Here is a 56864-nt window from a genome sequence, read left to right as displayed (position 1 = left end):
CGGCGAACTCGGAAGCCTCGATGTGCTGATCTCCGGTGCGGCCGGAAATTTCCCCGCCGCAACGGAATCCATGTCGGCGCGGGCGTTCGCGGCCGTGGTGGACATCGATCTGAAGGGCACCTTCAACGTGCTACGGGCGGGCCGCGAGCACCTACGCACGCCAGGGGCGTCGGTCATCAATATCTCCGCGCCCCAGGCCACCATCCCGATGAACATGCAGGCCCACGCGTGTGCGGCCAAGGCGGGCGTGGACATGCTCACCCGGGTCGCGGCGCTGGAATGGGCGCACGCCGGGATCCGGGTCAATGCCGTGGTGCCCGGCCCGATCGAGGACACCGAGGGGATGTCGCGGCTGGCGCCGACCCCGGAGATGGCCGAGCTGGTCGTGAAGTCCGTGCCGATGGGGCGCTACGGCACCGCCCAGGAGATCGCGGACTGCTGCCTGTGGCTGGCGTCGCCGCAGGCGTCGTACGTGAACGGCGCGATCATTCCCGTCGACGGCGGTTGGTCGCTCGGCGGTGCCTCCGAGGTCTTCACCGCCATGCGAAACCTATTGGCGGGCTGAATGTCTCAGTGCTTTTGGAAGAGCCTCAGTGCCCGCCCGAAGCGATCTTCTTGGGATCGATGAACGACTGCAACGGCGACAGGTGCGTATAGGTGTCGAGCAGCGCCCGCCCCAACGCCGCATGCGCCTCGACGATCGGATTCGTGGCCCCGTAATTGTCGGCATCCGGCGCCTGATCGGTGAAGAACGAATACACCACCATCGGCCCGCCATCGGCGTCGAACATGATCCCCGTATCGTGCCGCTTGTCCTCCGAGGCCCCGTGCTTGGTGGCGAACCGGGCCCGCTCCTCCGACGACATGTTCCGCCGCACCCCGTCCGTATACCCCACCGCCGACCAGGTCATGATCCGCAGCACATCCTGCGTCGACTGCTTCGACAACAGCGTCCCCGAAGCCAGCCGATACAACAGCTCATTGTTCTCCCGGGCCGTCGTGTACCCCAGATAGAACCGGCTGTCCCCCGCGATCGGCACCACCCGGGTCTCCTTGAACCCCAACCGATCCAACGTCTCGTTGATCTGATCCCCCGACACGAACCGCGACATCAACCGCACGGCGGTATTGTCCGACACCTGCAACATGGTGGTCAGCAGGTTGGCGACGGTGAGCTGATCCCCGAACGCCCCCTGATTCAAATAGATCCCGCTACCCTCGGCCACCATCTCCGCATCGAGCGTCGTGGTATCCGACAGCCTGATGCGTCCGGCGTCCACCTCACTCATCACCGCCGTCATCACCGCCAGCTTCTGCACGCTGGCCCCCTCGATAACGAAATCCGCGTCTTCCTCCACCACCGTCTCCGGCGTCCCCGACCCCAAATCCCTGACCAGGCAATGCCACCGCCCACCCGCGAGCTTCGTCACCGCCCGGTACTGCGCGTCGAACGCGGGCCCCACCACAGGCACCCCGGCCCGCGCCTCCGTCGCCCGCACCATTCCCCCGACCGCAATGGCACTGGCCCCCAATAGCATCCGCCTACTGAATCCACGCACCGCCGAAACCTAGCCGCGCCGATCACATTTCAGCAACCACATCCCGGATAATCCCAGCTCTAGCGGGTGGACTGTGGTTGCGGAATCCGCCAGGCCGCGGCCAGCCGAGACGGCTGAAGCTGGGTTCCACCCCCGAAGAACTCACAGAACTTCATGATCAACGGATCCCACCCGACCGAATCGATATGCGCCGTCCCCGGCACAATCAACCCCTCCTCGGCATGGGCCCGCACCACCCGCACGGTGTGCGCGGTAATCCGCCCGTCCTCATCGAACGGCCGCGACGACACCACCTCGCACTCGAGCTGAATCGGACACTCAGCGATCCGCGGCGCCCCAACGATTTCCGCCGCGTCCGGTGTCAACCCCGCAGCCCCGAACTTGTCCGGCTCATACCGATACCCCTTCTCCACCTTATGTGGCGTCATCTCCGGCGACCCACTCAACAACGCCAGCCGATCCACCGCCGACACCATCTCCGCCGAAGGCAGATTGAGCACACATTCCCTCTCCCGCAACATGTTCTGCGTCGTTTGCGAAGCGGTACTCATCCCGAGCATCCCTCGATCGCCCAACCACCAAGCCGACGACATAGGCGCGATATTCGCCGTTCCATCCTCATTCCGAGTGCTGATCAACACCACCGGCGTCCCGAAATACAAAACCTTCAAATTGATCACTCGATGCATGCCCCCACCCTCCCGCCCCCGGCACCCCGATACTGGCAGGAATCGGACACGGCGATCACGGGACGGGCCTATTCCTATGCAACCCGAGGTGGAATGACAGATTTCCGCCGAATTCCTTGTCGCAGTGTAGGAATAGGCCCATTCGTGATTACCGAGGGCTTAGTGGGCGGGCGCCAGTACCGGGCTGTTGTGGTAGGCGGCGATCAGCCACCGGCCGGCGTGCTTCTCGAAGACCCAGGTCGCGTTCACCTTTCGCTCGTCGGCGGGGACTTCGGTCTCGCCGGCGAACAGGATGGCGGATTCGCTGATGACGATCGCGGCATCCTCGCCGAGGAAGCGGATGCTGAGCTGCTTGTTGTAGGTCGAGCTGCCCGCGAGCGGTCCCGCGAAGGCCAGTGCCATGTTCTGGCGGATCGCCTCACGGCTGTCGCGGAGCGAGCCCGGCAGGATGGCGGTGGCGTCCGCGGTGTAGTCGGCGACCATGGCGTCGGCGTCGCCCGCCTCCCACGCCTTGTAGGAATCCGCCAGCACGGCCTGGATTGCGGCCTCGTCCGCGGCACGATTGTTCGACATCGGAGTCTCCCTTGTGGATCGGCTCGCCGGGAGTGTCCCGGCGATCTCGGGGATACATACCGGCGGCGGCATCCGAACTCATCGCGCCCGCTGGAAAAAAGATCTTGGGGCTAAGCGTCGAGACGGGCCGCCAAGCCGAAAGCCGCGAAAATCTCGGGATCCTGGAACACCGAATTCCGGCTGATGCCTTCGGCGGTGACCGTGAAGATCTGGAGCGTATGCAGTTCGTAGCGGCCGTCGACGCGCCGGTAGGCGGCGAATCCGGGTTGGCCGCCGTTGGCGGCGACCGGCTCGAGCCGCCAGTCCTTCCCGGCAGCCTCGAAGACCCATTCCATGAACAGGCCGTAATTGCCGCGGCCGGAGAACCAGTTGAGCATGGGCGGCATCTCCATGATGACGTCCTCGGTAAGCAGCGCCTTGAGGCCCTCGATGTCGGCATTCGTGAACGCCTTCATGTAGCGCTCGATCCAGGCGCGCTGCTCGGCCGTGGACGGCTCACTGACCTGTTCCAGCCCAATCTCTTTCAGGCGGGTACGCGCCCGCTGCAGGGAGCTGTTCACCGAAACGACGGTGGTGCCGAGGATTTCCGCCGACTCGGCCGCCGAGAAGCCGAGCACCTCACGCAGGATCAGCGCGCCGCGCTGCCGCGCCGACAGGTGCTGCAGGGCAGACGCGAATGCCAAGCGCAGGCTGCTGTGATCGATCACGGTCCCGGCCGGATCACCGGCGCCCAGCAACGAATCCGGCAACGGTTGCAGCCAGGCCGCGTGCTCGCCCTGTACGAGCGGCCCCAGCGGTTCCGCTGCGGCCACCAGTCCCGACGGCAGCGGCCGGCCACCACGAGTCTGCAACGCGGTCAGACAGGCGTTGGTCGCAATCCGGTAGAGCCAGGTGCGCACCGAGCTGCGCGTATCGTCGTACTGCTCCCGCGCCCGCCAAGCCCTCAAATACGTGTCCTGAACCAGATCCTCAGCGTCATGCGCCGACCCCAGCATCCGATAGCAATACGCCAACAGCTCCGCCCGAAACGGTTCGATCCGACGATCGAACCCCGCGTCGCTCGACACTTCCCTCGTCATCACGCCTCATCTCCACCGTCGCCGCAAGCACCATACCGGCGACCGCGATGATCCGCGTGAACAAGAAACCGGTGCGAACCGGGAGGGTTCGCACCGGTTTTCGTTGTGGCGGAACTTACTTCAGCTTGTCGCTGCCCAGGCCCAGGACGCGGCGGGCGACGATGAGCTGCTGGATCTGCTGGGTGCCTTCGAAGATGTCGAGGATCTTCGAGTCGCGGCCCCACTTTTCCAGGAGGGTGCGCTGGGAGTAACCCGTGGCGCCGGCGAGTTCGACGGCCTTCAGGGTGACGTCCGTGCCCATGCGGCCGGCCTTGGCCTTGGACATGGAGGCCTCGAGGGAGTTGGGCTTCTTGTTGTCGGCCATCCAGGCGGCGCGCAGCGAGAGCAGGTACGCGGCTTCCCAATCCGCTTCCAGGCGGAGGAATTCCGCTGCGGCGGCGTGCTGGTTGTTGGCGGGCTTGTCGTAGGAGATCTCGATGCCGGCGTCGGTGAGGACGGTGCGGAGTTCTTCCAGGGCGGCGCGGCCTACGCCGACTGCCATGCCGGCGACCAGCGGGCGGGTGTTGTCGAACGTCTGCATGACGCCGCCGAAACCCTTCTCCACGTTGACTTCCGGGGAGCCGAGGATGTTGTCCTTGGGGATGCGGCAGTCTTCGAAGCGGATTTCCGCGGTGTCGGAGGCCTTGATGCCGAGCTTGTGCTCGAGGCGGGACACGGTCAGGCCCTTGGCATCCCGGGGGACGACGAAGGACTTGATGGCGGCGCGGCCGGCGGAGCGGTCCACCGACGCCCACACCACGATGTGGGTGGCGCGCGAGCCCGCGGTCACGAAGATCTTGGTGCCGTTGAGGACCCACTCGTCACCGTCGAGGGTGGCGGTGGCGGTGACCGCGGCCGAGTCGGAGCCGAAGGACGGCTCGGTGATGGCCATGGCGGCCCACACCTTGCCGAAGCGCTTGAGCTGCTCGTCGGTGGCGACCGCGGCGATGGCGGCGTTGCCGAGGCCCTGGTAGGGGATCGACAGCATCAGGCCGACGTCGCCCCAGGAGGTCTCGAGCGCGTTCATCAGCGCGGACATGTTGCCGCCGTTGGTGTTACCCAGCAGCTCGGTGGCGTGCTTGTCCTCGTCACCGGTGCGGCCGCCGGTGGCGCCGGAGATCTGCTCGGTGCCGGAGTCGGACAGGCCCTCGACCATGGCGGCCATGGTGTCCAGCTCAACCGGGTACTCGTGCTCGGCGAGGTCGTACTTGCGGGACGCGGGGCGGAAGATCTCCTGCGCGACCTGGTGCGCCTGGTTGGCACTGGCCCGCAGCTTCTTGGGGAGTTCGAGATTGATCATTGGATGTCTCCGTTGGGAAGTCGGGGCTTAGATGAGGACGATGCCTTCGGCGACGCCGACGCCGCGCAGATCGCGGTACCAGCGCTCGACCGGGTGCTCCTTGGTGAAGCCGTGTCCGCCCAGCAGCTGCACGCCGTCCAGGCCGATCTGCATCCCCTTGTCGGTGGCCAGCTTCTTGGCCAGCGCGGCCTCGCGGGCGAAGGACAGCCCCTGCTCCGCGCGTGACGCACCCCGCAGAGTCACGAGACGAAGACCATCCAGCTCGATCGCCATGTTCGCGACCATGAACGCGACCGCCTGGCGGTGGGCGATCGGCTCACCGAACGCCTCGCGCTCCTTCACATACGGAATCACGTAGTCCAGCACGGCCTGACCGGTACCGATGGCCAGCGAGGCCCAGCCCAGACGGGCCAGACGCACCGCGTCGGCGTACTCCTCGGCACGCACGGCGCCCTCGGAGTCACCCAGCAGCGCGGTGGTCGGCACCGCGACATTGTTCAGCAACAGGCGACCCAGGCCCGCGGCCCGCATACCCATGCTCGGATCCGCCTCGACCACAACACCTTCGGTGTTGGACTCGACGATGAAGAAGGTCGGGCGGCCATCCAGCTCGGCGGCCACGATGAACAGCTCGGCGTCACCGGCGGCCGGCACCAGGGTCTTCACGCCGTTGAGGCGGAAACCGCTGGGCGAGCGAGTCGCCTTGGTCTTCAACGCGAACGGATCGAACAGCGCCTGCGGCTCGGAGATGACGACCGACGCCTGCGGCACGTTCTCACCGGCGAACGCGCCGAGGTAGGTCTTCTGCTGCGCGTCGGTACCCCACTGCGACAGCGCGACCGCGACACCGCTGGGCGCGAGCAGCGGCAGCGCCAGACCCATGTCGCCCTGCGCCAGCGCCTCGGCCACAAGGGAATTGGTGACCGCGCCACGCTCGGAGGCAGCGCCCTCGAACTCCTCGGGCACGTTGATCAGGGTGATGCCCAGCTCGGAGGCGCGCTCGAGCAGATCACGCGGGGCCTTCGCGGCATTGTCGGCGTCGTAGGCGGCCGGGCGCAGGATCTCGGCCGCGAACTCGCGCACCGTCTCGACGATCATCTGCTGCTCGTCGGTCGGGGTGAGGTCGAAGTAGTCCTTCTTACGAGACTCGTTGGCGGGCAGCCGCTTCGGCGCGCCACCTCCGGCGACCTTCTCGAACGCGCGGGTAGCGGCGCCGAGCGTGCGGAAACCGGTCTTGGTGCCCTCGTAGGTGAGGCGCTCGATCGGCTTGCGCAGCTTGTACTTCTCGGCGAGTTCGGACCCCGTGATGGTCGTCATGACCCGCATCGCCGCGCCCATCCAGTCGCGTTTGACCGGGTTCAGGCCAACGGCGGAGGTATCCCGCTTCGTTGCGGTGTCTCGAGTGCTCATAATCACCAGTTTTCTATCGAGGAGGTGGGTGATCCTGCCCAGCAATCTTACTCCTGAGTAAGACTATCTTACTTCAGAGTAAGAAGTGGCGTCCAGGATTGTCGAATCGGCAGGTCAGCGCGGTGGTTCGAACTTACCGATCGGTACCGCCCGGATCTAGTGAAACAAACTTGCTTCAGACGGTGGCGAGCTGGGCTAGGGTGTCGGCGCATAACTCGCTCCTGATGGAGGTTCTACATATGAAGATCGCGCTCGGAACCGCGGGCCTGATTGCCGCAGGTCTCTTCCTCGCCGCCCCCGCCGGCGCCGAACCCGTCCAACTGCAGCCGGTCGACCTCGGCATCACCGGCTCCGGCATCGGCACCGGCTCGGGTGCCGGCGGCTGTGTCAGCGGCGTCGGCGGCGAGGTCAGCTTCGGCTCGGTCGGCGTGGGCTCGGCCGCACCCGGTGGCCCGTTCCTCGACCTCGGCTCGGTCTGCGTCCCGCTCGGCTGAGTGACGGCATTGCGCCGCTGACCTAGCGGCGCGCCCGGTCGCGGGACCGCAGCCCGCGCCGGGTATCGACGGAGAACCGGTGGCACGGCCGCAGCGTGGATGCGATCATGCGGGTGATGGGACAGCGGCCGGTCGACGCCTCGAATGGCGAGATCTACTGGGTAGCGGGATTTTTCGCGGCCGTGATGACCGCTCTCTCCGGCCGCTACGGCTACCACCGCGACGAACTCTATTTCCTGGCCGCGGGACGGCGAATGGATTGGGGATATCCCGATCAGCCACCGCTGGTGCCGCTGCTGGCCCGCGCGATGTCGGCCATCGATTCGAATTCCGTGATGCTGCTGCGAGTTCCGGCGACTCTAGCGTCGACCATTGTAGTGATCTGTGCGGGACTGGCCGCGCGAGAACTCGGCGGCGGACGGGTCGCGCGCGTGATCGCCGCTGCGGCGACGGCCTCGGCGGCTGTGGTGATCGGGGCCGGTCACACCCTCAGCACAGCGGGTATCGACCTCGCGGTGTGGTCGGTGCTGATGCTGCTCGTCCTGCGTTTACTGCGAAGGGATTTCGATCCGCGCCTCTGGCTCGCAATCGGTGTGGTGGCCGGGATTGGTGTCCAGAACAAGGCGCTGATCGTGCTTCCCCTAGCGGTGCTGGCGTTCTCGCTACTGGCTTCCGGACCGCGAGAGGTATTCGCCACCAGGTACTTTCCGATCGCCCTCGGCATCGCGGCGGTGATCAGCGCGCCCTACGTAATCTGGCAAGCCCGCAACGGCTGGCCCCAATGGGCGCTGAGCCGGGCCATCGCCGGCGGCTCGTCGGGCAGTTCGAACTCCCGAATCGAGTTCGTAGTCCTGCAATTCGGCCTGATCGGAGTGCTACTCGTCCCGCTCTGGGCCTACGGCCTGTGGCGGCTCTGGCGCTCCCGCTACCGAGCCTTCGCGATCACCTACGCCGCGCTCTTCCTCGCCTACCTGATCATGACCGGCAAGGCCTACTACCTCGGCGAGATGTACCCGCTACTGCTCGCCGCCGGTGCCGTCGGCGCGGAATCCTGGTTGACGAGCCGGATACGCCGCGTCGCACTGGTTTTCGCCATCGCATCGAGCGCGGTGTTCTCGGCTGTGGTCTTCCTGCCCACCCTCCCGATGTCGACCCTCCGCGACCCGTCCCCGATCCTCGCCGTCAACAAGGAATCCGGAGAGACGGTCGGCTGGCCTCAATTCGTCGCCCAGATCGCCGACGCCCGTGCCCATTCCGCTCCCGACGCCGACATCCTCACCGGCAACTACGGCGAGGCCGGAGCCATCGAACACTTCGGCCACGGCCTGCCGACCCCGCACAGCGTCCACAACGCCTACTGGTGGTGGGGCCCACCCGCCGACGCCAACCCGGTGATCATCGTCGGCATCCGGGCCGACACCGTCTCCCGCTTCTGCCTCGACCCAGAACCCCTGGGCCGCATAGACAACGGCCTCGCCATCCACAACAACGAGCAAGGGCGCGCGATCATCCTCTGCCGCACGCCCCGTCACCCCTGGTCCGAGATGTGGCCCGCCATGCGGAAACTCGGCTGAGGCTCAAACAACTCGGCTCAGGCTCAGGCCTGCAACGCCGCCAGCACCTGGTCCTGGAGATGCCCATTGGTCGCCACCGCGCTGCCGCCGTGCGGGCCGGGCCGGCCGTCGAGGGCGGTGAAGGTGCCGCCCGCCTCGCGGATGAGGATGTCGAGGGCGGCCATGTCCCACAGGGACAGTTCGGGTTCGGTGCAGATGTCGACCGCGCCCTCAGCCAGCAGCGCGTAGCCGAAGAAGTCGCCGTAGCCGCGCACCCGCCAGACCTCGTCGGTCAACGCGATGAGCTTGGCCCGGCGGCCGATGGCACGCCAGCCGGAGAGGCTGGAGATGGCGAGGCTGGAGGCGCCCAGTTCGGCGACGGCCGAGACCGAGATGGCCTTGGCCTCACCCCGTTCGAAGCTGCTCCACGCGCCCGATCCGGCGGCGGCCCACCAGCGGCGGGACAGGGCGGGTGCGCTCACCACGCCCACGACCGGGACGCCGTCCTCGAGCAGGGAGATGAGCGAGGCCCAGACCGGGACGCCGCGCACGAAGTTCTTGGTGCCGTCGATGGGGTCGATGACCCACTGGCGGCCGGTGAATTCGGCGTCGCCGCCGAACTCCTCGCCGAGCACCAGATCGCCGGGCCGCTCGGCGCCGAGAATCTCGCGCACCTTGCGTTCGACAGCCAGGTCGGCGTCGGAGACGGGCGTCAGGTCCGGCTTGGAATCGATCTTGAGGTCGAGCGCACCGAACCGCTCACGAGTAATGGCGTCGGCCGCGTCGGCCAGCTGCAGCGCGAGTTCCAGGTCAGCGGAGTATCGGGTCACGAACCAGCAGGTTAGTCCAGTCCAGTTAACGGTGGGTGTCCTCAGTCGCCAACTTCGAGTGGCACACCGGTGAGGGGATTCGTCCGGATTCGCCGCACCGGTGTGCCACTCGACGAATCAGGCGGGGACGGCCTCGGTGCGAGCGGCGGTGAGCGCGGTTGCCCACCAGTCGAGTTCGTCGAGGAGGCGGGTGGCGGCGGCCTCGAACTCGGCCGGGTCGATGAGGTTGCCGGACTGGTCGAACAGCAGGAAGTAGCGGGGGAAGGACACGTATTCCCTGACCGTGTGGGCGTTCAGCTCGTTGAAGACCGACCGCAGGCCCTCGATGGCGAGCAGGCCGCCGGACTTGCCGCTGTAGCCGACGAAACCGACGGTCTTGCGATTCCACTGGGTGAAGTGCCAGTCGATGACCGTCTTCAGCGACGACGGGAAGCTGCGGTTGATATCGGGCGTCACGACGATGAACGCGTCGGCCGCCGTGAGCCGCCGGGCCAGTTCCTCGCCATTGCCGGGGCGCACCGGGTTCGGTTCCATGAGCGGTGACACCGCGGGCAGGGCATGCGGGAGGTCGTAGTCGGCCAGGTCGACGAGATCGATCTCGAACCTGCCGTGCCGCCGCGCCTGCTCGACGATCCAGTTCGCCACCACCGGTCCGAAACGTCCCTCCCGGACGCTGCCGATGATCACCGCGAGCCGCAGGGGAGTGCTGGTCATTGGGGTCTCCTTCGAGAATCGCTGCGACCGGTCGGTCGCTCGAGATCAACTCTGCGATCCCGCGAAAGTCCTAGGGAGACCACGCTGAGGGTAGTAGTGAGAGGGACACCCTACGGAGCGCCCGCGTTGCTAGCGTCGAGTTCGTGAGTGAGAACGAGCTGGGACTGTTCCTGCGCCTGCGCCGCGAGTCGGTCACACCCGCCGAGGTGGGATTGCCGACCGGGCCGCGCCGCCGCACCCCCGGCCTGCGCCGCTCCGAATTGGCCATGCTCGCAGGGGTTTCCGTCGAATACCTGACCCGGCTCGAACAGGGCCGCGACCGGCATCCGTCCGCGCCGGTGCTCATCGCGCTGGCCGACGCCCTGCTGCTGACCCCCGCGCAGCGCGTGCACCTGCTCAATTTCGCCAAGGCGAGCGATCCGAACTTCAACTGCCGCGGCGGTTCCGGACCCAACCGCCGCGTCCGCCCGGCCGTGCGCGCCATGCTGGACCAGCTCGAACCCGCGCCCGCCGCGCTCATGAACCGGCTCACCGAAATCCTGGCCGTGACCGACGGCTACCGCTCCCTCTTCGGACCGATCGGCATGCTCGACAACGGCCTCCCCGGCAACTACGCCCGCTATGTCCTCTCCGACCCTCGTGCCCGCGAGGTCTACCCTGACTGGGAACACAAGGCCGACAAGGTCGTCGCCACCCTCAAACAGGGCCCCGGCCGCGCCGACCCCCACGTCAACGCCCTCCTCGACGAACTCGCCGCCACCATCGGCCCCGAATTCACCAACCGCGTCGAATCCATCCCCGGCCTCCCCGACACCAATGGCGTCGGCCGCCTGACCCACCCCGAGGCGGGCCCGCTACGCCTGGCCTACGAAACCCTGCACCTGTCCGCCGACGACGACCAATGCCTCATCGTCTACCTCCCCGCCGACGAGGCCACCGCCACCGCCCTGGACCGCCTGGTCGGCCGCCGCCCGGGCGGCCTGCGTGCCGTCGCGAGCTGAACGGTGAGCGTGGCTCGGCCGCCGAAGTTTCGGCTCGGTGACGCGGGACGGTAGATTTGAACCTTGTGCATCCTGACGTCTCTGCTGACCTTGCCGAACTCGACACCACTCTGAAGACCATCGAGTCGGTGCTCGATATCGACGAGCTGGCTCGCCGCATCGACGAGCTGGAACAGCAGGCCGCCGACCCGGAGCTGTGGAACAACCAGGAGCACGCCCAGAGCGTGACCAGCGAGTTGTCGCACGCCCAGGCCGAATTGCGGCGGGTCAAGGACCTCCGCCAGCGGCTCGAGGATCTGCCGGTGCTCTACGAGCTGGCCGAGGCCGAGGAGGGCGCCGACCAGGCCGCCGCTCTCGCCGACGCCGACGCCGAGCGCGCCAGCCTGCACGCCGATGTCGAGGCCATGGAGGTCCGCACGCTGCTGTCGGGCGAGTACGACAAGCGTGAGGCGCTGGTCAATATCCGCTCCGGCGCGGGTGGCGTGGACGCCGCGGACTGGGCGCAGATGCTGATGCGGATGTATGTGCGCTGGGCCGAGAGCCACAAGTACCCGGTCGAAATCTACGACACCTCCTACGCGGAGGAGGCGGGCATCAAGTCCGCGACCTTCACCGTGAAGGTGCCCTACGCCTACGGCACGCTGTCGGTCGAAATGGGTACGCACCGACTGGTCCGTATCAGCCCGTTCGACAACCAGGGCCGCCGCCAGACCTCATTCGCCGAGGTCGAGGTGCTGCCCGTGGTCGAGACCACCGACCACATCGAGATTCCGGACGGCGAGGTCCGCGTCGACGTGTACCGCTCGTCGGGTCCCGGCGGCCAGTCGGTCAACACCACCGACTCCGCGGTCCGTCTGACCCACATTCCGACCGGTATCGTCGTCACCTGCCAGAACGAGAAATCGCAGCTGCAGAACAAGATTTCGGCCATGCGCGTGCTGCAGGCCAAGCTGCTGGAACGCAAGCGACAGGAAGAGCGCGCCCAGATGGACGCGCTCAAGACCAACGAGGGCGCGTCCTGGGGCAACCAGATGCGCTCCTACGTCCTGCACCCGTACCAGATGGTCAAGGATCTGCGCACCGGTTACGAGGTCAACAACCCCTCCGCCGTCCTCGACGGTGATATCGACGCGTTCATCGAATCCGGGATCCGCTGGCGCATGCGGGAGCAGACCACCCAGGGGTAAGCATGCATTCGATTCTCGCCGCGGGCACCGGAGCCGATTTCGGGAACTGGCTACGATCCAGCGGTCTCGAGATCGTGCTGCTGGTCGTCGGGGCAATGCTGATCAGCCGCGGCGCCACTTTCGTGCGCGACCGCATCACCCGCAAGATCGACTCCGGCTTCCGCAGCAGCGATTCGCTGGTCCGATCCGAGGCCGCCAAGCACCGACATGCGTTGGCGCAGGTCATAACCTGGGTCGTACTGTCGATCGTCTACTTCCTGGTCTCGCTGGAAGTGTTGCGGCGCTTGGGTTTCGAGCTGGGCGGTCTGGTGGCTCCGGCCGCAGTGCTCGGTGCCGCACTGGGTTTCGGCGCACAGCGCATCGTGCAGGATCTGCTCGCGGGATTCTTCCTGATTACCGAAAGACAGTACGGCTTCGGCGATGTCGTGCGCATCGCAGTGACTGGAAACTCCACCGAGGCCGAGGGTACGGTCGAGGACGTCACGTTGCGCATCACGACTCTGCGTAGCGCCGACGGTGAAGTGATAATCGTCCCGAACGGTCAGATCGTGAAAGTGACCAATCTGTCGAAGGATTGGGCGCGTGCCGCAATCGACGTGCCCGTTCCCGCCACCGCCGACATCAACAAGGTCAATGAGATCCTGCACGACGTGGGCGCCAAGGCCTTCGCCGATCGCAAGCTGAAGGCCCTGCTCCTGGACGAGCCCAGCGTGATGGGTGTCGAAGATCTCACCGTCAACCAGATGAACATCAAGATGGTGGCAAGGACGCTGCCGGGCAAACAGTTCGAAGTCGGGCGAGAGCTGCGCGTGCGGGTGGCCGCGGCGCTCCGCCGGGAGGGTCTCAGTGACGGAGCTAGTTAAGAGAGCACGTAGGTCCACAGCGTTGAGAACACGTAAGTCCACGGCGATCCTGATGGCCGTGTGGGTGGGAACGTTCGTCCTGTACATCTTCGTCAAGCCCGCAGAACACGAGCCCAGGACCAGCCCTCCGATCGTGAACACCATGCTCAGCAACTATCTGCCAAACACTTCCGAGCACCCGCAGCGGTGAGGTGACCTCCGCGCGGTGTAGTCAGCCCCGGCCGCGCCCTGGCTACACTGGCTCCCCGTGATAACCCTGCGCAACGTCACCAAGTCGTATCAGACCTCGACGCGGCCGGCGCTGGACAATGTCTCCGTCGATATCGGAAAAGGCGAGTTCGTCTTCGTTATCGGGCCCTCGGGCTCCGGAAAGTCCACGTTCATGTCGCTGCTGCTCAAGGATGAGAAGCCGACCACCGGTGAGGTGTGGGTCGCCGACTTCCGGGTCGACAAGCTGCCCGGGCGCAAGGTTCCACATCTGCGTCAGCGCATCGGCTGTGTCTTCCAGGACTTCCGGCTGCTGCAGCAGAAGACCGTCGAGCAGAACGTCGCGTTCGCGCTCGAAGTGATCGGCAAATCCCGAGCATTCATCAATCGCTCGGTACCGGAGGCGCTCGACATGGTCGGGCTCGCGGGCAAGGCCGACCGGCTGCCCGGCGAACTCTCCGGCGGTGAACAGCAGCGGGTGGCGCTCGCACGCGCCTTCGTGAACCGGCCGCTGGTACTGCTGGCCGACGAACCGACCGGCAACCTCGACCCGGAGACAAGTGCGGACATCATGACTCTGCTCGAACGCATCAACCGCACCGGAACCACGGTGGTCATGGCCACCCACGACAACACCATCGTCGACGCCATGCGCCGACGCGTGGTCGAACTCGATCGTGGGCGCATCGTGCGCGACGACGAGATGGGCGTCTACGGGGTGGGTCGGTAATGCGCGCGGGATTCCTATTCAGCGAGGTCTTCACCGGCCTCCGACGCAATGTCACCATGACCATCGCCATGATCCTGACCACCGCGGTGTCGCTGACCATGCTCGGCGGCGGTCTGCTGGCGGTGCGGATGGCGGACAAGATCCAGGACTACTACGTCCAGCGCGTCGAGATCCGGCTGTACCTGGACGATCAGGTCTCCAAGACCGATCCGGACTGCACCGGGCAGGTCTGCGCCGGGCTCATGAGCGATCTGAAGAAGCACTCGGATGTGAAGAGTGTGCAGTTCGTCAACAGCGCGGACGCGGTGAAGGAGGTCAGGGACACCACCTTCAAGGATCAGCCCGGGCTCGCCGACGAGGTGAGCAAGGACGGGCTGCCCGCCTCGTTCCGGGTGAAGCTCGACGATGTCACCGAATACCGGTCCATCTACGACGATTTCGCCAAGCGGCCCGGCGTCATGACGGTGCTCAATGACATGGACATCGTGGACCGGCTGGTCAGCTTCTTCGTCGGATTGCGCAATGCGGCATTCGGTTTGGCGGCTCTGCAGGCGCTGGCGGCACTGCTGTTGATCGCGAACATGGTTCAGGTGGCGGCATTGGCGCGCAAGACCGAGGTCGGCATCATGCGACTGGTCGGCGCGACCCGCTGGTACACCCAGCTGCCCTTCCTGCTGGAAGCGGTGCTGGCCGCTTTGGTGGGATCGGTACTGGCCGTAGGCGGTTTGTTCATCGCGCAACCGCTGGTCATCAACCGCGCCCTGGGCTCGCTCTTCAATGACCAGGTGCTGCCGCGCATCACGGGCGACGACATCGCCGCCGTTGCGATGATCGTCACACCGATCGGTATCGGATTCGCCGCACTGACGGCGTATGCCGCTTTGCGGTATTACGTCCGCGAGTGACACCTCGCTCCGTTGTCTTTGTGGGGCGCCTGCATTCATGCAGGCGCCCCACAGAATCTCCCCACTCGTACGTGGTGCGAAGTTTGGCGGGTTGGCGCCAACGGGGTTCAGGGTGTCGGGTGGTGTCCGTAGGATTGCCGTCGTGAGCGCGCCGGAGGTCGAGACCACAATTGTCGGGAACCTGGATGATGCCGGAAATGACCCGGCGCACCAGGTTTTGCGAAAGACCTTCGGGTACGACAGTTTTCGCGGGCCGCAGCGGGAGATCGTCGATCAGGTGATCTCCGGCGGCGACGCGCTGGTGCTGATGCCCACCGGTGGCGGCAAGTCGCTGTGTTATCAGATTCCGGCGCTGGTGCGGCCGGGTGTGGGTGTGGTGATCTCGCCGCTCATCGCCTTGATGCAGGACCAGGTCGATGCGCTCAACGCGGTCGGTGTGCGCGCCGGATTCCTGAACTCGACCCAGTTCCCGGACGAACGGCGCACGGTCGAGGCGCAATTCGTGGCGGGCGAGCTGGATGTGCTCTACCTCGCGCCGGAGCGCTTGCGGCTCGAGTCGACCGCGCAGCTGCTGGATCGGGGCAAGATCTCGGTCTTCGCCATCGACGAGGCGCACTGTGTGTCGCAGTGGGGCCACGACTTCCGGCCCGACTACCTGGGCCTGTCGATGGTGCACGAGCGCTGGCCGGACGTGCCGCGCATCGCGCTGACCGCGACGGCGACCGAGGCGACCCGCAAGGAGATCGCCGAGCGGCTGGATCTCACCCGCGCCAAGCACTTCGTCGCCAGCTTCGACCGGCCCAATATCCAGTACCGGATCGAGGCCAAGAATCGTCCGGAGCATCAGCTGCTCTCGTTCATCCAGAACGAGCACGCCGGTGACGCGGGCATCGTGTACTGCCTGTCGCGCAACTCGGTCGAGAAGACCGCCGCGTTCCTGACCGCCAATGGCGTGGAGGCCGTGCCGTACCACGCGGGCCTGGACAACCGGACCCGCGCGACGAATCAGGCGCGGTTCCTGCGTGAGGACGGCCTGGTCGTGGTCGCCACCATCGCCTTCGGCATGGGCATCGACAAACCGGACGTGCGCTTCGTCGCGCACCTGGACCTGCCCAAATCCGTGGAGGGCTACTACCAGGAGACCGGCCGCGCCGGTCGTGACGGCCAGCCCTCCACCGCGTGGATGGTCTACGGCCTCAGTGACGTTGTGCAGCAACGCAAGATGATCGATTCCTCCGACGGCGACGCCATGCACCGCCGTCAGCTGCAACTGCACCTGGACGCCATGCTCGCGCTCTGCGAGACCGTCCAGTGCCGCCGCGTCCAGCTGCTCGCCTACTTCGGCCAGCAGGGCGAGCGCTGTGGCAACTGCGACACCTGCCTCAACGCCCCCGAGGCGTGGGACGGCACCGTCCCCGCCCAGAAGGTGCTCTCCACGATCCTGCGCTTGAAACGCGAACGCGGCCAGAGCTTCGGCGCCGGCCACATTGTCGACATCCTCATCGGCAAGCGCAACCCCAAGGTCGAACAGCACGCCCACCACGAACTCAAGGTCTTCGGCATCGGCACCGAACTCCGCGATATCGAATGGCGCGGCGTGATCCGCCAGCTCCTCGCCCAGGGCCTGCTCGCGGTCCACGGCGACTATGGCGTCCTGACCCTGACCGAGGCCAGCAACCAGGTCCTCTTCGAGAAGCGCGAAGTCATGCTCCGCCGCGAGCCCGAACGAGCCAAGGCCGCCCGAACCCCCAAGCCCGCCAAGGCCTCCCGCCTCGCCGCCGCCGACCTCAGCAAATCCGACACCGACCTCTTCGAAAAGCTCCGAGCCTGGCGCGGAGCCACCGCCAAGGAACAGGGCGTCCCCGCCTACGTCGTCTTCCACGACGCCACGTTGCGCGAAATCGCCACCCGCAAACCGGCAACGCTGGCCGACCTGGCGGGTATCTCCGGCATCGGCGAAAACAAGCGCGCCAAATACGGCGAGGGCGTCCTCGAAGTCGTTGCGGCCGAAGGCGGTTCCCCGACCCCCGCAATCTCGAACTCCACCGCGGCTGCGGCCCGCCCCACCTCCACGACCAACTCCAGGTTCACGAGTACCGACGCCGCTCCCGCCGCCCGCGCGTCGCGAACCCCGCCAACCTCCACCCCGCCGCCGTCCAATTTCGCTGCGGCCGAAGATATCCCGTGGCCGGACGAGGTGCCGCCTGATTTCGACGACCTCCCGCCCGACTATGCGTGAGCCCCAGTCCGCCGTGGATGCCGGCGATATCACCTTCGATGCCCTATTTCATCGCACCCCGGTGCAGTGGGGCATGCGTGGTGATCCACATCTCTGGGACGCGTTGCGCGAGCGGTTCCGCGGACAGCCGGTACCGCGCGAATTCTGGGACCTGCGCAAGGCCGTCGAGGCGGGCATGGCGGAGATCCTCGGCGTCGATCTCGGCACGGTACGAAGCTGGGAAGCCGATCACATCCGGGTGCCGCGATTCGAAGTGGGTTCCGGCATGTCAGACGGAACCGTATCGCTGCGCTGGTGGCGGGATACCGGCATTCCGCTGCTCATAGACCGTGCGGGCGCCGTACAGACCGGCGAGCTGATCCCCCGCCCGCCGGACTTCGATTACCTCCCGCCCGACTACCGGTAGGCCCGTGGCAGCCATATGAGCATCGATATGCAGAAGGTGGCCGCGGAGATTCGGGCGCGGTTGGGTGAGGCCGGGTTTTCGGCCGAGGGTGCGGCGAATCGGTCGGTGCTGGCGCTGGCCGAGGAGGCCGGGGAGTTCGTCGGCGCCTATCGGCGGTGGTCCGGGCAGGCGCGGCGGACAGGGGCTGGCGCGATCCAGTAGCCGAGTGATCGTGCGGGCGCGGTGACCTCGCGCACGGCCCTCAACAGCGGATTTGGTTGCTGGGCGGCGGCAGGATAAGCTTTCGGAGCTGCCGCGGTCGAAGATCGCAGCAAGCGCCCTGGTCCCGTCGTCTAGCGGCCTAGGACGCCGCCCTCTCAAGGCGGTAGCGCGGGTTCAAATCCCGTCGGGACTACTGTGAAAGGCCCTTCAGTGAAAACTGAAGGGCCTTTTCGCTTTTCGGCACTATCCGCCGGCCGGGGGATCATCCTGCGCGCGGAAAATCATTGGCGCGCATCGGGATGCGCTGGCTACCGTTGATCTCGGCCGTAACCAAGGGGCGCACCGGAATCTCCGGACCGCGTACCCCGCGTCGGGTGCGGCACTTAACTGGTGACGCAGCTACCCGCTGCCGAGGTTCGACTCCTTGACGTGATGCGCCCTGTCCGGTCGTGGGCGGTATCGCGGCTCTGCGAGCTCTCCGTCCGGCGTCGTTTCGACGGCAATGGTCGGGGGAGGCTCCCGCCGCGTGCCGTGGCCGGGCAGGGCGTATCCGGTCGCGCCAAAAAACACAGTGGGGGAAGGAGATTGGAATGTTCAACACGAAGACCTACACGACTGTCATGGACTGGCAGCGCACCCTGCTGTTCCGCGACGGTGTCCTGGCCGAGGTGCTCGAGCCGGGCCGTCACCGCTACGACGACGAGCGCTGCACGCTGGTCACCGTCGACATGCGCCCGCGCGTGCTGCAGGTCGGCGGCCAGGAACTGCTGACCAGCGACGGCCTGTCGCTGCGCGTGAGCTTCGCCGCCGATTGGGTCGTCACCGATCCGGTCGCGTTCACCACCGGTGCGCAGTACGCCGAGACCGTCCTCTACGGCGCGGTCCAGGAGGTCGCCCGCGATCTGGTGGCCGCGCACACCCTCGACGAGCTGATCGCCGACCGCGGTCTGCTCGGCACCGGCAAGCAGGCGGTCGCCGCGCAGGTCGAACACCTCGGCATCCGCGTCGACACCGTGCGCGCCAAGGACCTCATGCTCCCGGGCGAACTCCGCCGGGCCGCCTTGGAGACGGTCCTGGCCCGCGAGCGCGGCCGCGCCGAGCTCGAGCGGGCCCGCGCCGAGGCCGCCGCCCTGCGCTCGCTGGCCAACACCGCCAAGCTGCTGACCGACAACCCGGCCCTGCTGCGCCTGCGCACCCTGCAGGTCGCCGCGACCCCGGGCACCAAGGTCGTGCTCGATGCCACACAGTCGCGTGATGTCGGCGAGTAGCCCCGCGGAACGCCCCGGAATAAATGATTGGCCGGGGCAATTACAGTTGACCGTTATGAAGGAGAAGGGCCGCAAGGTCATCGCCAGCAACAAGAAGGCACGGCACAACTACTCCATCCTGGAGACGTTCGAAGCCGGGGTCGCGCTGGTCGGTACCGAGGTGAAGAGCCTGCGTGAGGGCAAGGCGTCGCTGGTCGACGCCTACGCCTCCATCGACGACGGCGAGGTGTGGCTGCGTGGCCTGCACGTCCCGGAGTACGGGCACGGCACCTGGACCAACCACGCGCCGCGCCGCACCCGCAAGTTGCTGCTGCATCGCCGCGAGATCGACAAGCTGCTGGGCAAGACCAAGGAGTCGAGCCTGACGCTGGTCCCGCTGTCGATGTACTTCTCCGACGGCAAGGTCAAGGTCGAGCTGGCCCTCGCCAAGGGCAAGCAGGACTACGACAAGCGCCAGGACCTGGCCCGGCGCGACGCCGAACGCGAGGTCACCCGCGAGCTCGGCCGCCGCATCAAGGGGATGCGCGGCTGAGCCTGCGGACCCCCGCGCTGACGGCGCGTTAATGGAATGAACCATGGTTTGTTCGGTGTTAGGATAGGTAGCCCGGTGAGAGCCGGGAAGTTCATCTGGATTCAGTGAACACAGACGGGGCTGAACGGTTTCGACTGCGTACGTTGATTCAGGGGAAGCGTGTCGGTGCAGGCAGGAGACCACCGTATAAGCGTCGCTGTAACCCTATAAGCGCCGATTCTCATCAGCGCGACTACGCTCTCGCTGCCTAAGCAACGAAGCGTGTCTGTCAGTCCGGGTTCGCCCTCGACCCGGTCCCTGGCATCAGCTAGAGGGCTCTACCGTCCGACGCGGTCGCGGCGTCGGACGGGACATCCAACAGCGACTGGGATCGTCATCTCGGCTTGTTCGCGTGACCGAGAGATCCGAGCAGAGGCATAGCGAACTGCACACGGAGAAGCCCTGGAAATGCGGCGGAGGACCCGGGTTCGATTCCCGGCAGCTCCACTAAGGCGGTTTACCCGAACTGGTGTCCGAATGACGCCGGGGACGGTAGGCCGCCTTGCTTGTTCAGTGGGTCTCACGGCGTCCTCGCGGTTGAGGTCGGAGCATCGTCTGGAGAGGTCCCCGTGTTCTAGACTGAACATCGATACCGACGTCGGCTGGTCCCGAGGGAACTCTGCAGACGTTGTCGATGTATCGGTGAAGTGCGTTGGGGGATGCGGTGCGGCGCACGGGTCTTCTGGTCCAAGACGGATCGCCTGCGCGTGAATACGCCTATCAGCTCGAGCAGCTCTTGCTCAAGACTGGCAAAGTTGCTGTCAGGGAGCCGTACAGGGCATCGCATCTTTCAAAGGCGACTTACTATGCCGCACTTCAAGGCACGGTGCTGCCGACGATCGCGACGGTTGCCAGCATCGTCCAATGGTGTGGAGGCGATCCGAGTCGGTGGCGACCGTTCGACGAGGTGATGCGGTCGGCCTTCAAACTTGGCCAGACCGTGAATCCGTGGATACTCGCCGAGGGCGGTTACCCGGTCGAGGCATCGTCCGATTCCGTTGAGACTGGCCACCATTCGGTCGTCAGCGCGCTCAGCCCTACAGCACCGCTGGCAGGGTCACGGGCGCCGGATGAGGTGGTCGGCACTGTCTGGGAGCCAAAACAGCTCGCAGACGATTACGCCATCAGGGTTGAGCTCGATGGCGCCATTTTCACAGCCGAGCAGATGTCCAGGCAGCTCAGGGCTTTGCGTCGCGTCGTGATCAACGGCCGCGCCGGAGCGGGCAAGACGACAATGGCTGTCAATATGCTGCAGGGGCCTCCAGCGGCGATGATCGCGTTCATCGGCCGTCCAGGATGGGTGACCGAGGTGGGCGACCGCCTGCTCGCCATCGACTTCGATCAGCCGCGACGCGATTGGCGACTCGCCCTGGACATCTTGCTCGAAGGCGCGACGAAGGATATTTCCGGTGCGCAATTCGAGAACCAGGCACAGGCGCAGCCAGTAGTGCTCGCCATCGACAGTCTCAATTCCGCCTCGGGTCTTCTCGCTCGGCGCGTGCTCGATGTTGTTGACGCAGTACTGCGTAACCTCCCGAACGTCACTGCGGTTGTAACCGACCGCAGTTTGGAAAGGTACCCGCGCCACGGTAAGTGGCACGTCGCCCGAGTATTGGACGTTGGAGAGGATGTTGCGGCCGCAGTGATCGACCGTCGTTTCGGAGCAGACACCTGGAACTGCCTTGACACTGCGTCGCGCAGATTGTTGAGCTCGCCGTTCTTCTTGAATCTGTCGTCGATGGGTACTGATCCGCGCAGTTCCTCGCGCGCGGCGGCGCTTCGGGACTTCTTCTCCAACCAGGTGATGATGTCGGCCGAGGCCGTCGCCGTCGCAACGACGGCGACGGTTGGTGCGTATCGGTCGGGTTCACGATGGATCGCCCGCGCGAATCTCACCGAAGGGGTCGCGTCGGCGCTGCTCGACGCCGGCGTCCTCAGCGCGGACCCGCAGAATCCCGCCAATCTGTACTTTTCACACGAACTGTTCGGTGACTATCTGGCATCGTTGGAGCTGGCGAGCGCGGGAACCCGTTGGCAGTCTGCCGAACTCGATACCCTGTCCTTTTCCGGCGAACGCTGGTTGTTCGATGGGTTGAGTGCCGACGGCGAGAACTTCGATGTGATCACGCTGGCCGCTCAGCAGATGGGCGGGTTCATAGTCGGGGATCGCTACATCCGGGCAGTGTACGACTGGAATTGGCGTGCGGCGGTTGAATGCTTGGCTGCTACCGACCCGCACGACGGGCCGTTCTCGATGCCCGCACGGCTCGCGGTCATCGGCCTATTGTGCGAGCGGCTCGGCGATCCAGTGGACGGAACCCGGCAGCGTGCCCGTCGACTGCTAGGGCAACTGCCAGACAAGATATCCCACGAACTGGCTGATGTCCCCGGCTCGGCCGCACGTCAGCATCTGTGCCGAAGACTAGCTGGTATTTCCTCGGACGGATGGTTCGATCGGTGGGCGGCGATTTTTGCCAGAAACGACGGCGCTGAGTGGTCTCCGGCTGAACTCGAGGTGCTCTACGATGCCGACACTTTGCTCGGCTGGACGCTGTCGTACGTACTGAAACGATCGCCATTGCCGGATCGAGTGTCGCAGCGTCTGGTTGGGGCCTACGAAGGGCTGATGATAAACGCAGGTCAGGGACCCGATCTGAGTGCATCGATTCGCTGGCGCATCGTGCACGCGCTGGCTGCCGGTGACGGGCCGGACGTGTTGCGTTGCCTGCTGGCGGCCTTGGACGACGATCCGTATCCCTGGGTGCGGTGGGGAGCCGCGCGCTCGGTGGCCGAGTATGCGGCTCGTGCCGACCCCCCAGGCTCAGCAGCAGCCATCGGCAGTCTGCACGACCGCGTCGGAACCTTCACTGAAGCGATAGCGAAGGAGATTGCTTGGGTTTCTCAGTATCACGGTGCGTCTGCCCGATTTCCGGCGGAAATGCGAACACTGCTCGGCGCTCTCAAAGAGGTCTCTGCTGACGATTCTTATCGAACTCAATGGAATGACTGGCTGGTTCGCTTCGAAGGTTTCTGGGCGGCGGACATCTCATGAAAGCTATGGCGAGGCAGGCGCTGTGCGCCTGAAAAGAGAATTCACATGTCACGAGAAATAAGCCAACGTTCGCTCGATATGCCCTTCGATGCACGCGATGGTCGTCTGATGCTGTCACTAGGTCCACTTACTTCGCGAAAACACTGCACGTACAGCTGTCCATTCTGCTATGTCGGCGGAGAGTTCTTGTCATACCCATCACTGAGTATTGGGGAGATAATCGATTGGGTGGCTGCAGTCGAGTCCAATTATGATGTCATCTATGTCAGTTGTGATACGGATTCGTTCGCACCGCCTCGGCAAGCGCAGGCGGTAGAGCTTCTTCGCAGGCTGGTGGAATTCGATGTCGATCTGCTGTTCACCACCCGTGCTAGGCTGACTGCCGCATCAGTGGAGGAATTGGCGAAACTGGCGGCGGAGCTAGCGCGGGGCGGACACATGCTTATAGGTTGTATAAGTATGTGCCAGCTTTCGGTGCCTCATCTGGAACCTCCACCGATCCCAACTCCGGACATTCGTTTAGAGCAATTGCGAGTGCTACGAGGCATCGGGATACGGACGATCCTGGCTCTTCGGCCTTTTTTGCCAAATGTGCCGGAAGCGGACTACATCGACCTCGTCCAGCGGTCGGTAGGGGGTGCGGAGATCGTATTGGGCGGGGTCTGGTACTTCGACCAGGGTGGAGATCTAGAGCGCGGAGTGATGGGTCCGACGTCCGAACGCGATATTCCTTACGTACTCGCGCCGATGCCCTTCGACGGCAACACCGCAACATGGCGTGTCTTCGAAGGGTCTGACATAGAATCCGTGATTCGCCGGGTCTGTGAGAAAAACAATCTACCGATGTTCATGCGCAGTGGTCCAGCTATTGGCTGGTTGAGGCAGCACGGCTCGGGCGAGCGAAGGTGAGACTTAATGGTAAAGAACAAGTTGAGGCGGAAGGGAATCATGGAAGTGAATAATTACGGTCGATCAGTGGCGTATCGGACATTCTCCGAAACATTGAACGAACTGCGTGGGCAATCGGGTGTCACAGAGATCGGCTTTCGGGATGCGTGGCGCGCTCGGCTCCACGCTGACGAGCGACTGACAACGAACGGGTGGTACGACCCACCTGCCGAAGGGATGGCGGTGTTGTTTGCGGATGAGATTGATGTCAGGCGCGTGTGTTTCGAGTCTCTGAGGCTGGAGGCGTTCGGGCCGAGTAATCGTGTCATCGATTGGGAGCGCGGACTCATGTACGGGTATTGTTCTCCGGTCGACCGGCAGACCGGGCTGGCCGGAGACTTCGGGGTCACACTGTATTTCGGCACCAACTCCGACATGATCGAGTACTTCCGCAAATGCAGTGCCGTGACCCAAGACTTGTTGGCAGGTATTGATTCGAGCATGACATCGACGGCTTTGTTCCAGCATTCGGAGAAGCTCTTCGACGCCGTCGGGCTCCGCAATACTATTGCCAGCGTGACGGATTCGGTCCCGCTCGATTTGGGTCATTCAATGCCGAGTGTCGAAGTGGAGGCCGTGGCCGAAAGTAGGGTATTGCCGCAATGGGCCAAGGACTCGATGCGCGCTTCCCGTAGATTCGTGGGAACCAGCTCGAACTGGCCGTTGTCGGATACCTTTCAGTTCACGGTCGAGCCCCAGTTGGTTGACCCTGAGCGACCGGAGTCCCCCAAGGTAAGTTTTCATTACGTGGTCTCGGTTCGGGCGGGAACAGTGACGGTGCTGCGCGAAGGCGAGCAATTGCTCGCCGAGCTCGGATTGATCCGCGACCTCGGTGCCCGATGAAGGAGATCGCGTCGTAGGACCGTTGTGCCCGGATCATCGGTGACGCCGCAAGAACGTCTCCAGGTTGGCTCGCCGGGGCATGGACGAGGACGTTCCCAGCGTCCTCGCGGCCAAGGCTCCGGCGGCCGCGGCCGCCCGCAGCGCATCGGGTGGCGTGTTGCCCTCAGCCAGCCACACCGCGAGGGCGGCGCAAAATGCATCGCTCGCACCAGTGGTGTCCACCACGTCGACCTCGAATGCTCGATGTACGACGGGCAGCCGTTGGTCGGATGGTGGAGTGTTCGCCGCATACATGTAGCCGTCGGATCCCAGTGTGACGCAAACACTTCCGGAGATCGCGATCGCGAGTTCGCGTGCGCGCTGACCGATGTCTAGGGTACCGGGCACAATCAGCTCAGCTTCCCCTCGATTGGGAACCAGCCAGTCGATGCACGTCAACCGGTCGGCCGTCCATTCTGCATTCGCGAAGATCGGTGCTGGATTCACGATGAACAGTGGTTTTCCGCGTGCCGCGGCGAGTGCGTCGATGACGGCTCGAAGCATCTGTTTGCCGAAGTCGTAGGTCAGTAGAACCACGTCCGCCCGCGCGATTTCACGATATGCGTGTTGGAGCGCGGTCAATGGTGCCGTAGGCATGGTGTGCGCGGGGCCGATGACGCCTCGGACGTCGTTGCCGCTGGTCAAGATGACGCTCGGGGTAAGCGCTCGTCCATGCTGTAGCTCGACATACAGGTCGGATGCGGCAAATCCCTCGGCGAGCAGCGTGGCAATAGCGAGCTCGGAGGCGGGATCATTCGCCATCGAGGTGATGAACTTGACGTCGGTATTGAGTCGCTTCGCTGCGACTGCTTGATTGAACCCTTTGCCGCCGGCCATCAACGCCGACCGCTGGGCCACGAGAATCTCGGATTCGGCAGGCGCCCCTGCTATCTGGAAGCACATGTCGAGGTACGTCGCACCGATCACAACGATTCGAGGTCTCACGGCAACGCCAATCACAGCTACGGCTGACTGTTTTCAGTGTATCGATTGTGGGATCGGTTGGATGCCTTGACGATCGCATCACGTCTGATGTGGTTCGAATCTTGTACAGAGGTGTCCACGGTGGTCTGAAGTTGTCAGCGGTCTCTTACGGTTGCACTCGAGATTGCGCACGGTGGTTATGTTAAACACCACTTCGGAGGACACAATGACCGTCGAATCCAAGCACTCGCTCACCGCTCCTGTCGCGATCCAGTTCTACATCAGCGGATCAGTGACACCGGAAGCCTTCTTGACACCCACCGGCGAACCAGCGCGAGATGACTTCGATGGCCGTCGTTTCCGGGCCACCCTCACCGCCACCTGGGTGGGTGTGGCCGTGGCCTTGCTCGGTGTTGTCGTCGCTCTATTCGCATGGGGTCCATGGAACGCCGGGTCGGTCTCCACACCTCGTGAAATCGGAGTTGTCACCACCACGCCGCACGGATGGTGCAAAGTCGGTACCGCGTTCCTCGGCCGGGTACCTGGTATGCCGGAAAGCGGCGGCTTGGACAAGGGTGTATGAACGCGTGAGAGCCATTGCGTCGTTCCCGGCGAATCACGATGTCCACGTGGTCGTGCTTTACACCGCGCCACCCGGAAGAACCGTCGAGGACCCCGGAATGCAGTCGCAGGATCGTCGAACACTTCAACATCGTGGGCGGGCTGGCGATGATCGGCGCGAACGGGATCATCCGGGCGTTGACCTGCGTGGTCCGTTTTGTGTGACACGTTCGAGCAGCTCGACGAACGCTTCCAACAGATCGGTCCGGTTCGAGTAAGTTCCCGCCATGTCCACCTGAAGGCCCCCGACCTCGGTCGGGGGCCTTTCGTGCCGTGGATCAGCAGTTCGGCTGGAATGGGAAGCAGGAGTGGGGGCTTGGAATGGGTGCCGGGGTCGCTGGGTGGCTGAGGGCGGGAGTCGGTGTGGGGTGGGGGGTTTCGGAGCTGTCGGTGGTGTGGGAACCGAGGAGAATGATCAGTAGCAGCGTGCCGAAGCCGAAGATGATGGGCAGGGTGAAAAACGCCAGGATGAGGTAGCGCAGGCGCGGGCGGAAAGAGCGGCCTGGGCGGGCGGCTGGGCGCTGGGGCTGGGTCACCTCGAGGCCGCGCTGAGTTGGGCTACCTCGGACGGGGTGAGGGTGAGTTCGGCGGAAGCCAGCAGGGCCGAGAGTTGGTCGGGGGTGCGGGCGCTCGCGATGGGGGCGGCGATGGCGGGCTGGGTGCGGAGCCAGGCGAGGGCTACGGCGGCGACGGGGACGGCGTGGGCGGCGGCGACTTCGTCGAGGGCGGTCAGGACGCGGAGGCCGCGCTCGTCGAGGTAGCGGCGGGCGCCGGCCGCGCGGGGGCTGGCGGTGGTGGATTCGGTGTCGCCGGGGCGGTATTTGCCGGTGAGGAAGCCCATGGCCAGGCCGTAGTACGGGAGTACCGCCAGTTTTTCGCGGACACACAGGTCGGCGAGGTCGCCCTCGTAGACGGTGCGGTCCATCAGGTTGTACTGCGGCTGCACCACTCGGTAGCGGGCCAGGCCCTCGCGGTCGGAGATGGCCAGGGCCTCGGCCAGGCGCGGGGCGGTGTACTGGGATGCGCCCAGGTAGCGGACCTTGCCCGCGCGGACCAGTTCGTCGAACGCGCCCAGGGTCTCGGCGAGGGGGACCTCTTTGTCGTCATGGTGCGCGTAGTAGAGATCGATGTGGTCGGTGCGCAGGCGGCGTAGCGAATCATCGACGGCCGCACGAATATTGATGGCGCTCAGGCCGGGTCGGGTGGGGAGCTTGGCCACCTTGGTGGCGATGTGCACGGAGTCGCGGTTGCCACGCGACGCCATCCAGTCACCCAGGATGGTCTCGGATTCACCGCCGGAATTGCCCGGCACCCAGGCGCTGTAGGCGTCGGCGGTGTCGATGAGATTGCCGCCCGCCGCCGCGAACGCGTCGAGCACGGCGAAGGACTGCTCTCGATCCGCTGTCCAGCCGAATACGTTGCCGCCCAGGCACAGCGGATAGATATCGAGGTCGGTGGTTCCCAAGAGTGCCATATCGCCAACCTAGCTCGCGGCGCGGTGCGATGGCTCGTCGACGTCGCGAGGCACTCACTGGCGGGGAGTGAAGATAATCCGCTACGAAACTATAGTGGGCGCATGACCGCACTGGCGCCCAAGCGTGATGAGCCTGATCTGTCGTTTCTGCTGGATCACACCAGTCATGTGTTGCGGAGTCGGATGGCGGCGGCATTGGGGGAGATCGGGCTGACCGCTCGGATGCACTGTGTGTTGGTGCATGCGCTCGAGGAGGAGCGGACTCAGGTGCAGTTGGCGGCCATCGGGGATATGGACAAGACCACGATGGTGGTGACCGTGGATGCGCTGGAGAAGGCGGGGCTGGCGGAGCGGCGGGCGTCCAGTACCGATCGGCGGGCTCGGATCATCGCGGTGACGCCGGAGGGCGCGAAGATGGCCAAGCGGAGTCAGAAGATTGTGGATCGGGTGCATCGGGAGGCCTTGGAGGCGTTGCCGGAGGGGGATCGGGCGAGCTTGTTGCGGGCATTGAACTCCCTGGTCGAGGGGCATCTCGAGGCGCCGGTCGAGGCGTCCTCGGCGCGGCGGGCGCGGCAGTAGCGGGCTTCGACGCGGCAATCGTCCGCTTAAATATTGTCTGCAACAGAACTATCTAGTACGGTCCATCTTGTCGTTCATGACAGGAGAAGACCACATGACCACGTCCAAGCGCCTTGCCCTCGCGGTACTTTCGGCGGCGACCTTGATGACAATCCTCGACGGCAGCATCGTGACCGTCGCCATGCCCGCGATCCAGGCGGATCTGGGATTCACGCCCGCCGGGCTGAGCTGGACGGTGAACGCGTATCTGATCGCGTTCGGCGGACTGCTCTTGCTGGCCGGACGGCTCGGCGACCTGATCGGCCGGAAGGCCATGTTCCTCGGCGGGAATGCGGTGTTCACCGCGGCCTCGCTGTTCGCGGGGGCGGCGACCACGCCCGGACTGCTGGTGGCGGCCCGGTTCTTGCAGGGGGTGGGCAGTGCCATCGCGTCGTCGGTGGTGCTGGGCATCCTGGTCACGGTGTTCACCGAGAATCGTGAACGGGCCAGGGCCATCGGGGTTTTCAGCTTCACCGGCGCCGCGGGCGCTTCGATCGGCCAGGTGCTGGGCGGGGTGCTGACCGATGCGCTGAACTGGCACTGGATCTTCCTGATCAATGTGCCGATCGGCGTGGTGACCGTCGCGCTGGCGTGGAAGGCGCTGCCCGCCGATCGCGGGATCGGACTGGCCGCGGGCGCGGATGCGCTCGGCGCGCTGCTGGTGACCGGCGGGCTGATGCTGGGCATCTACACCGTGGTGAAAGTCGAAGAGTACGGGTGGATCTCGGCGCACACTCTGGGACTCGGCGCGCTGTCCATCGGCCTGCTCGCCGCCTTCCTCGTCCGCCAGCGGACCGCTCGCACTCCACTGCTGCCGCTGCGGATCTTCCACTCCCGCAATGTTTCCGGGGCCAATCTGGTGCAGATGCTGACCCTTTCGGCCATGTTCGCTTTCCAGATCATCGTCGCGCTCTACATGCAGAAGGTGCTCGGCTACAGCGCCCTGGCGACCGGCCTGGCCATGTTGCCCGCGGCCGTCGCGATCGGTGGGGTGTCGCTGTTCGGATCGGCGCGGTTGATCACTCGCTTCGGTGAACGGGCGGTGCTGATCGCCGGATTGGTGTTGCTGCTGGCCGGAATGGGTTGGCTGACACGACTTCCCGTTCACGCCACCTATGTCGTCGACTTGCTTCCGATGATGGTGCTGATCGCCGGTGGCGGCCTGGTCCTGCCCGCATTGACGACTCTCGGCATGTCCGACGCCAAGCCCGAGGATGCCGGTCTGGCCTCCGGATTGTTCAATACGACCCAGCAGGTCGGCATGGCCATCGGCATCGCCGTGCTGTCGACGCTCGCCGCCTCGCGCACCGGCAGCCAACTTGCTTCGGGTGCAACCGGAGCCACGGCCCTGACCAGCGGCTACCGCTTGGCCTTCACCGTCGCCGCCGGGCTGCTGGCCGCCGCGCTGGTAGTCAGCCTGACCGTCCTGCGCCGTCCGGCGGCAATCGCGCCGGTGGGGCTCGCGGCGACCGCCGCCTGAGCTGAAGTCACGCCGAATCACCCTCTGCTGAACGGACTTTCACGTGCGCATTCTTCGATCCTTGATCGCGGGATTGTTCCTGCTCGTCGCCGCCGCATCCGCCCAAGCGGCACCACCGGAGTCGCCGGGCTGGCATGCTGTGTGGGCCACCTCCGCGCAATTGCCGAGTAAGGCAATGGATCCCAACTGGTCCCTGACTGGCTTCTCGAATCACACACTGCGGCAGGTGATCCGAGTAAGCCAGGGCGGCCTCGCCACCCGGGTGCGATTGACGAATCGCTACGGCACCCGGCCCCTGGCGATCACCGGAGCCACCATCGCGGTGACCGATACCGGGGCAAGCATTCGCCCGAACACCCTGCGCCCCTTGACCTCCGGCCTGGCCTCCGCATTCGAGATACCCGCTGGTGCCGATCTCGTCACCGACCCGGTGCCGCTGTCCGTCGCACCGTTCCAGTCACTGACCATCACCGTGTATCTGGCGGAGGCGACCGGCCCCGCCACCCACCACGCGCAGGCCTTCGCAACCACCTACCGAACCTCCGGCGATCACCGTGCCGACGACTCCGGCCTCGCCTTCGCCGAGACCACCCAGGCCTGGTACTACCTCTCGGGCGTCGAGGTCCTCGACATGCTCCCGCACCCTTCCGGCGTGGTCGCCTTCGGTGACTCCATCACCGAAGGCGTCGGCTCCACCCCCAACGCCAACCACCGCTACCCCGACGCCCTGGCGGAACGACTTGCCGCCGAAGGCAATCCGCGCGCGGTAATCGACCAGGGCATCGGCGGCAACCGCGTCACGGTGGACTCGTCCTGGCTGGGCGACAGCGCCCAACACCGCTTCCGCGCCGACGTCCTCGACCAGCCCGGCATCGGCACGGTCATCATCCTCGCCGGCATCAACGACATCGGCCTCAGCGCCCCCGGCCCCGGCGCCGCCGACACGGTCGTCCCGGTCTCCACCGACCACCTGATCGCAGCCCACCTCGACCTCATCCACCAGGCCCGCGCCAAGGGCCTCCGCGTAATCGGCGCAACCCTCACCCCCTTCGGCGGCTCCCCCTACGATTCCCCCGCCGCCGAATCCGCCCGCCTCGCCTTCAACAACTGGCTCCGCACCACCGCCCCCTACGACGCCCTCGTCGATTTCGACGCCGCCCTCCGCGACCCCACCAACCTCCACCGCCTGACCCCCACCTACGACAGCGGCGACCACATCCACCCCAACGACACCGGCTACACCGCCATGGCCGCAACCCTCCGCCCCACCGATTTCGCGTAACCCACACCGCCCGGCGTCGTATCGTGCCGGGCAGCGTGTTTCCCGGATCCAGAGGAGGCGGCGTGACCAGAACCTTTTTGTGTCGTGACATCAACGGAGACGCCCATCTGGTAGCCGAGGCCGAACTAGTGCAGCGAACCTCGGTGTACGTCATAGCGATACAGGCCGACACGGTCCTCCTGGTACGCGACGGAACCGGTCGGAACGGTCTCTGGGATCTCCCCGGCGGCGGCGTCGAGCCGGGAGAGGCCCGCCTCGACGCCCTCGAGCGAGAACTGTTGGAAGAGACAGGACTTCGCCTGGCCGCCGAGCCGACCCACCTGTGCGAGTTCACCGAATACTTCTTCGACCTGCAGTCCCGGCGCGGCTGGGAGTCGACGCGTTGCTATTACGTCGGCGGCGTTTCCGGTGTCCCGCGGGCCGAAGGAAACGGTGCCGATGTGGCTGCCTGCCGCCATGTTCCGTTGCCACTGGTGTCCGGTGAGGTCGGAGCCGTGGCGCGGAGGATGACGGAGTTGGCACTGGCTTCGATGGACGTGGAACAGCGCTAGACGCCCGGCGCAGTGGCAGTGGGCCGCGTGATTCGGGCAGTGAACGAGGAGGATTGGGCAGTGGCCGGGCCGGATACTCTTGTCTTATATCAGTACTGAATCGCCCGCTCAGTCCTTCGACCAGAAGGCGCTCTACGGTCCGAAGGTGGGTTGCGATGGGGCGCTTCTCGACGCGGGTGCGTGCGAATCTGGAGTGGGTCAAGGCCAACACCGAGGGTGCGATCGCGATCGCCCTCGCGGTGGTGATGAGCATCCTCGGTCTGGTCGACCTGGTGCCCGTCGATCTGGTCAGCAAGGTCATTCCCTTGACGCTCGGCGTGGTCGCGTTCGCACTCCTGCGTGACCGCTGGCGACAGGAGCTGATCAGCACGCAGATGATCCAACTCGCAACCACCGCAGCGGAATCGACGCGCAGTCTGCTCGAACGCATGGACAGCGTGACGCAGATGGAAGTGCGCCTGGCGAGTGCTCAGCGATCGATCGACGGTTTGACCGCGGTCAAGGTCGCGCTCGGTGCCGAGGTCGAGGAGGCGCTGACGCTGGCGCGGGAGGAGACCGATCGCTGGATCTTCAAGGGCGGTACCGGCGCCTACACCCGGGTGGTGACCCTGCCGGAGTGCATCAAGCACGCCAATCATCATCGCCGGGAATTGCTGGTGCGCATGGAGATTCTCGATCCGACCGACCTGGCCGCCTGCGAGCGATTCGTCAGCCTCTATCAATCGCTCGCCGACGGCGAGGACGACGATGCCCGCGAATGGACCGGCAAGGGCACTCAAATCGAGTCGTACGCAACGATTTTGGCTGCCTGCTGGTACCGGCAGCGAACCGCGCACCTGCTGGACATCGAAATCGGCCTGACATCGACGGTCTCGGTGCTGCGCTGGGACCTCTCGTCGCGCTTCCTGATCGTAACCACGCGCGGGCCGCGGTTCCCGGCGATGATTATCGAAAAGGGGCGCCCCTATTACGACTCGTGGACCATCGAGCTGCGGACCAGCTTCTCGGGGGCACGGAAGGTGCCGATCAACCGCGCCCTGAGGCAGCCGTTGGGAACCGATCCAACGGTAGCCGAGGTCCGCGAGCTGTTCGAACGCCTCGACCTCGGCCTGCCCGAATCCTACGACGACGCGGACATCACCACGATCGTGGAAAAGGCGCTCCGCGACACCAATCCGTTCCTGCGCGGGGCAGGCGATCACCGATGAGACGGCACCGCCTCCCGCAGGCGATCGAGCACGGGTCGGACCAGCCGTCGCGTCGTCTCCTGATCGCAACGCCGCCGGGGGACGGTGTGCGGTGAGATGCCGATATTCGCGAGGGACAGGTCGACTGCCTTGGCCCGGCCGCGCCCGAAAGCGAGTGTCGCCGCCGCGCCTTCGACCTCGGTGGTGTGAAAAATCCCCGCGCCGAGGTCGTAGCTGTCGCCTTCCCCATAGAGATCCGACCGGATGACAGCGCTCGAGACCAATCGAGGAGTCGGTCGTATCGCGTCGATGCCACGTTCACTGTCACTGTGGATTTCGACGATTCGGTGCTCCGGATTCGTCTCGGTGTCGCTGACGCTGAACACGTTGTTGCGTACCTCGCCGTAGAGAACGTGGCTGACAAGGTCCCAACTGTGCGCGTGGACACGCGAAGTCGTCAGGGGAGCGAACGGAAGCTCTCGCTGCGAATCGGGATCCCAGACATGCAGGCACATGCCGTATTCGCCCTCGCGCACCAGCGGCAGGCAGATGAATTGCAGCGGGTGTAGCAGGGCCGTGACGGGGGATTCATCCTCGAGAATGCTGTCGAGTGCGCGAATTGCGGCGTCTCTCACGCGATCACCGGCACGGCGAGACGGATGGCCTCCTTGGTCACGGCGCAAACAGTACAGATAGGTCACACCCGAACCAGGGAGATTCGGCGCGGGTCGCCGCAAAGCAATTTGCCAGGCGAGCCGCTACGGACGGGCACCCGCGCAGAGGGCGATGGCTTTCTCGTTGAAGGCTCGGATTCGGGCGGTTTCGCGGGAGAGTTTCCAGGCGAAACCCCATTCCACGGGTGGGGCGTCGGTGATTGGGAGGTACACGACGTCGGGGCGGGAATAGAAGTCGGTTACCAGGTTGCCGACCATGAAGACGCCCTCGTTCGCGCCTACCAGGGCGAGGATTTCTTGAAAGGTGTTGGCTGTCTTGCCATGTGTGATCGGCCGGCCGCCCGGCGTCCGGTCGGGGACGAGGTAGTGGCGGATCGACGAGGGGACGGACTCGGGCATTCGGATCAGGGTGAGTCCGGTCAGGTCTTCGAGGGAGATCGACTGGCGGGCGGCCAGTGGATGGCGGGTCGAGACCGCGAGCATGCGGTCCTCGCGGAACAGCGGTGGGCCGGTGGCGATGTCGGGTCCGGCGATCGGGCGGCAGCTCAGCACCATGTCGCAGGCGTCGTGGTGCCAGCCGTCGAGCACCTCACCGAGCTGGATTTCCTTGATGCGCACCTCGATACCCGGGTGCTCGCGCCGGAACTCCTCGGCCACATCGAGAATCAGCTTGCCCGCGGCGGCTCCGTAGAAGCCGACCTCCAGCCCGCCGTCGAAGCCTCGACCGGCGTTGATGGCGCGCCGGATGGCCCGCTCCACCTGATCCTGGGCCGGTCGCAGCTCGGCGAGGAACTGCCGCCCGATCGGTGTCAAAGCGACTCGGCGGCTGGTCCTTTCGAACAGCGCCGCGCCCACCCTGCGCTCGATCTGCGCAATGGTCTGGCTGACCCGGCTGGGCGACACCCGCAGCCGGTCGGCCGCGCGGCCGAAGTGCAGTTCGTCGGCGACGCTCAGGAACGCGTCGATCTCATGCCGTTCCATGGTGTCCATTCCGATCGATGAGCCTGACTTCATGATCCTTCATGTATCCGTCGTTGTTGCGCGCGGCATCCCGTAGTTACCTCGTGAAATAGACATTCGAAGGAGGACAATGAAAATCGCGGTAACGGGTGCGACCGGGCGGCTGGGTCGTCACGTGGTCGAGGTGCTCGCGGAACAGGGACACGAGGCGATCGCGATCGCGCGGTCCGGCGGCGTGGACATCGTCACCGGCGCGGGCTTGGCCGCCGCCCTGACCGGAGTCGAGGTGATCATCGACGTGGCCAGCACCCCGTCGCCCGAACAGCGGACGGCGACCGAGTTCTTTACCGCCGCCGCCCGCAACCTGCAGCGTTTCGGCGCGGAGGCCGGGGTGCGGCGGCTGGTTGTGGTGTCGATCATCGGGATCGACGGCTCCACCGCCGGATACAACGCGGCCAAGCTGGTGCACGAGCAAGCCGTGCTGGCGGGCCCGATCCCGGCCCAGATCGTGCGGTCCGCGCAATTCGCCGAGTTCGTCGGGCAACTCGTGCAGTGGGGAACCCGCGGCGATACCGCCTCGGTGCCGCGGATGCGCACGCAGCTGGTGGCGGCGCGATCGGTCGCGGAGACACTGGTCGACTTCGCCACCGCGGCGGACCTGGAGATCTCCGGAGCACCGTTCCCCGAAGTGGCGGGGCCGCGCGAGGAGAACCTGGCCGAGATGGCGCGGCTGCTGGCGGACCGCCTGGGTGCACCGGCACGGATCGAAGAAGTGAGCGACCCGGGCAATCCCGACCGCGACGTATTCGAGAACGGCGGGCTGCTGCCCGGTCCGGGCGCCATCCTCGCGGGCCCCACCTACCGCCAATGGCTGGACCTGAATCACCCGGCGGAATCGTGATGAACGGCAGGCTGTTCCGGCTCGGGGGCGTGGTGTGAGCGAAGGCCCGGTCCGTGGGGACCGGGCCTTCGTCGCATCAGGCTGTTTACCCGCCCGCCCGACGGCGGAAGGTGCGCTTGCCGCCTGCCTGGGAGTGGGTGCCGTGGATCTTGCCGGAGTTGTGGGCGGACCCGCCCGCTGAGGCGTGGCCGTTCTTTCGTTCGAGGGCTTCCCGGAACTTTCGTTTGGTCGCGTCCTGTGGCGACTCGGTGGCGTCGCCGTCGAGCTGCTCGCCTGGGACTGCTTGTTCATCGGCCATTGACCAAGCCTAGCCGTGCGGGGACTCGGATCAGTTGGTGCGGTTTGCGTAGTCGAGGGGGAGTTTGGCGGGGGGACAGTTGATTACGGTGTCGTCGTCGGGGGAGCAGGCTTCCAGGAAGGTGATTCGGCCGGTGGAGGCTACGAGGGCTTGGGGGTAGGTGGGGCCTGCGTCGCGTTCGGCGGTGATTTCGGGGAGGTTGTCCTCGTAGCGGCCGAGGGTCGATTCGGGGAAGTCGAGCATCCACTGGGGGTAGCAGATGGTGGTGTGGATGCGGCGTTCGCCAAGCCAGGCGATGAGGACGGTGACGGTGCCGGTGGGTTCGACCCAGGCGATTTTGTACATGTCGCCGCTGAGTTGGATCATTTTGGCCGGTTGGGCCGTTGACCAGCGGCCGAACATGGGGCCCTGGAGGCAGCGGAAGGCGACGGTTTGGGAATTGCGTACGTAGAGTTCGTATTTCCAGCCGTTGTCGTAGGCGTAGATGAGGTGGCGGCCCACGATGCCGGACAGGTCGCCCGCCATCGCGGGGGCGGAAGCGGCATCTTCGACGCTCATCGCAAACTCCTCTCGGCCGACCTGCGTCAAACCCGGGCGTTCTGATCAGCGTATCCGCTGATCACCGCTTCATCGAGAAGGACGCAGGTCGGCCGGTCGAGGCGGCCGGGAGATCGGCCGGTCAGCTGGGCTGTGCCGGATTCAGCTGGGGCTGTGCCGCCGGCATCGTGTTGACCAACCCGTCCGCGGCTCCGACGGCCGCGCCCACACCCGCGCCGAGCGCGGCGAAAGGCGCCGCGACCATGGCGTAGCCGAGCGCCGCTCCGACGACCGGGACGATGACCAGGCCGATGGGCGCGAACGGGAGTCCGGCGACCAGGCCCGCGACCACACCGATCACCGCACCCGTACTTGCGATCGGGCTGGCGGCCGTCGCACCGACCGCCGCGCCGATGGTCGCGTCGCCGAGGATGGTCTTGGCGATGTGCGTCGCGCGGAGGCTGTCGACCCCGGCGGCCTGAAGCGACTGGGCGAGAGCGGATTCCGTGCCCGCGGCCGCCGCGTTGATCTGCTGCGTCTGCTCCACGGTGAGGAAGAACGGCTGCTCGAACTGCACGGTCCCGATCCGGATCGACGAATCGGGGATCTCGGTGGCGGGCTGGGTGGCGGCCGGTAAATCCTCGGCGAGGGCGGGCGGGGCGGAGAGTAAGGCGAGGGAGAGGGGGAGGAGTGCGGCGGCGGCGAAGGTGGCCGCCCGGCGCTGGAAGGGACGAATCGTACGGACGGGCCGGTATGTGCCCATAGGGAACCTCATTCCGAAACATCGATGCCTATCGCATCTGGATTCGAAGCGGCGCGCCCTTCGGATATGTTCGGGCCATGACTATCGCTCGGAAGTTTGCTGTGGTCGCCGGGACCGTCGCCGTGTGCGGGCTGTCGACGATCGGGACCGCCGCCGCGGATCCCGTGGTCATTCCCTTCCAGATCAACTCCGCGCCGTACGGGATTCCCGGCGGCAGCTTCGACGCTTTCCCGGCGCGGTGCGCGGCCGTGGTCGGCGAACAGTCCGGAACCGTCGTGATCACGGGCGCGCAGCCGCAGGGCTGGGGTTGCTCGATCTCCACCCCGGTCACCTGGATCAACCTGTCCACGGGCGCGACGGGTTCCGCCCAGCTGTCCAATGGTTTGAACGGAATCCCTTCCGCCGCAACGCTGTACACGGGTGTCGGGCAGGTCGCGGTCATGCTCACCCCGAGCGCGCCCTACACGCCCGGCCTCGCGACCTTCTTCGTACCGTAGGGCGGAATCGAGGGCGTTTGTCCTGTTCACGGGGGTCGGGGACGCTCCTAGACTGAATGCGTGGAAATTGCTGGTTACTGCACGCTCTGCAAGTCGCGGTGCGGAGCCATCTACACCGTCGAGAACGGCCGCCTGACCGACGTCCGGCCCGACGGTGATCATCCGACGGGCAAGGCCCTGTGTCCCAAGGGCCGATCCGCCCCCGAGATCGTGCACAGCACCCGCCGGCTCACCACCCCACTGCGGCGGACCCGCCCCAAGACCGATCCAGATCCCGGCTGGGAACCCGTCAGCTGGGATACCGCGCTGGCCGACATCGCCGCGCGTTTGACGACCATCGCCCGCGAATCCGGCCCCGAGGCGGTGGCCTTCGCCCTCTCGACGCCCTCGGGCACCTCGCTGTCGGACAGCACGGAATGGATCGAGCGCTTCGTCCACGCTGTCGGCAGCCCCAACACCATCTACAGCACCGAGATCTGCAACTGGCACAAGGACGTCGCGCACACCTTCACCTATGGCGTCGGCCTGCCGGTGCCCGACTACGAGGCCACCGATCTGGCGGTCATGTGGGGTTTCAATCCGGCCAAGACCTGGCTCGCGCAGTCGGCCGAACTGGCCGAGGCCCGGGCACGCGGGGCCCGGCTCGCGGTGATCGATCCGCGGCGGTCCACCACCGCGCTGGGCGCGGAGCACTGGCTGCGGGTGCGGCCGGGCACCGATGCCGCGCTGGCACTCGGGCTGGCCGGTCGACTCATCGACATGCGCGGGTATGACGAGCGATTCGTGCGGGCCTGGACCAATGCGCCGCTGCTGGTCCGGGAGGACACCGGGCATTTCCTGCGCGCCGAGGACATCTGGCCGGACACCACCGGATTCGTCGCCTGGGACGCCGATGAGGGCCGCCCCACGCTGTACGACACCGGATCCGCCGCCGACGTACCCGAACGTTTCGGCCTGGACGGCACCCATCGCATTGCCACTCGTACCGGAACCGTCACCTGCGCAACGGCATTCGACCACTACGCGCGCGCCTGCCGCGCCTGGCCGCTGGAGCGGGTGGCCCGCGAAACCTGGGTCGACCAGGACCGCATCGCCGCGCTCGCCGACGAGATCGCGCAGGCCGGATCGGTGTCCTACTACGGCTGGACCGGAATCGGGCAGCACGCCAACGCGACCCAGACCGACCGGGCCATCGCCACGCTGTTCGCGCTCACCGGCTCGTTCGACGCACCCGGCGGCAATGTGGTGCTGCCGAAGCCGCCGGTCAATGCCGTATCCGATCGAATGAATCAGCTTGCGCCGGAACAGCGTGCGAAGACGCTGGGCCTGCCCGAACGCCCGCTGGGCCCGCCCGCCCAAGGCTGGGTGACCGCCCGCGATCTGTGCCGGGCCGTGCTGGAAGCCGAGCCCTATAGGGTTCGCGCCCTGGTCGGATTCGGCGCCAATATGCTGCTGTCCCAGCCTGATTCGGCCCGCACCGGCCAGGCCCTCGAAGCCCTCGACTTCCAGGTACACCTCGATCTGTTCGAGAACCCCACCGCCCGCTACGCCGACTACCTGCTCCCGGTGAACAGCTCGTGGGAACACGAGGCCCTGCGCATCGGATTCGAATCCAGCCACCGCGCACAGGAACACGTGCAACTGCGCTCGCGCATTGTCGAGCCGGTCGGCGAATCCCGTTCGGACACCGAGGTGGTCTTCGACCTGGCGACCCGCATGGGCCTGGGCGAACAGTTCTTCGGCGGCGATCTGGAAGCGGCCTGGGACCATCAGCTCGCACCCCTGGGCATGACCGCCGCCGAGCTGCGCGCCCGGCCCGGCGGCACCCGGATTCCGTTGCCGCGCGATTACCGCAAGTACGAGGCCGCCGGATTCAACACTCCCACCCGCCGCATCGAGCTGTACAGCGAACGCCTTGCCGCGCATGGCTACTCGCCCGTACCCGAATACACCGCGCCCCTCGCCCCGGAGCCCGCCTTCCCGCTCGTGCTCACCTGCGCGAAGAACGGGTACTTCTGCCACAGCCAACACCGCCAGATCAACTCCCTGCGCCGCCGGTCTCCGGATCCGCGCCTGGATCTCAGCCCGGAGGCGGCCGCGGAGCGCGGCATCACCGACGGACAGTGGGTGATCCTGTCGACCCGGCTCGGCAGTGCGCGGCTGCGCGCCCGCATCGATGCGACCCTGCATCCGGGTGTGGTGGTCTCCGAATACGGTTGGTGGCAATCGAATACGGATCTGGGACTGCCCGGCGCGGACCCGCTCGACAAGGTCGGCAGCAACTACAACCTGCTCATCGACGACGAGAACATCGACCCGCTGTCGGGCTCGGTTCCGCTGCGGTCGTTCACCTGTGAGGTCACGCCGGTCCCGGTCGAAAACCCTTGGGCGGGCTCGCGAATCTTCACGGTCAGCGAGGTGGATGAGGCCAGCCCGGGTGTCCGCACCCTGCGTCTGACACCCGACGACGGCGCACCCCTACCCGACTTCCGTGCGGGCCAGCATCTGACCGTCCGCGCCGCGGAGTCGAACGACGCCGACGCGGATTCGATTGTCTCCCGCAGCTATTCGCTGACCGGCCCGGCCAGCGCACCGGATCGTGACAGCTACGGTCTCGCCATCCGCCGCGTCACCGACGGCGTCTTCTCCGGCTACGTCCACGACCGGCTCCACACCGGAGACCGCGTCGAAGTCGGCTGTCCCGACGGCTCTTTCATCATTCCCACCGACTGCGACTACCCGGTCGTCATGATGGCGAGCGGCATCGGCATCACACCGTTCCTGTCCTACCTGGAGACCCTCGCCGCCACCGGTGGCACCGTCCCCGAGGTCGTATTGCACTACGGCGTACCGAATTCCGCCGACCATCCGTTCCGGGCGAGACTGGCGGAATTGGCCGCCGTCCTCGGTCCGCGCCTGCGGCTGATCACCCACTATTCGAGGCCGCTGCCCGCGGACCGTCGCGGCGTCGACTTCGATCTGGCGGGCTACGTCAAGGTCGCCGACCTCGACCCCGCCTTGATCACACGCCGCGCCCGCTTCTACCTCTGCGGTCGCGCCGCCATGCTCACTACCGTCACCGCCGAACTGCGCGAGCGCGGCGTCCCGCGCTGGGAGATCTTCGCCGAGCGTTTCGCGACTCCGGAGCGCACTCTCACGATTCCCGAGAACGCCAGTTACACAGTGCGTTTCACCCGCTCGGACCGCGAGCTCACCTGGACCGAACGCGACGGCACCCTGCTCGAATTCGCCGAGAAGTCCGGCGTGGCCATGCAGAGCGGCTGCCGTGTCGGCCAGTGCGAGAGCTGCCTGTGCACCGTCGGCAAGGGCAAGGTCGGCCACTTCGTGGACACCGAGCACCTCGACGACGATGCGGTGCTGACCTGCCAGGCCGTTCCCGCGTCCGACCTCGAGATCGACGCCTGATCAGCGCAGGTCGTCGGACAGTGCCTCGGCCACCTCGGTGAGCAGCGGCGCGGCGCGCGCCACCAGCTCCTCGGTCATCCGCCCCACTGGACCGGACACCGAAATCGCCAGTCGCGCCGGAGCTTTGGGCACCGCCACGGCCACGCACCGCACGCCCATCTCCTGCTCGCCCTCGTCCATGGCGTACCCGGTGCGGGCGGCCTCGGCGAGCTGGCCTGCGAACTCATCGGGATCGGTGATGGTGGAATCGGTGTAGCGCGGCATTCCGGTGCGGGCCAAGAGATTCCGGGTCAGCTCGGGCGGCGATCCGGCCAGTATCGCCTTGCCCACCGCCGTGCAGTGCGGCAGCGCGCGCCGACCCACCTCGGTGAACATGCGCATGGAGTGCCGCGACTGCACCTGCGCCACATAGACGATCTGGTCCCCGTCCAGCATCGCCATGTTCGCCGACTCACCCAGCTCGTCGACCAGCCGCTGCAAATGCGGCCGGGCCAGCACGGCCAGCATCTGCGAGGAGCTCTCGCCGAGCTTGATCAGCTTGGGCCCCAGCACATATTTGCGCGACGGCTCCTGATGCAGGTACCCCAGATCCACCAGCGTCCGCACCAGCCGGTGAATGGTCGGCAGCGGCAGACCAGACTCGGTGGCCAGCTGCGAAAGCCCCATCATGCCGCCCTCGTCCGCCATGAGCTCGAGCAGCCCGAACGCACGCTCGATGGACTGCACACCCCCGGCGCCGGCCTTGGGCCCCTTAGCTGCGGGCACTCCCGGTCCTCCTTAGTTTTCCGAATGCCGGAATAGTAGCCTGTGCCACATGCGGCTACGCGCGGAGTTCACGACCGAACCGTTCCATGGCGAAGGGGAGGCGCCGCCGCATGCGCTGGCGGCCCTCGAGCTCGCCGAATCGGCCGGTCTGGAATGCGATTTCGGTCCTTTGGGCACGCTGGTGACCGGGACGGACGACAAACTGCTGCCGGTGCTGGGCGAGATCATGCTGACCGCCTTCGCCAATGGCGCGACGAGAGTGACGATGCAGGTCGAGCAGGATGACTGAACGTTCGCCGGGCGAGGTGCATCCGGTGCTGGTGACCCTCGCCCCGATTCTGGACAAGACCGGCGGCCGGCTGGTGGAGCCGGAAAACGCCACCGCCGAGGACATTCCCGTGGTGTGGGAGGGGAAGACGCTGGCCTGCGTGCGGTTCGGTGCACCCGAGCCCGACACCCTGGGCGGTCTGGAGAAGTTGCTGGAGGAGGTGGCGGGCGAGCTGGGCGGCCCGCTCACCGGCCTGCCGCGCGCCGACAAGCAGCGTGCCGTGCGATTGCTGGAAGAGCGGGGCGCGTTCACCTTCCGCAAGTCGGCCGAAACCGTCGCGGCAGCGCTCGGCGTCACCCGCTTCACGGTCTACAACTACCTCAACCGCGAACGGGCGTAGCGAAGGCCAATCGGCCGACAGATATATATTCAACGAACTGTTGACCCTGCTTTGTGGCCCGTGCCACTCTTCTCGCTTAGCGGAATGACCCTTCCGCTATCCGAGAGAGGCAGCGCCAATGGAGACGGCTCCCGAAGCCCCAGAACGACATCCGGTCGACGTCGTACCCCCGGCATTCCAACTCCTCGCGGGCGGCCTCCAGCACATCGCGGCCATGGTCGCGGGTGTCGTCGCCCCGCCCCTGATCGTCGGTGCGGCAGTCGGTTTGAGCTCGAGTGAAACCGTCCTGCTCATTACCGCGAGCCTGTTCACCGCCGGACTCGCCACCCTGCTGCAGTCGCTGGGCTGGTGGAAGTTCGGCGCGCGCATGCCGCTGATCAACGGCGGCTCCTTCGCCGCGGTCGGCCCGATTCTTGCCATCGCCAAGGATGCGGCCCCGGGCCAGGCGCTGCCCGTCATCTTCGGCGCGACCCTGGTCGCCGGCGCGATGGCCGTCTTCGCGGCCCCTTACTTCTCGAAGCTGAGCCGCTTCTTCCCGCCCATCGTGGGCGGCACGGTCATATCGCTCATCGGACTGTCCCTGCTGCCGGTCGCCCTCGGCTGGATCAGTGGTGCGGGCGAGGGCTCGATGGATTCGGCGCACGTGCCGATGAAGAACCTCGCCGACGCCGCGTTCGCACTCGTGGTCGTGCTGCTGTGCCATCGCTTCCTGAAGGGCTTCGGCCGCCAGCTGGCCCTGCTGATCGGTCTCGTCGCGGGCTCGCTGCTGGGTTGGCCACTGGGACTGCTGGATACGGCTCCCGTGCGCGGCGCCGCGCTGGTCGGTTTCATCCCGCCGTGGCACTTCGGCGCACCGCAGTTCCAGATCGGCGCGATCCTCTCGCTGTGCATCGTCATGCTCGTGGTGATGACCGAGAGCACCGCCACCATGATGGCGCTCGGTGAGATCGTGGAGCGGCCCGCCGAGGAACACCACATCGCGGGCGGTCTGCGGGCCGCCGGCATCGGCACCATGCTGGCCTCGGTGATGGGCGGATTCGCCTGTGGCGCATTCGCTCAGAACGTCGGGCTGGTCGCGCTGACCAGGATGTACAGCCGGTACGTGGTCGCCGTGAGCGGCGCGCTGCTGGTGCTGCTGGGCCTGTTCCCGGTGGCTAGCGCGGTCGTCGAGCTGGTTCCCAAACCGGCCCTCGGCGGAACCGGCCTGGTCCTGTTCGGCACCGTGGCCGCCAGCGGCATCCGGCATCTGGCCAAGGCCGATCTGGGCGACCCGATCAACTCGCTGATCGTGGGCGTCTCGCTGTTCATCGGCATGACCCCGACCGTGGCCCCGTCCTTCTATGCCGGTCTGCCTGGCCCGTTCTCGATCATCATGGCCTCCGGCATCAGTGCGGGCTGTGTGACGGCCCTGGTGCTCAACCAGCTGTTCCGCGCTCGGACCAGCAACATTTCGGCAAGTGCAAAATCGGCTTGTGAAGCGCTCTGACCAGCAGTTTCCGTATATTTTCAACAAAATGTTGACTAACTGTTGTGGCCCGTGACACGCTTCATCCGTAGCGGAATCACCCTTCCGCTATCCGAGAGAGGTAGCGCCAATGGTGACGTTGGTCGAATTCAATTCGACAGCGAGTGAAGAACTCTTGCCGGTCCTGCTGACCTGCTGTGATGCCCCGAGCTGGGCGGACGGCGTGCTGGCGGCCCGGCCCTACGCCGATATCGACGGCGTGCTGGCCCGGGCCGATGAGCTCGCCGCCGGTCTCCCCGCCTCCGAGGTGGACCGCGCACTGTCGGCACACCCCCGCATCGGTGATCGGGTACAGGGCAAGGACACCCACTCCGCGTGGTCGCGTCAGGAACAGTCCGGCGTCAGCCAGGACGAATCCGTGGCCGCGCAGCTGCTCGAGGGCAATCTCGCCTACGAGAAGCGTTTCGGCAGGGTCTTCCTGATTTGCGCCACCGGCCTGTCGGCCGAGCAGATCCTGGCGAGCCTGAACCAGCGTCTCACCAACGACGACGACACCGAGGCGGCCACGGTCGCCGAGGAACTCCGCAAGATCGCCGTTCTCCGCCTGCGAAAGGTATTCGACGCGTGAGCACCATTACGACGCACATCCTCGACTCCGCGCTGGGCAAGCCCGCGGCCGGCGTCGAGGTGCGGCTGGAACAGGTCGGCCCGGAAGTCCGGGTCGTGGCCGAGGGCAAGACCGATGACGACGGCCGAATCAAGGATCTCGGCCCCGAAGGCCTCGAGGCCGGTAACTACCGCCTCACCTTCGACATCGAAAGCTATGCCGCCGCAACGAATCAGACCTACTTCTATCCGACGGTCTCGATCACCTTCAAGGTCGCCGGACAAGCGGGCGAGCACTACCACGTGCCCCTGCTCATGAGCCCCTTCGCCTATTCCACCTACCGAGGAAGCTGAACTCACATGGCAATCAAGCTGGGACAGAACCAGTACGGCAAGGCCGAGAACCGCGTCGTCCGCGTCTACCGCGACACCCCGCGCCACCAGATCCGCGATCTGAACGTCTCGACCTCGCTGCGCGGTGAGTTCTCCGACGCCCACATCACCGGTGACCAGGCCGACGTGCTGCCCACCGACACCCAGAAGAACACCGCCTTCGCCTTCGCCAAGGAGAAGGGCATCCACTCCATCGAGGAGTACGGCCTCACCCTGGCCGATCACTTCATCTCGCGTGCCCCCACCGCCACCGGTGCGCGCATCGAGGTCGAGGAGTACGCCTGGGATCGCATCGAGGTCGACGGCCAGCCGCACGATCACTCGTTCGTGAAGTCGGGCCAGGGCGTACGCACCACCGTCGTGAACGTCGACGGCGTCGGCCCGGATCGCGTGGCGCACGTGGTGTCCGGTGTGAAGGACCTCGTGCTCCTCAAGACCACGGGCTCGGAGTTCCACGGCTTCTTCAAGGACAAGTACACCACCCTGCAGCCGACCAACGATCGCATCATGGCGACCTCGCTGGTGGCCAAGTGGCGCTACAACCACACCGATGTCGACTGGGACAAGACCTACGACGCCATCCTGAAGGTGCTGCTGCGCCAGTTCGCCGTGGTGCACTCCTACGCGCTGCAGCAGACCCTCTACTCGATGGGTCGCGCCGTGCTCGAGCAGTTCACCGAGGTCGCCGAGATCAAGTTCTCGGCCCCGAACAAGCACCACTTCCTGGTGGACCTGAGCCCCTTCCACGTGGACAACCCGGGCGAGGTCTTCATCGCCGCGGATCGTCCCTACGGCCTCATCGAGGCCACCGTCGAGCGTGACGACGCGCGCGACGCCGGCAACGCCTGGACCGCCATCCCGGGCTTTTGCTGACCGGCACAGGGCTGAGCACCACGCTGAGTTCTTCTTCATTGAGTTAGTAGGAGGTGCGGCGATGGGCGATGACCATAGCCGCGTGCAAGTGACCGCGACGCGTCCCGAGGATCAGCGTTATTCCCTGGGGCAGTCCCTGGTCTACGGAACTCAGCACATCCTGACGATGTACGGCGGTGTGATCGCACCGCCGCTCATCGTGGGAGGTGCGGCCGGACTCTCGGCGACGGACATGGCGCTGCTGGTGACAGCGGGCCTGTTCGTCTCCGGTCTGGCGACCCTGCTGCAAACCCTGGGCATCGGGCCGATCGGCTCCAGATTGCCCATCGTGCAGGGCATTTCGTTCGTCAGCGTCTCGACGATGGTCACCATCGCGCAGGAGGGCGGGCTGCGGCCGGTCTTCGGCGCGATCATCGTCGCCGGTGCGATCGGGTTGGTGCTATCCAGTTTCTTCGCGAAACTGGTGCGGTTCTTCCCCTCGGTGGTGACCGGAACGATCATCACCGTGATCGGACTCTCGTTGCTGCCCACCGCATTCCGGTGGGCGATGGGCAACAACCCCAAGGCCGCCGACTTCGGCTCGATGGGCAATATCGGCTTCGCGGGCATGACCCTGGTCATCATCCTGGTGATCAGCCGGCTGTTCCAGGGCGCCATCTCGCGACTGTCGATCCTCATCGGCCTCGTGATCGGCACCATTATCGCGGCGGCCACCGGCCACGCCGACTTCTCCAAGGTCGGCGACGCGAAAATCATTGCGCTGCCGCCGATCCTGCACTTCGGCGGGCCGACCTTCCAGGTCGGGGCGATCGTCTCGATGACCATCGTGATCCTGGTGATCATGGTGGAGACCACCGCCGACGTGCTCGCGATCAGCGAAATCGTCGGTACCGAAGCCGATTCCAAGCGGGTGGCGGCCGGTCTGCGGGCCGACATGCTGTCCTCGGGTGTGGCTCCGCTGTTCGGCAGCTTCCCGTGCAGCGCCTTCGCGCAGAACGTGGGGCTGGTCGCGCTCACCGGCATCAAGAGCCGATTCGTGGTCGCGACAGGCGGTGTCGTGCTGGCACTGCTGGGCCTGTTCCCGATCGTGGGAGCCGTGGTGGCCGGGATTCCGTATCCCGTCCTCGGCGGTGCGGGCATCGTGTTGTTCGGTTCCGTCGCGGCGAGCGGCATCCGCACGCTGGCGCGGGTCGACTTCACCGACAACCTGAATATGGTTCTGGTGGCCGTGGCGGTCGGCGTGGGCGTGATTCCCATTGCCGCACCGACGTTCTGGGACAAGTTCCCGACCGGCATCGGGGTCGTCATGCACTCCGGCATCTCGGCGACCGCCATCGCGGCGATCGTGTTGAACCTGGCGTTCAACGAGTTCAAACGCGGAAACAAGCCTGGCGCTTCGGTGTTCGCGGCGGCTGATGACGCGAAGGACGAGTTGGGCGATCGTCTCGAGGACGATATCCGCTGATCGTAGGTCCACACAGTACTGGCTAGTAGCTCCCGGGACTCCTTGACGGGATTGTTCTGGGAGCATTAGCATTTTCATATCCCAGAAAAACATTTCCGCATTGCGGAAAATAGGGCAGAAGCTCGAAAGACGCTCTGCGGAAACGACTGGAGGGATTCCAATGACTCACTCGCTGAACTACGCCGTGAACTGCTCGCTGCTGTTCACCGAGCTGCCGATCCTGGAGCGCGCCGCCGCTTCCAAGGCAGCCGGTTTCGACGCCATCGAGTTCTGGTGGCCCTTCGCCGAGGCGGTGCCGGCCGACAAGGACGTGGACGCGTTCGTCGCCTCCGTGCAGGACGCGGGAGTGCAGCTGATCGGCCTGAACTTCTTCGCCGGTGACATGCCGGGCGGCGACCGCGGTCTGGTCTCCTGGCCTGCTCGCGCCCAGGAGTTCAAGGACAACATCGACGTCACCGTCGGCATCGGAGAACGCCTGGGCATCAAGGCTTTCAACGCGCTCTACGGCAACCGCGTCGACGACGCCACCGCCGAGCAGCAGGACGAGCTGGCCGTCGAGAACCTCTCGGCCGCCGCCGTGGCCGCCGCCCGCATCGGCGCGACCATCCTGGTGGAGCCGGTCTCCGGCGCTCCCCGCTATCCGCTGCTGACCGCCGCCGACTGCCTCGGCGTCATCGACAAGGTGCAGGCGCACTCCGGTGTATCCAACATCGGCCTGCTCGCGGACCTCTACCACCTCGCCGTCAACGGCGACGACGTGGACAAGGTGATCGCCGAGCACACCGCGCGCATCGCGCACGTGCAGATCGCCGACAACCCGGGGCGCAATGAGCCTGGCACCGGCGCACTTCCGATCGAGGAGCAGCTCACCGCTCTCGAGGCCAACGGCTACCGCGGCTGGGCCGCCCTCGAATACAAGCCGTCCGGCGCCACCATCGACAGCTTCGGCTGGCTCCCGCTCGAGCGCCGCGCCGCCAAGTAATCACCGAAGACTTTCCAACACAACGACTTAGGAACAGATCATGAGCAATATCGCTTTCATCGGCCTCGGCATCATGGGCAGCCCGATGGCCGTCCACCTCCAGAACGCCGGCCACACCGTCAAGGGCTTCGACCTGAACCCCGCCAACGCGCAGAAGCTGGTCGACGCCGGCGGCCGCGCCGTCACCTCGATCGCCGATGCCGTGCGCGGCGCGGACGTGGTGGCCGTGATGGTTCCGGACTCCCCGCACGTGCAGGCCGTACTCGCCGGTGAGAAGGGCGTTTTCGAGACCGCCGAGCCCGGCGCGCTGATCATCGACTTCTCCTCCATCCGCCCGGATGTCACCCAGGAGCTGGCCAAGCAGGCCGCCGAGCGTGGCTTCCGCCTGCTGGACGCCCCGGTCTCCGGCGGCGAGCCGGGCGCGATCAACGCCACCCTGTCGATCATGGTCGGCGGCTCGGCCGAGGACTTCGCCGCCGCCAAGCCGTTCCTGGACACCGTCGGCAAGACCGTCGTGCACGTGGGCACCAATGGTGCGGGCCAGACCGTGAAGTCGGCCAACCAGCTCATCGTGGCCACCAACATCCAGGCGCTGGCCGAGGCCGTGGTCTTCCTCGAGGCATACGGCGTCGAGCTGGGCCCGGCCCTCGACGTGCTCGGCGGCGGCCTCGCCGGTTCGGCCGTGCTGAACCAGAAGCGCGACAAGATGGCCAACCGCGAGTTCGCCCCGGGCTTCCGGATCGACCTGCACCACAAGGACATGGGCATCTTCACCACCGCCGCCCGTGAGGCGGGTCTGGTGACCCCGGCCGGCTCGCTGATCGCGCAGCTGGTCGCCTCGGCCCGCGCCAACGGCGACGGCCACCTGGACCACTCTGCACTGCTGCGCGGCGTCGAGCGCCTGAGCGGCAAGCTGGACAAGGAGAACTGATCAATATGGCACGCATGCGTACCGTCGACGCGGCGGTCCTGATCCTGGAAAAGGAAGGGGCCACACAGGCTTTCGGCCTGCCCGGCGCCGCGATCAACCCGTTCTACTCCGCCATGAAGAAGCACGGTGGCATCAAGCACGTGCTGGCCCGCCACGTCGAGGCCGCTTCGCACATGGCCGAGGGCTTCACCCGCGCCAAGGCCGGCAATATCGGTGTCTGCATCGGCACCTCGGGCCCCGCGGGCACCGACATGGTGACCGGTCTGTACTCCGCCTCCGCGGATTCCACTCCGATCCTGTGCATCACGGGCCAGGCGCCCGTGGCCAAGCTGCACAAGGAGGACTTCCAGGCCGTCGACATCGCGTCCATCGCGAAGCCGCTGGCCAAGTGGGCGACCACCGTGCTCGAGCCCGCCCAGGTGCCGGGCGCCTTTCAGAAGGCGTTCTGGCTCATGCGCGAAGGCCGTCCGGGCCCGGTGCTGATCGACCTGCCGATCGACGTGCAGCTGGCCGAGATCGAGTTCGACATCGACACCTACGAGCCGCTGCCGGTCGCGCGCCCCGCCGCCACCCCGGCGCAGGCCGCCAAGGTGCTGCAGCTGCTGAACGAGGCCAAGCGCCCGCTGATCATCGCGGGCGGCGGCATCATCAATGCCGACGCCTCCGAGCTGCTGGTGAAGTTCGCCGAGCTGACCGGAGTTCCGGTGGTCCCGACCCTGATGGGCTGGGGCACGATCGCCGACGACCACGAGCTGCACGCCGGCATGGTGGGTCTGCAGACCTCGCACATCTACGGCAACGAGTCGCTGCTGGCCGCGGACTTCGTGCTGGGCATCGGCAACCGGTGGGCCAACCGCCACACCGGCGCGCTGGACGTCTACACCAAGGACCGCACCTTCGTGCACGTCGACATCGAGCCGACCCAGATCGGCCGCGTGTTCGCGCCCGATTACGGTGTCGTCTCCGATGCCGGTGCGGCACTGGAGCAGTTCATCGCCGTCGCCGAGTCCCTGGACAAGGTCGGCTCGCTGACCGACCACAGCGCGTGGGTCAAGGAGGTGCGCGCCAAGCGCGCCACCGGTCAGCGCAAGACGCACTTCGACAACGTGCCGCTGAAGCCGGCGCGCGTGTACGAGGAGATGAACAAGGCGTTCGGCCCGGAGACCCGCTACGTGACCACGATTGGTCTGTCGCAGATCCAGGCTTCCCAGATGCTGCACGTGTACAAGCCGCGGCACTGGATCAACGCCGGTCAGGCCGGTCCGCTGGGCTGGACCCTGCCCGCCGCGCTGGGCGTGGCCACCGCCGTCAAGGACGAGCCGGTCGTCGCCCTGTCCGGTGACTACGACTTCCAGTTCCTGATCGAGGAATTGGCCGTCGGCGCCCAGTTCAACATTCCGTACATCCATGTGCTGGTGAACAACTCGTACCTGGGCCTGATCCGTCAGGCGCAGCGGGCGTTCGACATGGACTACTACGTGCAGCTGGACTTCGAGAACATCAACTCGCCCGAGGTCAACGGCTACGGCGTGGACCACGTGAAGGTCGCGGAAGGCCTGGGCTGCAAGGCGATTCGCGTCTTCAACCCGGAGGACATCGGCCCGGCCTTCGAGAAGGCCAAGTCGCTGATGGCCGAGTACAAGGTGCCGGTCGTGGTCGAGTGCATTCTCGAGCGCGTCACCAATGTGTCCATGGGTGCGGCCGGGATCGACGCGATCACGGAGTTCGAGGAGCTGGCCTCCGCGTTCGCCGACGCCCCCACCGCAACCGTCCCGCTGGACTAAAGGATTCCGTTCATGGCTCGTGTGCTGATCGCCTCCGACAAATTCAAGGGCTCGCTCACCGCCGCTCAGGTCGGGGCGGCCGTGCGAGCCGGAATCCGGCGGGCGCGACCCGACGCCGAGGTGTCGGTCGTGCCCGTGGCGGACGGCGGTGACGGGACCGTCGCCGCCGCCCTCGCGGCCGGTTTCGACGCGGTCCCGCTGACCGCGTCGGGGCCCACCGGGGAACCGGTGCTGACCGCCTACGCTCGCCGCGACGACCTCGCGGTCATCGAGATGGCGGACGTGTCGGGGCTGGTGCGGCTGCCGGACGGCCTGCTGCGACCGATGACCGCCACCAGCCGGGGCACCGGCGAGGTGATCGCGGCCGCGGTCGCGGCGGGATGCCGCCGCATCGTGCTCGGCATCGGCGGCAGCGCCGGAACCGACGGCGGCGCAGGCATGTTGGAGGCGCTCGGCGCCCGCCTGCTGGACGCCGATGGGTATCCCATCGGCGACGGCGGGGCGGCTCTCACCCGGGTGGCCACCATCGACCTGACCGCGCTGCGGGAGCTGATGTCCGGCGTCGAGGTCACCGTGGCCTGCGATGTGGACAATCCGCTCACCGGTCCCTACGGGGCCGCTGCGGTCTACGGGCCGCAGAAGGGCGCCGATCCGGCCCAGGTGGCCGAGCTGGACGCCGCGCTCGGGCAGTGGGCGCAGCGGCTGGCCGCGGAAATCGGGTCGGATCGGCGTGAGACGGCGGGTGCCGGCGCCGCGGGGGGCGTCGGATTCGCCGCGCTCGCGGTCCTGGGCGCCACGCTGCGGCCGGGCATCGAATTGATGCTGGATCTGGTCGGATTCGAGGAGCAGGTGGCCGGCGTCGACCTGGTCATCACCGGTGAGGGCAAGCTCGACGAGCAGACCCTGCACGGGAAGGCGCCGGCCGGGGTCGCCGCCGCCGCACGCGCTGCGGGCGTGCCGGTGGTGGCGGTCTGCGGGCGGAATACCTTGCCCGACAACACCTTGCATGCGGCCGGATTCAGCGCGGCCTACGCGCTCACCGATATCGAGCCGGACGAGCAGCGATGCTTCACCGCGGGTGCGATGCTGTTGCAGCAGCTCGGTTTCCGGATCGCCGAGGATCATCTGTCGGGCGGGCCGGGTGCGGACGCCGTGGTAGCAGAGCAGTCGGGAGGTGCTTTGTGAAGCTGTTGCGAGTTGGCGCTAAGGGCGCCGAAAAGCCTGCGGCTATTGATGATTCGGGTGTGCTGCGCGATCTGTCATCGATCGCCTCCGATATCGACGGTGCGCTGCTGGGCGATGCCGTGGCTCTGGGCAGCGTGCGGCGCGCGTTGGCCTCGGGTCGGCTGCCCGAGGTGGAGTCCAGCGAGCGGATCGGCGCGCCGATCGCGCGGCCCGGCAAGGTGATCGGCGTCGGCCTGAACTACACCGACCATGCCGCGGCCATCGGAGCTGCGATTCCCGAACGGCCCGTGGTGTTCCTCAAGCCGGGCACCACCATCAGCGGACCCTACGACGCCATCGAGCTGCCGCGCGGCAGTGAAGCCACCGATCACGAGGTGGAGCTCGGCGTGGTGATCGGGCAGCGGCTGCGCGACTGCCCGGATCCCGCCACCGCGCTGGGGGCGGTCGGCGGGTACGTCACCGCTAACGACATCACCGAACGCAATGGGCTTGCGGGAGAACCGACCTGGGTGAAAGGGAAGTCGTATGACACCTTCACTCCGATCGGGCCGTGGCTGGTGACGCCGGACGAGGTCGACGAACCGCAGTCGCTGAGCTTGCAGCTGTGGGTGAACGGTGAACGGCGGCAGGCGGGTTCGACCGGGGACATGGTTTCCGGGGTCGGCGAGCTGCTGGTGTACCTGAGCTCGCTGATGACGCTCGAGCCCGGCGATCTGGTGCTGACCGGGACCCCGGCGGGTGTCGCGGTCAGTCGGCCGGAGCCCAAACCCTATCTGCGCGACGGCGATGTCGTCGTCGTGGAGGTCGCCGGATTGGGGCGGCAGCAGACATTGGCCACGGGAGTGCGTGGCTGAGAATTCCTGACGGGGCGTGGCAGGCGCAGCTGGGGTGCCTCAACGCCGCCGCGGGAGTATTCGAACGGCCCGGTCGCTGTGGAGACCGGGCCGTTCGTCCTGTCCGGGGCTAGGACTTGTTGCCGCCCAGGCTGAACGGGACGCCGGTGGGGTCGGCGACCGCGGCCAGGCGGCCGTAGGGGGTGTCCTCGGGCGGGCTGATCACCCTGCCGCCCAGCTCGACCACCCGGCGCACGGACGCGTCCACATCCTCGGCGCCGAAGTAGACCCGCCAATAACCGGGGACGCCGGGCGGGAGGAAGTTGGTCGAGTCCATCACACCGCCGAGCATGGGGGTGGTGGAATGAATTGTGGTGTAGCGGAACTCGGGGACATCGGAGATCGTGAAGGGGTCCTGCCAGCCGAAGACCTCGGGGTAGAACTTCAGGGCGTCGTCGTAGCTGCGGGTGTGCAGTTCGAACCAGGACGGCGCGCCGACATGATCCTCCCAGTTCCCGCCGCCCGCGATGCCGCGCTTTTCGAAGCCGGTCATGGTGCCGGACTCCCAGACGCCGATGCCGACGCCGCCGTTGTCGCCGAAGACTCCGAATTTTCCGAGGTCGCCGACCTCCGTGACCGGCACCGCGGTCATGCCGCCGGCCGCCGTCACCGCCCGCGCGGTCGCCTCGGCATCGGGGCTGGCCAGGTAGACGGTCCACTGGCTCGGGCCGCTGCCGTCGCTGGCCACGCCGCCCGCCACGGCCTTGCCGTCCTTGCGGAAGGTGATGTAGTTGCCGTGCTCCGGCGCGATTTCGGCGGTCCAGCCGAGCAATTCGCCGTAGAAGGCGATCGCCGCCTCGGGGTCGGTGGTGTAGATATCGGTCCAGACCGGATCGCCCGGCCGTGTTTCGTAGGGCATGGTCAACTCCTCGAATCGGTAGTTCGGTCTCCGGAATGGAGACGGGGCGGCGGGCGGAAACTCATCGGGCGAGCAGGGACCAGGTCAGGGCCCAGGCCAACCATATGAAGCCGGTGCAGGTCAGGGCGGTAAGAGCGGCTCGGTGGGGTGTCGGGAGGGTGGCTCGGTGGCGGAGGAGGGTGGTTGTGGTGGTGGCCAGGAGGACCGTGGTCGCCAGGGCGAGGAGCTGGAGGACGAGCCAGGGGAGTGGGCGGTCGAGGATTATCGGGCCCAGGGTGTGGGTGTTGGTGGCGTAGATCGACAGGACGTAGACGATCGTGGCCAGGGTGGTGAACAGGCCGGTGGCGGCGAGCAGGCGGGGACCGCGTCGGGCGGTTGTCACTTGGCGAATTCCCTTGTTCGCGAAGGAGATTGCCAGGTAGGCGGTGAACGACAAGATGATCGCGACGAGTTCTACCGCCTGGACGCCGGGTGCGGTCCACCAGCCGTGGCCGGGGTCGCGGCTGGTTGCTTCCTGTGCCGGGGGCTCCTCGGCCGAGGATGCGGGTGGATTTCCGTCCGCGACCTGGCGTAGCCAGGCACTCATGGTGTCGAGATAGCGGGGTGCGAAATCGCCGCGTGGCACGGGGGATTCGTATTGTGCGCCGATTCGGTCGAATCCGTCGGTGGTGGCTCGGGCGTTGTGTGAGCTGTCGAGGAAACGGATGGTGACGCTGGGGTCCGCTGACAGGGTGGTTCGGAGTACCGTGGCGCTCTCGGCCGGTGGGGTCTGGACATCGTGTTGGCCCCAGAGGGCGAGGATCGGGATTCTCAGGGTGCGCAGGGCGGGGAGGGGGTCGAAGTCGGCGGCTGCGAAGAGTCCGGTGCTGTCCAGGAGGCGGGCGGCGGGGCCGGAGAGGGTGTTCGCCAGTGGGCCGGTATCGCCTTGGTGGCGTAGCTGATTCGCCAGGGACCAGGTCTGGGTGCGCAGCGGGGTGAAGCCCGGTGCGCCGAGGGTGATCAGGAATGCGACGTCGGTGGATCGAGACGCGGCCAAGGGTGCCACCCATCCGCCTTCGCTGAAACCCCACAGGCCGACCAGATCCGGTCGCACGCGCGGTGTTTCGCGGAGGACGTGAACCGCCGCCAGCGCGTCAGCGGCCAGTAGATCGAAGTCGCGATGGATTCGTGAATATCCGTCGGTGCGTTTGTCGTAGGCGAGGACGGTGAGGCCCATGGCGGCGAAGGCCTCCGCCTCGCGCCGGTACTCCTGGCGGGGGCCGGGGCCGGAACCGCCGACCAGGACGATGCCTGGAGTATCGGAATGTGTTGCGCTGGGCTTGATTACGGTGCCGTGCAGAGTGAGGCCGCCGCCTCCGGTGAAGGTGACTTCCTGCTCGGTGATGTCGGGTGTCGCGGTCGCCGGTGCGGCTGGGGTGATCAAAAGTGCGAGTAGCAGTGCGACCAGAGCGCAGGGGAGGAGAAGCCGCGCGGCTCCGGCCGTCGGTTGGATCTTCATATTCGGTTGTCTCCGCTATCGGGCCGGATCAGTTCTCCGGGAAGCTGAACATGCGTAGTAGCACGGCTTTTCGGCTGTGGTCTGCTTCATCCGCTGTTGCTCCGAAGCGCTTGACGAGCGCTATGTACTCCTCGAAGAACTCCTCGAATCGGGCTGGATCGACTCGGATTGTGGCGCGGGAGTAGGCGAATGCGTCTGCCCATGGGCCCAGTTCGTCGGCGCGGCTCTCGAAGGACTCGTAGAGTTCCACCAGTTCGGCGAGATTCTGGCGGGCGATTTCCCAACTGGCCGTGCGCATTTCCGGGGATTGGGCGCTGTATCTGGGAAAGCGTCGATCACGCGGGACTGCCCGCCACCAACGCTCTTTGCCCGTGGAGAGCTCGGGGACTTCTTCGACGAAGCCGTGTTTCGCGAGTTGGCGTAGGTGATAGCTGGTCAGCCCGGTGCTTTCGCCTAGGGCGGTGGCGAGGCTGGTGGCGTTGACAGGTCCGGCACGGAGGTGTTCTTCGATGCGGCGGCGGAGGGGGTGGGCGAGTAGGCGCAGGACTGCTGGGTCGGTGATGAATTCGGGTGTCGGCTGGTCGGCCATGATTCAACGGTAGCTGTGCAAAGAGGGTTTGCAAAGGAGCTTTGCAAGCTGGATTGGCTGAATCCTGTTGGTAGCTGGAAGATTACAGGCGCGCCGCTTCGATCATGCTGTCGTGTCGCTGGATTCGAAACTATGATCGATGGTATGAGTGATTTCGCTGTTGAGATGGCTGCTGACCAGGAGTTGGTCGAGCAGCTCCGCGGCGTGCACTCGAAAATTGCTGCTTTGCAGGCCGAAGAGACCGCGCTCATGACACGGCTGTACGAGCGCCGTCGCGCGCAGCAGATCGACCTCGGTGTCGGGCTGCTGTACGCGGGGGAGAGCGCGGCCACCGAGATCGGTGTCGCGCTGAAGATGTCGCAGCGTTCGGCGGACAATCTGATCAATATCGGGCTCGACCTCGAGCATCGCTATCCGAGTACCGCGCAGGCCTTCGCTGCCGGGCGTATCGATCTGGCGCAGGTGCGTGCGATCCGCGAGACCCTCACCAATGTGCCCGAGGATCTGTTGGCCGAGTTGGAGCCGAAGATCGCGGCGTATGCGGAAAATGCTGACCCGCAGCGGGTTCGGCGTACCGCGCGCCGGTGGATCACCGAGGCCGACCCCGAAGGCCAGGCGAAGCGTCGCAAGGAAGCCGAGGCCGAGCGTTACGTCAGTGTCAATGCGGCCGACAACGGGACCGCTGTTGTCGATGCGGTCCTGCCTGCCGCCGGTGGGCGCACCTTGTACGAGAGGCTGCGTGAGATGGCGTGCACGCAGGTGTGCAGCGAGGATCCGCGTACCCAGAACCAGCGTCGTGCCGATGCTTTGGTTGCCCTCGCCGATGGTACGGGCCGTTTGACCTGCCAGTGCGGGCGCGAAGACTGCCCGCGTGCTGCCTTCGATGCGGTCGCTCCGGTGGCGCGGAAGGCTCTGGTGCAGGTGGGTGTGTCGGCAGAAACCCTTGCGGGACTGCAGGACAACCCGGCGCTGTTGGCGGGGTTCGGGGCGATCGATGCCGATTTGGCGCGGCAGA

The 56864-nt window shown here is 66.2% G+C and carries 58 protein-coding genes, 1 tRNA gene and 1 other RNA gene (1 of these 60 running past the window's edge); 41 read left to right on the top strand and 19 right to left on the bottom strand.

Annotation, left to right across the window (positions count from 1 at the left end; genetic code table 11):
- Positions 1-565 carry the 3' portion of an SDR family oxidoreductase gene (locus ON43_RS25800; RefSeq protein WP_040811527.1) on the top strand. 242 nt of this gene lie to the left of the window's left edge, so 565 of the gene's 807 nt are visible here — the last part of the coding sequence; its start codon lies off the left edge, out of view; its stop codon occupies positions 563-565.
- A gap of 25 nt (positions 566-590) precedes the next feature.
- On the opposite strand, the gene ON43_RS25795 is transcribed toward ON43_RS25800, so the two are convergent.
- The 6 genes from ON43_RS25795 to ON43_RS25770 form a co-directional block, all read right to left on the bottom strand.
- Complete coding sequence (locus ON43_RS25795) at positions 591-1502, bottom strand: serine hydrolase (RefSeq protein ID WP_083913732.1); 912 nt, start codon at positions 1500-1502, stop codon at positions 591-593.
- A 116-nt stretch (positions 1503-1618) separates the two neighbouring features.
- Entirely contained in the window at positions 1619-2248 is a 630-nt protein-coding gene (locus ON43_RS25790) for a flavin reductase family protein (protein ID WP_040811526.1), read from the bottom strand.
- Between the two features lie 159 nt (positions 2249-2407).
- Positions 2408-2821, bottom strand: coding sequence for an SgcJ/EcaC family oxidoreductase (locus ON43_RS25785; RefSeq protein WP_040811524.1), 414 nt, complete (start codon positions 2819-2821; stop codon positions 2408-2410).
- A gap of 110 nt (positions 2822-2931) precedes the next feature.
- Complete coding sequence (locus ON43_RS25780) at positions 2932-3900, bottom strand: sigma-70 family RNA polymerase sigma factor (protein WP_040811523.1); 969 nt, start codon at positions 3898-3900, stop codon at positions 2932-2934.
- A gap of 115 nt (positions 3901-4015) precedes the next feature.
- The gene (locus ON43_RS25775) at positions 4016-5239 is read right to left on the bottom strand and encodes an acyl-CoA dehydrogenase family protein (protein WP_040811522.1); all 1224 of its coding nucleotides are present in this window, start codon (positions 5237-5239) and stop codon (positions 4016-4018) included.
- Positions 5240-5266: 27 nt separating this feature from the next.
- Positions 5267-6655 carry an acyl-CoA dehydrogenase family protein gene (locus ON43_RS25770; protein WP_373283485.1) on the bottom strand — a complete coding sequence of 463 codons (1389 nt, stop codon included), beginning with the start codon at positions 6653-6655 and terminating at the stop codon, positions 5267-5269.
- 233 nt (positions 6656-6888) lie between these two features.
- Here ON43_RS25770 and ON43_RS25765 point away from each other — a divergent pair, with 233 nt between their 5' ends.
- A complete protein-coding gene (locus tag ON43_RS25765; RefSeq protein ID WP_040811518.1) occupies positions 6889-7143 on the top strand; it encodes a hypothetical protein in 255 nt (84 codons plus the stop codon).
- Positions 7144-7250: 107 nt separating this feature from the next.
- A complete protein-coding gene (locus tag ON43_RS25760; RefSeq protein WP_040811653.1) occupies positions 7251-8717 on the top strand; it encodes an ArnT family glycosyltransferase in 1467 nt (488 codons plus the stop codon).
- A 23-nt stretch (positions 8718-8740) separates the two neighbouring features.
- Here the strand turns inward: ON43_RS25760 and hisN are convergent, their stop codons facing one another.
- Together hisN and ON43_RS25750 are read right to left on the bottom strand one after the other, a co-directional pair.
- Entirely contained in the window at positions 8741-9526 is a 786-nt protein-coding gene (gene hisN, locus ON43_RS25755; protein WP_040811516.1) for a histidinol-phosphatase, read from the bottom strand.
- 117 nt (positions 9527-9643) lie between these two features.
- Positions 9644-10240 (bottom strand): NADPH-dependent FMN reductase, encoded by a 597-nt coding sequence (locus ON43_RS25750; RefSeq protein WP_040811515.1) that lies wholly within the window; start codon positions 10238-10240, stop codon positions 9644-9646.
- Between the two features lie 143 nt (positions 10241-10383).
- On the opposite strand from ON43_RS25750, the gene ON43_RS25745 reads away from it, so the two are divergent.
- The 16 genes from ON43_RS25745 (at position 10384) to ON43_RS25680 (ending at position 24661) form a co-directional block, all read left to right on the top strand.
- Positions 10384-11241 carry a helix-turn-helix domain-containing protein gene (locus tag ON43_RS25745; protein WP_040811514.1) on the top strand — a complete coding sequence of 286 codons (858 nt, stop codon included), beginning with the start codon at positions 10384-10386 and terminating at the stop codon, positions 11239-11241.
- A gap of 65 nt (positions 11242-11306) precedes the next feature.
- Positions 11307-12428 carry a peptide chain release factor 2 gene (gene prfB / locus ON43_RS25740; RefSeq protein WP_040811513.1) on the top strand — a complete coding sequence of 374 codons (1122 nt, stop codon included), beginning with the start codon at positions 11307-11309 and terminating at the stop codon, positions 12426-12428.
- Between the two features lie 2 nt (positions 12429-12430).
- Positions 12431-13291: a mechanosensitive ion channel family protein gene (locus tag ON43_RS25735; protein WP_040811512.1), complete on the top strand. Its 861-nt coding sequence runs from the start codon at positions 12431-12433 to the stop codon at positions 13289-13291.
- Positions 13275-13481 (top strand): Rv3103c transmembrane domain-containing protein, encoded by a 207-nt coding sequence (locus ON43_RS47385; RefSeq protein ID WP_505779053.1) that lies wholly within the window; start codon positions 13275-13277, stop codon positions 13479-13481. Before ON43_RS25735 ends, ON43_RS47385 begins: the two co-directional genes overlap by 17 nt.
- A 57-nt stretch (positions 13482-13538) precedes the next feature.
- Positions 13539-14228, top strand: a complete 690-nt coding sequence (gene ftsE / locus ON43_RS25730; RefSeq protein ID WP_040811510.1) for a cell division ATP-binding protein FtsE — start codon at positions 13539-13541, stop codon at positions 14226-14228.
- A complete protein-coding gene (gene ftsX, locus ON43_RS25725) occupies positions 14228-15133 on the top strand; it encodes a permease-like cell division protein FtsX (RefSeq protein WP_040811509.1) in 906 nt (301 codons plus the stop codon). The genes ftsE and ftsX overlap by 1 nt, the downstream gene beginning before the upstream one ends.
- A 169-nt stretch (positions 15134-15302) precedes the next feature.
- Entirely contained in the window at positions 15303-17372 is a 2070-nt protein-coding gene (gene recQ / locus ON43_RS25720) for a DNA helicase RecQ (protein WP_245568752.1), read from the top strand.
- Entirely contained in the window at positions 17365-17778 is a 414-nt protein-coding gene (locus ON43_RS25715; protein ID WP_051179212.1) for a hypothetical protein, read from the top strand. The genes recQ and ON43_RS25715 overlap by 8 nt, the downstream gene beginning before the upstream one ends.
- Positions 17779-17793: 15 nt before the next feature.
- A complete protein-coding gene (locus ON43_RS25710) occupies positions 17794-17979 on the top strand; it encodes a hypothetical protein (RefSeq protein WP_040811508.1) in 186 nt (61 codons plus the stop codon).
- Between the two features lie 120 nt (positions 17980-18099).
- A tRNA-Glu gene (locus ON43_RS25705) sits at positions 18100-18172 on the top strand.
- Positions 18173-18569: 397 nt separating this feature from the next.
- Positions 18570-19247, top strand: coding sequence for a slipin family protein (locus ON43_RS25700; protein ID WP_063712623.1), 678 nt, complete (start codon positions 18570-18572; stop codon positions 19245-19247).
- Positions 19248-19302: 55 nt separating this feature from the next.
- A complete protein-coding gene (gene smpB, locus ON43_RS25695) occupies positions 19303-19779 on the top strand; it encodes an SsrA-binding protein SmpB (RefSeq protein ID WP_040811507.1) in 477 nt (158 codons plus the stop codon).
- 116 nt (positions 19780-19895) lie between these two features.
- Positions 19896-20268, top strand: a transfer-messenger RNA (tmRNA) gene (gene ssrA / locus ON43_RS43405).
- Between the two features lie 202 nt (positions 20269-20470).
- Positions 20471-22870, top strand: a complete 2400-nt coding sequence (locus tag ON43_RS25690) for a hypothetical protein (RefSeq protein ID WP_157514191.1) — start codon at positions 20471-20473, stop codon at positions 22868-22870.
- A gap of 45 nt (positions 22871-22915) precedes the next feature.
- Entirely contained in the window at positions 22916-23779 is an 864-nt protein-coding gene (locus ON43_RS45035) for a radical SAM protein (RefSeq protein WP_373283484.1), read from the top strand.
- A 6-nt stretch (positions 23780-23785) separates the two neighbouring features.
- Positions 23786-24661, top strand: coding sequence for a hypothetical protein (locus ON43_RS25680; RefSeq protein WP_157514189.1), 876 nt, complete (start codon positions 23786-23788; stop codon positions 24659-24661).
- A gap of 33 nt (positions 24662-24694) precedes the next feature.
- Here ON43_RS25680 and ON43_RS25675 read toward each other — a convergent pair whose 3' ends face one another.
- The gene (locus tag ON43_RS25675; RefSeq protein ID WP_040811503.1) at positions 24695-25627 is read right to left on the bottom strand and encodes a PfkB family carbohydrate kinase; all 933 of its coding nucleotides are present in this window, start codon (positions 25625-25627) and stop codon (positions 24695-24697) included.
- A gap of 223 nt (positions 25628-25850) precedes the next feature.
- On the opposite strand from ON43_RS25675, the gene ON43_RS25670 reads away from it, so the two are divergent.
- Positions 25851-26207, top strand: a complete 357-nt coding sequence (locus ON43_RS25670) for a hypothetical protein (RefSeq protein WP_040811502.1) — start codon at positions 25851-25853, stop codon at positions 26205-26207.
- 570 nt (positions 26208-26777) lie between these two features.
- Here the strand turns inward: ON43_RS25670 and ON43_RS25660 are convergent.
- Positions 26778-27719 (bottom strand): aldo/keto reductase, encoded by a 942-nt coding sequence (locus ON43_RS25660; protein WP_040811500.1) that lies wholly within the window; start codon positions 27717-27719, stop codon positions 26778-26780.
- Positions 27720-27821: 102 nt separating this feature from the next.
- Between ON43_RS25660 and ON43_RS25655 the strand changes: the two genes are divergently transcribed.
- From ON43_RS25655 to ON43_RS25635, 5 genes are all read left to right on the top strand, one after another.
- Positions 27822-28298 carry a MarR family winged helix-turn-helix transcriptional regulator gene (locus ON43_RS25655; protein ID WP_040811499.1) on the top strand — a complete coding sequence of 159 codons (477 nt, stop codon included), beginning with the start codon at positions 27822-27824 and terminating at the stop codon, positions 28296-28298.
- A 94-nt stretch (positions 28299-28392) separates the two neighbouring features.
- The gene (locus ON43_RS25650) at positions 28393-29817 is read left to right on the top strand and encodes a DHA2 family efflux MFS transporter permease subunit (RefSeq protein ID WP_040811498.1); all 1425 of its coding nucleotides are present in this window, start codon (positions 28393-28395) and stop codon (positions 29815-29817) included.
- Between the two features lie 43 nt (positions 29818-29860).
- The gene (locus tag ON43_RS46860; RefSeq protein WP_040811497.1) at positions 29861-31099 is read left to right on the top strand and encodes an SGNH/GDSL hydrolase family protein; all 1239 of its coding nucleotides are present in this window, start codon (positions 29861-29863) and stop codon (positions 31097-31099) included.
- Between the two features lie 62 nt (positions 31100-31161).
- Positions 31162-31650 carry an NUDIX hydrolase gene (locus ON43_RS42795; protein ID WP_157514188.1) on the top strand — a complete coding sequence of 163 codons (489 nt, stop codon included), beginning with the start codon at positions 31162-31164 and terminating at the stop codon, positions 31648-31650.
- A gap of 245 nt (positions 31651-31895) precedes the next feature.
- Complete coding sequence (locus tag ON43_RS25635; RefSeq protein ID WP_167333462.1) at positions 31896-32858, top strand: hypothetical protein; 963 nt, start codon at positions 31896-31898, stop codon at positions 32856-32858.
- On the opposite strand, the gene ON43_RS25630 is transcribed toward ON43_RS25635, so the two are convergent.
- Positions 32849-33472: a hypothetical protein gene (locus tag ON43_RS25630; protein ID WP_040811495.1), complete on the bottom strand. Its 624-nt coding sequence runs from the start codon at positions 33470-33472 to the stop codon at positions 32849-32851. The two genes, ON43_RS25635 and ON43_RS25630, sit on opposite strands and share 10 nt — an antisense overlap.
- A gap of 123 nt (positions 33473-33595) precedes the next feature.
- Positions 33596-34492 (bottom strand): LysR family transcriptional regulator, encoded by an 897-nt coding sequence (locus ON43_RS25625; protein WP_040811642.1) that lies wholly within the window; start codon positions 34490-34492, stop codon positions 33596-33598.
- Between the two features lie 109 nt (positions 34493-34601).
- On the opposite strand from ON43_RS25625, the gene ON43_RS25620 reads away from it, so the two are divergent.
- The gene (locus ON43_RS25620) at positions 34602-35372 is read left to right on the top strand and encodes an SDR family oxidoreductase (RefSeq protein ID WP_040811493.1); all 771 of its coding nucleotides are present in this window, start codon (positions 34602-34604) and stop codon (positions 35370-35372) included.
- An 85-nt stretch (positions 35373-35457) separates the two neighbouring features.
- Here ON43_RS25620 and ON43_RS25615 read toward each other — a convergent pair whose 3' ends face one another.
- The 3 genes from ON43_RS25615 to ON43_RS42790 all read right to left on the bottom strand — a co-directional run bounded on the left by ON43_RS25615 (position 35458) and on the right by ON43_RS42790 (position 36970).
- Entirely contained in the window at positions 35458-35670 is a 213-nt protein-coding gene (locus ON43_RS25615; protein WP_040811491.1) for a DUF5302 domain-containing protein, read from the bottom strand.
- Between the two features lie 30 nt (positions 35671-35700).
- Positions 35701-36228 (bottom strand): phenolic acid decarboxylase, encoded by a 528-nt coding sequence (locus ON43_RS25610; RefSeq protein WP_063712622.1) that lies wholly within the window; start codon positions 36226-36228, stop codon positions 35701-35703.
- Positions 36229-36349: 121 nt separating this feature from the next.
- Positions 36350-36970 carry a hypothetical protein gene (locus ON43_RS42790; protein ID WP_051179209.1) on the bottom strand — a complete coding sequence of 207 codons (621 nt, stop codon included), beginning with the start codon at positions 36968-36970 and terminating at the stop codon, positions 36350-36352.
- A gap of 77 nt (positions 36971-37047) precedes the next feature.
- Between ON43_RS42790 and ON43_RS25600 the strand changes: the two genes are divergently transcribed.
- Both ON43_RS25600 and ON43_RS25595 read left to right on the top strand, forming a co-directional pair.
- Positions 37048-37467, top strand: a complete 420-nt coding sequence (locus ON43_RS25600; RefSeq protein WP_040811487.1) for a hypothetical protein — start codon at positions 37048-37050, stop codon at positions 37465-37467.
- A 60-nt stretch (positions 37468-37527) separates the two neighbouring features.
- Positions 37528-40893: a molybdopterin-dependent oxidoreductase gene (locus ON43_RS25595; protein ID WP_040811484.1), complete on the top strand. Its 3366-nt coding sequence runs from the start codon at positions 37528-37530 to the stop codon at positions 40891-40893.
- Here ON43_RS25595 and ON43_RS25590 read toward each other — a convergent pair whose 3' ends face one another.
- Positions 40894-41658: an IclR family transcriptional regulator gene (locus tag ON43_RS25590; RefSeq protein WP_040811482.1), complete on the bottom strand. Its 765-nt coding sequence runs from the start codon at positions 41656-41658 to the stop codon at positions 40894-40896.
- A gap of 49 nt (positions 41659-41707) precedes the next feature.
- Between ON43_RS25590 and ON43_RS25585 the strand changes: the two genes are divergently transcribed.
- From ON43_RS25585 to ON43_RS25530, 12 genes are all read left to right on the top strand, one after another.
- Entirely contained in the window at positions 41708-41947 is a 240-nt protein-coding gene (locus ON43_RS25585) for a thiamine-binding protein (protein WP_040811480.1), read from the top strand.
- Positions 41940-42326, top strand: coding sequence for a helix-turn-helix domain-containing protein (locus tag ON43_RS25580; protein ID WP_174416492.1), 387 nt, complete (start codon positions 41940-41942; stop codon positions 42324-42326). Before ON43_RS25585 ends, ON43_RS25580 begins: the two co-directional genes overlap by 8 nt.
- A gap of 118 nt (positions 42327-42444) precedes the next feature.
- Positions 42445-43812, top strand: coding sequence for a nucleobase:cation symporter-2 family protein (locus ON43_RS25575; RefSeq protein WP_051179207.1), 1368 nt, complete (start codon positions 42445-42447; stop codon positions 43810-43812).
- Positions 43813-43921: 109 nt separating this feature from the next.
- Positions 43922-44419: a 2-oxo-4-hydroxy-4-carboxy-5-ureidoimidazoline decarboxylase gene (gene uraD, locus ON43_RS25570; RefSeq protein ID WP_040811478.1), complete on the top strand. Its 498-nt coding sequence runs from the start codon at positions 43922-43924 to the stop codon at positions 44417-44419.
- Positions 44407-44751, top strand: coding sequence for a hydroxyisourate hydrolase (uraH, locus tag ON43_RS25565; RefSeq protein WP_218003364.1), 345 nt, complete (start codon positions 44407-44409; stop codon positions 44749-44751). The genes uraD and uraH overlap by 13 nt, the downstream gene beginning before the upstream one ends.
- 6 nt (positions 44752-44757) lie before the next feature.
- Positions 44758-45663 (top strand): factor-independent urate hydroxylase, encoded by a 906-nt coding sequence (gene pucL / locus ON43_RS25560; protein WP_040811474.1) that lies wholly within the window; start codon positions 44758-44760, stop codon positions 45661-45663.
- On the top strand, positions 45608-47128 hold the full coding sequence (locus tag ON43_RS25555) for a nucleobase:cation symporter-2 family protein (RefSeq protein WP_245568742.1): 1521 nt from the start codon (positions 45608-45610) through the stop codon (positions 47126-47128). Before pucL ends, ON43_RS25555 begins: the two co-directional genes overlap by 56 nt.
- Before the next feature lie 160 nt (positions 47129-47288).
- Entirely contained in the window at positions 47289-48110 is an 822-nt protein-coding gene (locus ON43_RS25550; protein WP_040811473.1) for a hydroxypyruvate isomerase family protein, read from the top strand.
- A gap of 40 nt (positions 48111-48150) precedes the next feature.
- Positions 48151-49041, top strand: a complete 891-nt coding sequence (locus ON43_RS25545) for a 2-hydroxy-3-oxopropionate reductase (RefSeq protein WP_040811471.1) — start codon at positions 48151-48153, stop codon at positions 49039-49041.
- A gap of 5 nt (positions 49042-49046) precedes the next feature.
- Positions 49047-50825 (top strand): glyoxylate carboligase, encoded by a 1779-nt coding sequence (gcl, locus tag ON43_RS25540; protein ID WP_040811469.1) that lies wholly within the window; start codon positions 49047-49049, stop codon positions 50823-50825.
- Positions 50826-50837: 12 nt separating this feature from the next.
- Complete coding sequence (locus tag ON43_RS25535) at positions 50838-52010, top strand: glycerate kinase (RefSeq protein WP_051179202.1); 1173 nt, start codon at positions 50838-50840, stop codon at positions 52008-52010.
- A gap of 59 nt (positions 52011-52069) precedes the next feature.
- On the top strand, positions 52070-52864 hold the full coding sequence (locus tag ON43_RS25530; protein WP_245568741.1) for a fumarylacetoacetate hydrolase family protein: 795 nt from the start codon (positions 52070-52072) through the stop codon (positions 52862-52864).
- Between the two features lie 109 nt (positions 52865-52973).
- Here the strand turns inward: ON43_RS25530 and ON43_RS25525 are convergent, their stop codons facing one another.
- The 3 genes from ON43_RS25525 to ON43_RS25515 all read right to left on the bottom strand — a co-directional run bounded on the left by ON43_RS25525 (position 52974) and on the right by ON43_RS25515 (position 55849).
- On the bottom strand, positions 52974-53762 hold the full coding sequence (locus tag ON43_RS25525) for a VOC family protein (RefSeq protein WP_040811632.1): 789 nt from the start codon (positions 53760-53762) through the stop codon (positions 52974-52976).
- 61 nt (positions 53763-53823) lie between these two features.
- On the bottom strand, positions 53824-55260 hold the full coding sequence (locus ON43_RS25520; RefSeq protein ID WP_051179200.1) for an alpha/beta hydrolase family protein: 1437 nt from the start codon (positions 55258-55260) through the stop codon (positions 53824-53826).
- Between the two features lie 28 nt (positions 55261-55288).
- Entirely contained in the window at positions 55289-55849 is a 561-nt protein-coding gene (locus tag ON43_RS25515) for an ArsR/SmtB family transcription factor (RefSeq protein ID WP_040811465.1), read from the bottom strand.
- 144 nt (positions 55850-55993) lie between these two features.
- Between ON43_RS25515 and ON43_RS25510 the strand changes: the two genes are divergently transcribed.
- A partial coding sequence (locus ON43_RS25510) for a DUF222 domain-containing protein (RefSeq protein WP_167333461.1) occupies positions 55994-56864 on the top strand: 871 nt, incomplete at its 3' end.

The sequence above is a fragment of the Nocardia concava NBRC 100430 genome (assembly GCF_000308815.1).
In the GTDB taxonomy this organism is placed as follows: Bacteria; Actinomycetota; Actinomycetes; order Mycobacteriales; family Mycobacteriaceae; genus Nocardia; species Nocardia concava.
The sequence above is the reverse complement of the archived record's forward strand: the minus strand, read 5'-3'. Positions and strand labels throughout refer to the sequence as shown.

Excerpts from the sequence above, each read along its gene's own strand:
- ON43_RS25735 (WP_040811512.1), top strand. The coding sequence starts at position 12,431 with ATGCATTCGATTCTCGCCGCGGGCACCGGAGCCGATTTCGGGAACTGG.
- ON43_RS25650 (WP_040811498.1), top strand. The coding sequence starts at position 28,393 with ATGACCACGTCCAAGCGCCTTGCCCTCGCGGTACTTTCGGCGGCGACC.
- ON43_RS25615 (WP_040811491.1), bottom strand. The coding sequence starts at position 35,670 with ATGGCCGATGAACAAGCAGTCCCAGGCGAGCAGCTCGACGGCGACGCC.
- ON43_RS25795 (WP_083913732.1), bottom strand. The coding sequence starts at position 1,502 with ATGGTGCGGGCGACGGAGGCGCGGGCCGGGGTGCCTGTGGTGGGGCCC.
- ON43_RS25600 (WP_040811487.1), top strand. The coding sequence starts at position 37,048 with ATGACTATCGCTCGGAAGTTTGCTGTGGTCGCCGGGACCGTCGCCGTG.
- ON43_RS25760 (WP_040811653.1), top strand. The coding sequence starts at position 7,251 with ATGCGGGTGATGGGACAGCGGCCGGTCGACGCCTCGAATGGCGAGATC.
- ON43_RS25610 (WP_063712622.1), bottom strand. The coding sequence starts at position 36,228 with ATGAGCGTCGAAGATGCCGCTTCCGCCCCCGCGATGGCGGGCGACCTG.
- gcl (WP_040811469.1), top strand. The coding sequence starts at position 49,047 with ATGGCACGCATGCGTACCGTCGACGCGGCGGTCCTGATCCTGGAAAAG.
- uraD (WP_040811478.1), top strand. The coding sequence starts at position 43,922 with ATGGTGACGTTGGTCGAATTCAATTCGACAGCGAGTGAAGAACTCTTG.
- smpB (WP_040811507.1), top strand. The coding sequence starts at position 19,303 with ATGAAGGAGAAGGGCCGCAAGGTCATCGCCAGCAACAAGAAGGCACGG.
- ON43_RS25635 (WP_167333462.1), top strand. The coding sequence starts at position 31,896 with ATGAGCATCCTCGGTCTGGTCGACCTGGTGCCCGTCGATCTGGTCAGC.
- ON43_RS25525 (WP_040811632.1), bottom strand. The coding sequence starts at position 53,762 with ATGCCCTACGAAACACGGCCGGGCGATCCGGTCTGGACCGATATCTAC.
- ON43_RS25780 (WP_040811523.1), bottom strand. The coding sequence starts at position 3,900 with ATGACGAGGGAAGTGTCGAGCGACGCGGGGTTCGATCGTCGGATCGAA.
- ON43_RS25545 (WP_040811471.1), top strand. The coding sequence starts at position 48,151 with ATGAGCAATATCGCTTTCATCGGCCTCGGCATCATGGGCAGCCCGATG.
- ON43_RS25715 (WP_051179212.1), top strand. The coding sequence starts at position 17,365 with ATGCGTGAGCCCCAGTCCGCCGTGGATGCCGGCGATATCACCTTCGAT.
- ftsX (WP_040811509.1), top strand. The coding sequence starts at position 14,228 with ATGCGCGCGGGATTCCTATTCAGCGAGGTCTTCACCGGCCTCCGACGC.
- ON43_RS25535 (WP_051179202.1), top strand. The coding sequence starts at position 50,838 with ATGGCTCGTGTGCTGATCGCCTCCGACAAATTCAAGGGCTCGCTCACC.
- ON43_RS25550 (WP_040811473.1), top strand. The coding sequence starts at position 47,289 with ATGACTCACTCGCTGAACTACGCCGTGAACTGCTCGCTGCTGTTCACC.
- ON43_RS25680 (WP_157514189.1), top strand. The coding sequence starts at position 23,786 with ATGGTAAAGAACAAGTTGAGGCGGAAGGGAATCATGGAAGTGAATAAT.
- ON43_RS25575 (WP_051179207.1), top strand. The coding sequence starts at position 42,445 with ATGGAGACGGCTCCCGAAGCCCCAGAACGACATCCGGTCGACGTCGTA.
- ON43_RS25660 (WP_040811500.1), bottom strand. The coding sequence starts at position 27,719 with ATGGCACTCTTGGGAACCACCGACCTCGATATCTATCCGCTGTGCCTG.
- ON43_RS25790 (WP_040811526.1), bottom strand. The coding sequence starts at position 2,248 with ATGCATCGAGTGATCAATTTGAAGGTTTTGTATTTCGGGACGCCGGTG.
- pucL (WP_040811474.1), top strand. The coding sequence starts at position 44,758 with ATGGCAATCAAGCTGGGACAGAACCAGTACGGCAAGGCCGAGAACCGC.
- ON43_RS25765 (WP_040811518.1), top strand. The coding sequence starts at position 6,889 with ATGAAGATCGCGCTCGGAACCGCGGGCCTGATTGCCGCAGGTCTCTTC.
- ON43_RS25580 (WP_174416492.1), top strand. The coding sequence starts at position 41,940 with ATGACTGAACGTTCGCCGGGCGAGGTGCATCCGGTGCTGGTGACCCTC.
- ON43_RS25670 (WP_040811502.1), top strand. The coding sequence starts at position 25,851 with ATGACCGTCGAATCCAAGCACTCGCTCACCGCTCCTGTCGCGATCCAG.
- ON43_RS25625 (WP_040811642.1), bottom strand. The coding sequence starts at position 34,492 with ATGGAACGGCATGAGATCGACGCGTTCCTGAGCGTCGCCGACGAACTG.
- ON43_RS45035 (WP_373283484.1), top strand. The coding sequence starts at position 22,916 with ATGTCACGAGAAATAAGCCAACGTTCGCTCGATATGCCCTTCGATGCA.
- ON43_RS25620 (WP_040811493.1), top strand. The coding sequence starts at position 34,602 with ATGAAAATCGCGGTAACGGGTGCGACCGGGCGGCTGGGTCGTCACGTG.
- ON43_RS25775 (WP_040811522.1), bottom strand. The coding sequence starts at position 5,239 with ATGATCAATCTCGAACTCCCCAAGAAGCTGCGGGCCAGTGCCAACCAG.
- ON43_RS25750 (WP_040811515.1), bottom strand. The coding sequence starts at position 10,240 with ATGACCAGCACTCCCCTGCGGCTCGCGGTGATCATCGGCAGCGTCCGG.
- ON43_RS25710 (WP_040811508.1), top strand. The coding sequence starts at position 17,794 with ATGAGCATCGATATGCAGAAGGTGGCCGCGGAGATTCGGGCGCGGTTG.
- ON43_RS25585 (WP_040811480.1), top strand. The coding sequence starts at position 41,708 with ATGCGGCTACGCGCGGAGTTCACGACCGAACCGTTCCATGGCGAAGGG.
- ON43_RS25655 (WP_040811499.1), top strand. The coding sequence starts at position 27,822 with ATGACCGCACTGGCGCCCAAGCGTGATGAGCCTGATCTGTCGTTTCTG.
- ON43_RS25520 (WP_051179200.1), bottom strand. The coding sequence starts at position 55,260 with ATGAAGATCCAACCGACGGCCGGAGCCGCGCGGCTTCTCCTCCCCTGC.
- ON43_RS25700 (WP_063712623.1), top strand. The coding sequence starts at position 18,570 with ATGTTCAACACGAAGACCTACACGACTGTCATGGACTGGCAGCGCACC.
- ON43_RS25515 (WP_040811465.1), bottom strand. The coding sequence starts at position 55,849 with ATGGCCGACCAGCCGACACCCGAATTCATCACCGACCCAGCAGTCCTG.
- ON43_RS42790 (WP_051179209.1), bottom strand. The coding sequence starts at position 36,970 with ATGGGCACATACCGGCCCGTCCGTACGATTCGTCCCTTCCAGCGCCGG.
- ON43_RS25785 (WP_040811524.1), bottom strand. The coding sequence starts at position 2,821 with ATGTCGAACAATCGTGCCGCGGACGAGGCCGCAATCCAGGCCGTGCTG.